51 protein-coding genes and 1 pseudogene (2 of these 52 running past the window's edge) are annotated in these 57,671 nt (G+C 59.3%); 28 read left to right on the top strand and 24 right to left on the bottom strand.

Annotated features, from left to right (window positions below):
* From CHH27_RS04450 to CHH27_RS04425, 6 genes are all read left to right on the top strand, one after another.
* A protein-coding gene (locus CHH27_RS04450) for a pyridoxamine 5'-phosphate oxidase family protein (RefSeq protein ID WP_094070512.1) crosses the window boundary here: on the top strand, positions 1 to 182 show its 3' end. 427 nt of this gene lie to the left of the window's left edge; only the last 182 of its 609 coding nucleotides appear in the window; the start codon falls outside the window, past its left edge; it ends in the stop codon at positions 180 to 182.
* Positions 183 to 268: 86 nt separating this feature from the next.
* On the top strand, positions 269 to 1,306 hold the full coding sequence (locus CHH27_RS04445) for an agmatine/peptidylarginine deiminase (RefSeq protein ID WP_247646191.1): 1,038 nt from the start codon (positions 269 to 271) through the stop codon (positions 1,304 to 1,306).
* Between the two features lie 92 nt (positions 1,307 to 1,398).
* Positions 1,399 to 3,441, top strand: coding sequence for a M3 family metallopeptidase (locus CHH27_RS04440; protein ID WP_094070510.1), 2,043 nt, complete (start codon positions 1,399 to 1,401; stop codon positions 3,439 to 3,441).
* A 57-nt stretch (positions 3,442 to 3,498) separates the two neighbouring features.
* Positions 3,499 to 3,900 (top strand): DUF423 domain-containing protein, encoded by a 402-nt coding sequence (locus tag CHH27_RS04435; protein WP_094070509.1) that lies wholly within the window; start codon positions 3,499 to 3,501, stop codon positions 3,898 to 3,900.
* A gap of 59 nt (positions 3,901 to 3,959) precedes the next feature.
* Positions 3,960 to 5,393 (top strand): cytochrome P450, encoded by a 1,434-nt coding sequence (locus tag CHH27_RS04430; protein WP_208988554.1) that lies wholly within the window; start codon positions 3,960 to 3,962, stop codon positions 5,391 to 5,393.
* Positions 5,390 to 6,466: a lysophospholipid acyltransferase family protein gene (locus CHH27_RS04425; protein ID WP_094070508.1), complete on the top strand. Its 1,077-nt coding sequence runs from the start codon at positions 5,390 to 5,392 to the stop codon at positions 6,464 to 6,466. Before CHH27_RS04430 ends, CHH27_RS04425 begins: the two co-directional genes overlap by 4 nt.
* Here CHH27_RS04425 and fghA read toward each other — a convergent pair.
* Entirely contained in the window at positions 6,463 to 7,290 is an 828-nt protein-coding gene (gene fghA, locus CHH27_RS04420; RefSeq protein WP_094070507.1) for an S-formylglutathione hydrolase, read from the bottom strand. The genes CHH27_RS04425 and fghA overlap by 4 nt on opposite strands.
* A 174-nt stretch (positions 7,291 to 7,464) precedes the next feature.
* On the bottom strand, positions 7,465 to 8,577 hold the full coding sequence (locus tag CHH27_RS04415; RefSeq protein WP_094070506.1) for an S-(hydroxymethyl)glutathione dehydrogenase/class III alcohol dehydrogenase: 1,113 nt from the start codon (positions 8,575 to 8,577) through the stop codon (positions 7,465 to 7,467).
* Positions 8,578 to 8,971: 394 nt separating this feature from the next.
* Between CHH27_RS04415 and CHH27_RS04410 the strand changes: the two genes are divergently transcribed.
* The 6 genes from CHH27_RS04410 to CHH27_RS04385 all read left to right on the top strand — a co-directional run bounded on the left by CHH27_RS04410 (position 8,972) and on the right by CHH27_RS04385 (position 16,345).
* Positions 8,972 to 10,225: a sarcosine oxidase subunit beta family protein gene (locus tag CHH27_RS04410; protein ID WP_094070505.1), complete on the top strand. Its 1,254-nt coding sequence runs from the start codon at positions 8,972 to 8,974 to the stop codon at positions 10,223 to 10,225.
* A 14-nt stretch (positions 10,226 to 10,239) separates the two neighbouring features.
* Positions 10,240 to 10,545, top strand: a complete 306-nt coding sequence (locus CHH27_RS04405; protein WP_094070504.1) for a sarcosine oxidase subunit delta — start codon at positions 10,240 to 10,242, stop codon at positions 10,543 to 10,545.
* Positions 10,542 to 13,544, top strand: a complete 3,003-nt coding sequence (locus tag CHH27_RS04400) for a sarcosine oxidase subunit alpha (RefSeq protein WP_094070503.1) — start codon at positions 10,542 to 10,544, stop codon at positions 13,542 to 13,544. The genes CHH27_RS04405 and CHH27_RS04400 overlap by 4 nt, the downstream gene beginning before the upstream one ends.
* Positions 13,537 to 14,112, top strand: coding sequence for a sarcosine oxidase subunit gamma (locus tag CHH27_RS04395; protein ID WP_094070502.1), 576 nt, complete (start codon positions 13,537 to 13,539; stop codon positions 14,110 to 14,112). Before CHH27_RS04400 ends, CHH27_RS04395 begins: the two co-directional genes overlap by 8 nt.
* A gap of 77 nt (positions 14,113 to 14,189) precedes the next feature.
* Positions 14,190 to 15,551 carry an HD-GYP domain-containing protein gene (locus CHH27_RS04390; protein ID WP_094070501.1) on the top strand — a complete coding sequence of 454 codons (1,362 nt, stop codon included), beginning with the start codon at positions 14,190 to 14,192 and terminating at the stop codon, positions 15,549 to 15,551.
* A gap of 74 nt (positions 15,552 to 15,625) precedes the next feature.
* The gene (locus CHH27_RS04385; RefSeq protein WP_094070500.1) at positions 15,626 to 16,345 is read left to right on the top strand and encodes an endonuclease/exonuclease/phosphatase family protein; all 720 of its coding nucleotides are present in this window, start codon (positions 15,626 to 15,628) and stop codon (positions 16,343 to 16,345) included.
* Positions 16,346 to 16,359: 14 nt separating this feature from the next.
* On the opposite strand, the gene CHH27_RS04380 is transcribed toward CHH27_RS04385, so the two are convergent.
* The 12 genes and pseudogenes from CHH27_RS04380 to CHH27_RS04325 all read right to left on the bottom strand — a co-directional run bounded on the left by CHH27_RS04380 (position 16,360) and on the right by CHH27_RS04325 (position 29,579).
* The gene (locus tag CHH27_RS04380; RefSeq protein WP_094070499.1) at positions 16,360 to 17,853 is read right to left on the bottom strand and encodes an inorganic phosphate transporter; all 1,494 of its coding nucleotides are present in this window, start codon (positions 17,851 to 17,853) and stop codon (positions 16,360 to 16,362) included.
* Between the two features lie 121 nt (positions 17,854 to 17,974).
* Complete coding sequence (locus CHH27_RS04375; RefSeq protein ID WP_208988552.1) at positions 17,975 to 18,379, bottom strand: NUDIX hydrolase; 405 nt, start codon at positions 18,377 to 18,379, stop codon at positions 17,975 to 17,977.
* Between the two features lie 236 nt (positions 18,380 to 18,615).
* Entirely contained in the window at positions 18,616 to 20,130 is a 1,515-nt protein-coding gene (locus CHH27_RS04370) for an inorganic phosphate transporter (protein WP_247646190.1), read from the bottom strand.
* A 142-nt stretch (positions 20,131 to 20,272) separates the two neighbouring features.
* On the bottom strand, positions 20,273 to 20,698 hold the full coding sequence (locus CHH27_RS04365) for an NUDIX hydrolase (protein ID WP_094070497.1): 426 nt from the start codon (positions 20,696 to 20,698) through the stop codon (positions 20,273 to 20,275).
* A 173-nt stretch (positions 20,699 to 20,871) separates the two neighbouring features.
* A complete protein-coding gene (locus CHH27_RS04360) occupies positions 20,872 to 21,762 on the bottom strand; it encodes a nitrilase-related carbon-nitrogen hydrolase (protein ID WP_094070496.1) in 891 nt (296 codons plus the stop codon).
* Positions 21,763 to 21,844: 82 nt separating this feature from the next.
* Entirely contained in the window at positions 21,845 to 22,036 is a 192-nt protein-coding gene (locus CHH27_RS04355) for a hypothetical protein (RefSeq protein ID WP_094070495.1), read from the bottom strand.
* Positions 22,037 to 22,121: 85 nt separating this feature from the next.
* On the bottom strand, positions 22,122 to 23,939 hold the full coding sequence (recJ, locus tag CHH27_RS04350; RefSeq protein WP_094070494.1) for a single-stranded-DNA-specific exonuclease RecJ: 1,818 nt from the start codon (positions 23,937 to 23,939) through the stop codon (positions 22,122 to 22,124).
* 11 nt (positions 23,940 to 23,950) lie between these two features.
* Positions 23,951 to 24,946 (bottom strand): class II fructose-bisphosphatase, encoded by a 996-nt coding sequence (gene glpX / locus CHH27_RS04345; protein ID WP_208988550.1) that lies wholly within the window; start codon positions 24,944 to 24,946, stop codon positions 23,951 to 23,953.
* A 48-nt stretch (positions 24,947 to 24,994) separates the two neighbouring features.
* Positions 24,995 to 26,317, bottom strand: coding sequence for a homoserine dehydrogenase (locus CHH27_RS04340; protein ID WP_094070492.1), 1,323 nt, complete (start codon positions 26,315 to 26,317; stop codon positions 24,995 to 24,997).
* 17 nt (positions 26,318 to 26,334) lie between these two features.
* Positions 26,335 to 27,548, bottom strand: a pseudogene (locus CHH27_RS04335) (LL-diaminopimelate aminotransferase).
* Positions 27,549 to 27,952: 404 nt separating this feature from the next.
* Positions 27,953 to 29,188 carry a GGDEF domain-containing protein gene (locus CHH27_RS04330; protein WP_094070491.1) on the bottom strand — a complete coding sequence of 412 codons (1,236 nt, stop codon included), beginning with the start codon at positions 29,186 to 29,188 and terminating at the stop codon, positions 27,953 to 27,955.
* Positions 29,189 to 29,327: 139 nt separating this feature from the next.
* Positions 29,328 to 29,579 carry a hypothetical protein gene (locus CHH27_RS04325; RefSeq protein ID WP_157738678.1) on the bottom strand — a complete coding sequence of 84 codons (252 nt, stop codon included), beginning with the start codon at positions 29,577 to 29,579 and terminating at the stop codon, positions 29,328 to 29,330.
* Between the two features lie 233 nt (positions 29,580 to 29,812).
* Between CHH27_RS04325 and CHH27_RS04320 the strand changes: the two genes are divergently transcribed.
* Complete coding sequence (locus CHH27_RS04320; protein ID WP_094070489.1) at positions 29,813 to 31,618, top strand: alpha/beta hydrolase; 1,806 nt, start codon at positions 29,813 to 29,815, stop codon at positions 31,616 to 31,618.
* 224 nt (positions 31,619 to 31,842) lie between these two features.
* Here CHH27_RS04320 and CHH27_RS04315 read toward each other — a convergent pair whose 3' ends face one another.
* The gene (locus CHH27_RS04315) at positions 31,843 to 34,164 is read right to left on the bottom strand and encodes a bifunctional diguanylate cyclase/phosphodiesterase (protein WP_094070488.1); all 2,322 of its coding nucleotides are present in this window, start codon (positions 34,162 to 34,164) and stop codon (positions 31,843 to 31,845) included.
* A gap of 431 nt (positions 34,165 to 34,595) precedes the next feature.
* Between CHH27_RS04315 and CHH27_RS04310 the strand changes: the two genes are divergently transcribed.
* Positions 34,596 to 35,102, top strand: a complete 507-nt coding sequence (locus CHH27_RS04310) for a DUF6653 family protein (RefSeq protein WP_157738677.1) — start codon at positions 34,596 to 34,598, stop codon at positions 35,100 to 35,102.
* A gap of 32 nt (positions 35,103 to 35,134) precedes the next feature.
* Here the strand turns inward: CHH27_RS04310 and CHH27_RS04305 are convergent, their stop codons facing one another.
* Both CHH27_RS04305 and speB read right to left on the bottom strand, forming a co-directional pair.
* Positions 35,135 to 35,752 (bottom strand): hypothetical protein, encoded by a 618-nt coding sequence (locus CHH27_RS04305; protein ID WP_094070486.1) that lies wholly within the window; start codon positions 35,750 to 35,752, stop codon positions 35,135 to 35,137.
* Between the two features lie 18 nt (positions 35,753 to 35,770).
* Positions 35,771 to 36,733: an agmatinase gene (gene speB / locus CHH27_RS04300; protein WP_094070485.1), complete on the bottom strand. Its 963-nt coding sequence runs from the start codon at positions 36,731 to 36,733 to the stop codon at positions 35,771 to 35,773.
* Between the two features lie 136 nt (positions 36,734 to 36,869).
* Here speB and CHH27_RS04295 point away from each other — a divergent pair, with 136 nt between their 5' ends.
* The 5 genes from CHH27_RS04295 to CHH27_RS04275 all read left to right on the top strand — a co-directional run bounded on the left by CHH27_RS04295 (position 36,870) and on the right by CHH27_RS04275 (position 42,022).
* A complete protein-coding gene (locus CHH27_RS04295; protein WP_247646189.1) occupies positions 36,870 to 37,787 on the top strand; it encodes a cation diffusion facilitator family transporter in 918 nt (305 codons plus the stop codon).
* A gap of 233 nt (positions 37,788 to 38,020) precedes the next feature.
* Entirely contained in the window at positions 38,021 to 38,851 is an 831-nt protein-coding gene (locus CHH27_RS04290) for a hypothetical protein (RefSeq protein ID WP_094070483.1), read from the top strand.
* A 167-nt stretch (positions 38,852 to 39,018) separates the two neighbouring features.
* Positions 39,019 to 40,329 (top strand): guanine deaminase, encoded by a 1,311-nt coding sequence (guaD, locus tag CHH27_RS04285; RefSeq protein WP_094070482.1) that lies wholly within the window; start codon positions 39,019 to 39,021, stop codon positions 40,327 to 40,329.
* A gap of 108 nt (positions 40,330 to 40,437) precedes the next feature.
* Entirely contained in the window at positions 40,438 to 40,806 is a 369-nt protein-coding gene (locus tag CHH27_RS04280; RefSeq protein WP_094070481.1) for a hypothetical protein, read from the top strand.
* On the top strand, positions 40,799 to 42,022 hold the full coding sequence (locus CHH27_RS04275) for an HlyD family secretion protein (RefSeq protein WP_094070480.1): 1,224 nt from the start codon (positions 40,799 to 40,801) through the stop codon (positions 42,020 to 42,022). Before CHH27_RS04280 ends, CHH27_RS04275 begins: the two co-directional genes overlap by 8 nt.
* 47 nt (positions 42,023 to 42,069) lie before the next feature.
* On the opposite strand, the gene CHH27_RS04270 is transcribed toward CHH27_RS04275, so the two are convergent.
* Entirely contained in the window at positions 42,070 to 43,311 is a 1,242-nt protein-coding gene (locus CHH27_RS04270) for an MFS transporter (RefSeq protein WP_094070479.1), read from the bottom strand.
* A 69-nt stretch (positions 43,312 to 43,380) separates the two neighbouring features.
* Between CHH27_RS04270 and CHH27_RS04265 the strand changes: the two genes are divergently transcribed.
* The 3 genes from CHH27_RS04265 to CHH27_RS04255 all read left to right on the top strand — a co-directional run bounded on the left by CHH27_RS04265 (position 43,381) and on the right by CHH27_RS04255 (position 45,118).
* Positions 43,381 to 43,815 (top strand): helix-turn-helix domain-containing protein, encoded by a 435-nt coding sequence (locus tag CHH27_RS04265; protein WP_094070478.1) that lies wholly within the window; start codon positions 43,381 to 43,383, stop codon positions 43,813 to 43,815.
* Between the two features lie 52 nt (positions 43,816 to 43,867).
* Positions 43,868 to 44,401 carry a hypothetical protein gene (locus tag CHH27_RS04260; protein ID WP_157738676.1) on the top strand — a complete coding sequence of 178 codons (534 nt, stop codon included), beginning with the start codon at positions 43,868 to 43,870 and terminating at the stop codon, positions 44,399 to 44,401.
* Positions 44,402 to 44,545: 144 nt separating this feature from the next.
* A complete protein-coding gene (locus CHH27_RS04255; RefSeq protein ID WP_094070476.1) occupies positions 44,546 to 45,118 on the top strand; it encodes a hypothetical protein in 573 nt (190 codons plus the stop codon).
* Here the strand turns inward: CHH27_RS04255 and CHH27_RS04250 are convergent.
* Positions 45,088 to 46,509 (bottom strand): MATE family efflux transporter, encoded by a 1,422-nt coding sequence (locus CHH27_RS04250; RefSeq protein WP_208988548.1) that lies wholly within the window; start codon positions 46,507 to 46,509, stop codon positions 45,088 to 45,090. The two genes, CHH27_RS04255 and CHH27_RS04250, sit on opposite strands and share 31 nt — an antisense overlap.
* A gap of 219 nt (positions 46,510 to 46,728) precedes the next feature.
* Between CHH27_RS04250 and CHH27_RS04240 the strand changes: the two genes are divergently transcribed.
* Positions 46,729 to 47,793 carry a YHYH protein gene (locus CHH27_RS04240; protein WP_094070473.1) on the top strand — a complete coding sequence of 355 codons (1,065 nt, stop codon included), beginning with the start codon at positions 46,729 to 46,731 and terminating at the stop codon, positions 47,791 to 47,793.
* 84 nt (positions 47,794 to 47,877) lie between these two features.
* Here CHH27_RS04240 and rpsI read toward each other — a convergent pair whose 3' ends face one another.
* Positions 47,878 to 48,354, bottom strand: a complete 477-nt coding sequence (gene rpsI / locus CHH27_RS04235; RefSeq protein ID WP_094070472.1) for a 30S ribosomal protein S9 — start codon at positions 48,352 to 48,354, stop codon at positions 47,878 to 47,880.
* Positions 48,355 to 48,356: 2 nt separating this feature from the next.
* A complete protein-coding gene (gene rplM, locus CHH27_RS04230; protein ID WP_094070471.1) occupies positions 48,357 to 48,824 on the bottom strand; it encodes a 50S ribosomal protein L13 in 468 nt (155 codons plus the stop codon).
* Positions 48,825 to 49,152: 328 nt separating this feature from the next.
* Here rplM and CHH27_RS04225 point away from each other — a divergent pair, with 328 nt between their 5' ends.
* Positions 49,153 to 50,361 (top strand): GGDEF domain-containing protein, encoded by a 1,209-nt coding sequence (locus tag CHH27_RS04225; RefSeq protein WP_094070470.1) that lies wholly within the window; start codon positions 49,153 to 49,155, stop codon positions 50,359 to 50,361.
* Positions 50,362 to 50,367: 6 nt separating this feature from the next.
* On the opposite strand, the gene CHH27_RS04220 is transcribed toward CHH27_RS04225, so the two are convergent.
* Complete coding sequence (locus CHH27_RS04220) at positions 50,368 to 50,793, bottom strand: PaaI family thioesterase (RefSeq protein ID WP_094070469.1); 426 nt, start codon at positions 50,791 to 50,793, stop codon at positions 50,368 to 50,370.
* Positions 50,794 to 50,895: 102 nt separating this feature from the next.
* A complete protein-coding gene (locus tag CHH27_RS04215; protein ID WP_094070468.1) occupies positions 50,896 to 52,239 on the bottom strand; it encodes a ferric reductase-like transmembrane domain-containing protein in 1,344 nt (447 codons plus the stop codon).
* Between the two features lie 202 nt (positions 52,240 to 52,441).
* Here CHH27_RS04215 and CHH27_RS04210 point away from each other — a divergent pair, with 202 nt between their 5' ends.
* Positions 52,442 to 52,738 carry a putative quinol monooxygenase gene (locus CHH27_RS04210; protein ID WP_094070467.1) on the top strand — a complete coding sequence of 99 codons (297 nt, stop codon included), beginning with the start codon at positions 52,442 to 52,444 and terminating at the stop codon, positions 52,736 to 52,738.
* A 31-nt stretch (positions 52,739 to 52,769) separates the two neighbouring features.
* Entirely contained in the window at positions 52,770 to 53,270 is a 501-nt protein-coding gene (locus CHH27_RS04205; RefSeq protein ID WP_208988546.1) for a hypothetical protein, read from the top strand.
* Between the two features lie 58 nt (positions 53,271 to 53,328).
* Here the strand turns inward: CHH27_RS04205 and bmt are convergent, their stop codons facing one another.
* Positions 53,329 to 54,357 carry a betaine--homocysteine S-methyltransferase gene (gene bmt / locus CHH27_RS04200; RefSeq protein ID WP_094070465.1) on the bottom strand — a complete coding sequence of 343 codons (1,029 nt, stop codon included), beginning with the start codon at positions 54,355 to 54,357 and terminating at the stop codon, positions 53,329 to 53,331.
* 316 nt (positions 54,358 to 54,673) lie between these two features.
* On the opposite strand from bmt, the gene CHH27_RS04195 reads away from it, so the two are divergent.
* Positions 54,674 to 56,212: a trimethylamine methyltransferase family protein gene (locus CHH27_RS04195; RefSeq protein WP_094070464.1), complete on the top strand. Its 1,539-nt coding sequence runs from the start codon at positions 54,674 to 54,676 to the stop codon at positions 56,210 to 56,212.
* Between the two features lie 367 nt (positions 56,213 to 56,579).
* Positions 56,580 to 57,671 carry the start of a type I polyketide synthase gene (locus CHH27_RS04190; protein WP_208988544.1) on the top strand. The gene runs 6,531 nt beyond the window's last position, so the window shows 1,092 of its 7,623 coding nt (coding positions 1-1,092); the start codon lies at positions 56,580 to 56,582; its stop codon lies off the right edge, out of view.

Here is a 57,671-nt window from a genome sequence, read left to right as displayed (position 1 = left end):
AAACCGTGTATTTCCAGTGCGCACGCGCCATCATGCGCGCAGATCTCTGGAACCCAGACCGACGCGTTTCCAAGGGAGACTTGCCGACACCAGGCATGATCATGCAGGAAATCAAGGACAGCTTTGACGGCAGGAGCTATGATGACACCTGGTTGGACCGCGCCCAGAAATCAATGTGGTAGGTGCCATGATCACACGTCGTCAATTTGTGAAGCAGGTAACGGTCCAGGCGGCCGCGCTTACCGCTATTCATGTGGGGTGCACCAGAGTGTCCAACGCATCAAACACCTTTGGCCTTCCGGAAGGGTTCTTCGTTCCGGCCGAAGAGGACCGGCATGAACGCACCTTCATGCAATGGCCTGTCAACAGGACCGTTCATCCGGACAAATGGTTTTTGAAGGATCTGCAACAATCCATCGCAGATGTTGCCAACGCGATCTCGGACTTCGAACCCGTCGTGATGCTGATGGGCTCCCAATACCGGCCTGCTGCACGCAAACTGCTTTCACAGCAGGTAGAAATCTGGGATATCGCGACAGATGATCTGTGGTGCCGGGATGCCGGTCCGCTTTTTGCCATTGATGGCAAGGGAGGCCTTGCCGTTTCCGGAATCCGCTTCAACGGTTGGGGCGGCAAACAGGTTCACGGCCAGGACGGGCTTGTCGCACAAAGGGTCGCAGACGGACTGGGCGTAACGGTCTATGACAGCGGCCTTGTCGGTGAACCGGGTGGCGTGGAGTGGGATGGAGCAGGAACGCTACTTGCTCATGAAAGCTGCTGGGTCAATCCAAACCGCAACGACCTGTCCAAAAAAGACATCGAAACAAGGCTGCTTGCCGCCTATGGGGCAGACAAGATGATCTGGGCGCCGGGCGTTGCCGGCCTCGACATCACCGACGATCACATCGATGCGCTGGCGAGATTTGTGCGTCCCGGCACGGTGATCATACAGGTGCCCTATCCCGAAGACGACGACCCGTTCTCGGTGTCGGCGCGCGAGACGCTGTCCATCCTCAAGGCTGCGCGGGATGCGGCCGGCCGGAAGCTGGAAGTTGTCGAGATCCCCTCCCCGGTGCAAACGCGTGTCCGGTCTGATGAATTCGTGTCCTCCTATGTCAACTACTATGTCTGCAACGGCGCCGTAATCTGCGCCGAATTCGGCGACCCGGAGACCGATCAGGAAGTTGCCGGCATTCTCGGCGAGCTTTACCCTGATCGCGAAATCGTCAGCCTGAATGTCGATCCGATCGGCGAAACCGGAGGCGGCATTCACTGTGCGACCCAGCAGCAGCCCGCAACCGGCTGATGAACATCTATCCATATCCCCTCCACTCTCTTGGAACGCGCCTGATAACGCTCCATATCTGCTTTTGACCCTTTCCAACCTCTGAGGATTTCATGACCGCGAATCCGCTTCTCGACGACTGGACAACCCCGTTCCAGCTGCCCCCATTTTCGCTGATCGAGCCGTCTCATTTCGAAGAGGCATTTGATGCCGCCATGTCCGAAGCGCGGGCGGAGATTGATGCCATTGCAAGTCAGGACGATGCCGCGACCTTTGAAAATACCGTTGTTGCCCTGGAAAAAAGCGGAGAAGCCCTGACCCGTGTTGCCCGCACATTCTTCAATCTGACGGGCGCTCATACCAATGAGGCCCTTCAGAAGATCGAACGGTCGGTGGCACCCAAGCTGGCCAAACACGGCTCTGATACGCTTTTGAACGCCCGTCTCTATGCCCGGGTCGCCGCTCTTTGGAATGACCGGGAAGCGCTTGGGCTGACTGCAGAAGATGCTCGTGTTCTGGAGCGGTATCAGAAAATGTTTCAACGGGCGGGCGCCGGTCTGGACGAAGCCGGCAAAACGCGGATGGCTGAGATCTCCCAAAAGCTGGCAACACTCGGAACGAGCTTCTCCCAGAATGTTCTGAAGGACGAAGCCGACTTTCAGCTTGTCCTGGAGACAGAAGAAGACAGAGCCGGACTGCCCGATTTTCTGGTGACGACAGCCGCTGAAGCCGCCAAGGAGCGCGGTCTGGACGGCAAGCATGTCATCACCTTGTCGCGATCTTCGATCGAACCCTTCTTGCAGTTTTCGACAAACCGGTCTTTGCGGGAGGAAGCCTTCCAGGGATGGACGTCTCGCGGGGAAAAGGAAGGTGACACGGACAACCGCGAGATCATTCGTGAAACGCTCTCATTGCGCGCGGAGAAGGCAGGCCTGCTCGGATTTGCGAATTTCGCCGCTTACAAGCTTGACGACACGATGGCCAAAACACCCGATCAGGTCCGGGAACTTCTGACACGGGTCTGGGCTCCTGCGGTGGCGCAAGCGCGTGACGAGGAAGAAAAACTGGCTGAACTGGCTCAGCGCTCCGGTGAGAACCACGCCATTGAACCCTGGGACTGGCGCTTCTACTCCGAAAAGGTTCGCAAGGAAGAACACGATCTCGATGAGGCGGAGCTGAAGCCCTACCTGCAGCTCGACAACATCATCCAGGCTGCCTTCGACACGGCAACCCGGCTATTCGGTGTCTCATTCCGGGAGCTGGAAGGCCTGCCGGTCTATCATCCCGATGTTCGCGTCTTCGAAGTCCTCGACAAGAGCGGCAACCATGTTGGCCTGTTCCTGGGCGACTATTTCGCTCGGTCCTCCAAACGTTCGGGCGCCTGGATGAGCGCATTCCGCTCGCAGCACAAACTGGACGGCAACGTCACGCCGATCATCGTCAACGTGATGAATTTCTCAAAAGGCGCGCCCGGTGAGGCGACACTTCTGACCTTCGATGATGCCCGGACCCTGTTCCACGAGTTCGGCCATGGGCTGCACGGGCTCCTGTCCGATGTGACCTATCCCATCATCTCCGGCACAGGAGTGGCACGCGACTTCGTGGAATTGCCGTCGCAGCTCTACGAACACTGGTTGTCCCAACCCGACGTGCTGTCCAGATTTGCGGTTCATTACAAGACCGGCGAACCAATGCCCTCCGCGCTGCTGGACAAGCTGCTGGCGGCGGCCAACTTCAACCAGGGTTTTGCAACGGTCGAATACACGGCATCCGCCCTAGTCGATCTCGAACTCCATCTGCTGGAGAACCCTGGTTCACTCGATACGGCGGAATTCGAGAAGCAGCAACTTTCCGGCATCGGCATGCCAAAGGCGATCACGATGCGTCATCGCATACCGCATTTCCAGCATGTCTTTTCCGGGGACGGCTACTCGGCCGGCTACTACAGCTACATGTGGTCGGAAGTCATGGATGCGGATGCCTTTGGCGCCTTTGAGGAAAAGGGCGATATCTTCGATACAGAGACGGCGAACAAGCTGCTGACCTTCATCTATTCGGCAGGCGGACGCCAGGATCCGGAGGACGCATACGTTGCCTTCAGAGGCAGAGCTCCCAAGATCGATGCCCTGCTTGAAAAGCGCGGCTTTGCAGCCTGACCCCGCGGCCGGCCGTTTGGCCGGCCACATGGCCCCGGCCAAACGGATCGTGACATCATGAACTCTCAGCCTGACCACTCCTCGAAGGCGCCAACCGCAAATCTCCTGCGCATCTCCATGTTTCTGGCCGGGCTCTCGGGAGCAACTGGCGTTGTATGCCTTGCCCTGTCGGCGCACTCCAGCGCCTCGCCCCTCCTGGAAACGGCTGCGCAGGTCCTGCTGTTTCATGCACCCGCCTATCTCGGCCTCGGTGTCCTGGCGCAGGTCAGGCGTATCCTTCTACTGCCGATCGCGCTGCTCCTGCTCACCTCGGGCCTCTGTCTCTTCTGTGGTGATCTGTTGCTGCGCAGCTTCGCAGACGTAAGACTTTTCCCGATGGCCGCGCCGACGGGCGGCTTTCTTCTCATTCTTTCGTGGCTATCGGTCGCGCTCGGAGCTTTACGTGTTCGGCCCAAGTGACTAAAGCCTGTCGATGAGGTATTTCGGACGCGATTGACGAGCGAACCAGGAAATTTTTTGTGACAGTTTCGGCAAAACAATCTGAACGCGACCTGCCAACAGACGCGAACCGCCTCGTTTCGGCAGAAGAATTCACGCCTCCCTACCCGTTTCGATATGAGAAGATGCCGCCGGTCTGGACGCTGCTCGGCATGGCAAAAAGGAACTTCCTGTCGATCTGGGGTATTGACGACTTTCAAAGTCGCTTGCGGAGCAAAAAGGTTTTCAGCCGCGAGCTTGTGCTTTGCAATCGCCCGGATGTCGTACGCGAGGCCTTTCAGACCAACCATGAGGTCCTGCAGCGCAAAACCCCTCAGATGCGGCATGCCCTGGAACCGCTCCTCGGAGATGGTCTGTTCATCAGCGACACCGAAACATGGGCCAAGCGGCGCAAGGTGGTTGCGCCCATCATTCATGGATCAAGGGTCAAGGGTTTCGCCCCGATCATGATCGAGACGATCGATGAAAAGCGCGCCGAGTGGGCCGCGCGCGGCGAAGGTGCACAGATCGACGCCCTGGCCGACATGGCGCATCTGACCGCGGAGATCATCTGCCGTACGATCTTCGGGCGCCAGCTCGGCAAGGACTACGCGGCCGAAGTGGTCCAGGGATTTTCCGACTACCAGCGGCATATTGACCAGATCGATCTCCTGTCCCTGTTTGGACTGCCCGAGTGGCTCCCCCGCTTCCGGGGCCGCGCCATCAAGAAGCCGGTTCAGAGGATCATGTCGGTCCTCGACGAAATCATCGAAAGCTATGAAGCCCAGAAACAAAAGGGCGAAGCCTCGGTGATCGGCGGGCTTCTGGAAGCGCGGGACGACAACGGCGAACCGCTCAGCCGGAGCGCCATCATCAGCGAAGCCGCCGTTATTTTCATGGCGGGCCATGAGACGACAGCGAACACGCTGGCCTGGGCCTGGTTCCTCCTGTCTAAATGCGACAGGACCAGAGCACGACTGCAGGAGGAACTCGACACGGTTCTTGCCGGTCGAACTCCGACATTTCAGGATGTCGCCCAGCTGCCGTTCACCAAAGCCGTCATAGAAGAAACGCTCCGGCTCTATCCGCCGGTTCCGATCCTGGGCCGCGAAGCCATGGCCGATACCACGATCAGCGGAAAGCCGATTCCCAAAGGCTCGCTGGTCATGGTCGTGCCCTGGCTCATGCACCGCAATCCGGTTCTGTGGTCCAAGCCCGATGTCTTCGACCCGGATCGTTTTCTTGATCCGAAGGCCAAGAAGCCGAACAAATATGGCTACGTGCCCTTCAGTATCGGTCCACGGATCTGCGCGGGTCTGCAATTCGGCATGACGGAAGCAATTCTCAGTCTGGCCATTCTGGCTCAGGATTTCGAGCTCCACCTGAAGGATGGGACCGATGTCCAGCCAGTCGCCCGGCTCACGCTTCGCCCCGGCGACAATCTGCCCATGACGGTGCATCCGCGCAGCTCATGACCAAGGCGTCCAAGCTGGAAGACATTCCCTTTGCCGAGACGATGGCGAGAGAGCCGGAGGCGCCCCCTCTGCGTGACCTGGTGTCCAGCAATGCCGACGCGCGCAGCGTTGCCGGGATCTACTGGCTCCGGCAGACAAAGGACGGTGTGCTCAACACCGTTTTTCATCATGTCCTGCGGCTATGTCCCAGCGCCTTTGTGTCGGAATTCGGCCAGTCGCTCGTGCCGTTGATGCGCTGGTCCTACCGGCACAAGATTTTTCCGAAACGGATCGCCAGAAATTTCAACGCTCTCACCGCCGGACGCTGGAGAGATCGGGAAGCAGAAACCAAAGCCTTGAACAGATGGTGGCAAAATATTGCACGCACTATATCTGAATTCTGCATTGTCAATAGTTTATGGAAAACCTCTCGCATAGAACTTGAAGGTGAGGAACATCTGAAACGGGCCTTGCAACAAGGTGGTCCGGTCATCTTTACCTCCATGCATCTGGCAACCTGGGAAGCCCTCTTTGTCGCCATTCACGATGGGCTGGCCGGCCCGAGTGTCGGGCCGTATCAGCCGGAAACCAACCGGTTCAAGAACCGCATCATTCACGCAATCAGGCGCGAGCGGAATCAGTATCTGTTTCCACCAGGACAGCGCAGCGCCTATCTGTTGCGGCGCCTCATGACGAGCGGCCGCTATTCGATGACCATCTTCATCGACGAGGTCCGCGACAAACAGGTGCACCTGCCCTGTTTCGGACGACCGGCACCGACAAAGGGAAACGCAGTCGTCGCGGTCAAGATCGCAAATACATGTGGTGGAACACTGCTGCCCGTCTATCTGACCCGCACAGGCCCCGCTCGTTTCAAGCTCGTATTCACGCCCCCCATCGAGCGGCCAACCACCGACGGCCCTTACGATGTTGCAGGCACGGTAGAGGCTCTCAACGGCGTGTTCGAGCCGATCGTTCTTCGCAATATCGAAGAATGGTACATGCTGGGCGAGTTGCGACTGCCGAAATCCTTCGAGGAAAGCCCCTATGCCAGGCATCTTGCCGGCGAATACGGCAGCCGCATCGACGCTTAGCCTCCCAGTCGCGCGGCATGCCAGGCGACGTGATCGCGGGCAAAGCTGGAGACAAAATAGTAGGAATGGTCATAGCCAGCCTGTAGCCGGAACGTGTGCGCGGTCTTTGTCTCGCTCAGCGCCAATGCCAAGGCCCCGGGCTTCAGAAGATCGTAGAACTGATCGTCAGCGCCCTGATCCACCAAAACGTCTCCGGACCAGCCCTTGTCTTTCAGAAGTAACGTCGCATCGTGCGCCGCCCAGTCCGCTTCGTCCACACCGAGATAGGCACCAAGCTGCTTGCGCCCCCAATCTGATTGGGTCGGGTTGGCAATCGGGGCAAAGGCGGAAAGCGACTGGTAGTGACCCGGATACTTCATGGCCAGGGTCAAGGCCCCGTGCCCACCCATTGAGTGGCCGGTGATGCCGTGATGCACCGAAATGGCGAATTTCTCGGTCACGAGATCCCGCAATTCGCTCGCCACATAGCTTTCCATCTGGAAATGCGGCGCCCAAGGCGCCTCGGTGGCATTGACGTAAAAACCGGCGCCCTGGCCGAGATCATAGGCCTCGTCATTGGCAATCCCGTCGCCGCGCGGGCTGGTGTCCGGAAAAACAAGTGCAAGGCCGAACTCGGTGGCATGCGCCTGCAGTCCGGCCTTGGTCATCGCATTTTCGTGCGTGCAGGTCAGGCCCGAAAGATACCAAAGGCACGGCACCGGTCCGTTCGCGGCCTGCGGCGGCATGTAGACCGCAAACGTCATCTCGCAACCGCAGACTTCCGACGCATGGCTGTAGACGCCCTGCACACCACCAAAAGACCTGTTTTCAGAAAGGGTTTTCATCAAAATGCCTCTAGTCTCACTTTGTCATCCCATGAGTTGACCATGGGATCCATGCCGTTTCATTGAACAAGCAACAGGCTCATCCATCTGTGACGAGCGAAACGGCATGGATTGCAGGATCAAGTCCTGCAACGGTGACGAACTCCACCCTGCTTTATTAACGGGACCGATCGATCAGTAGACGACGACCGAACGGATCGATTCGCCTGCATGCATCAGATCGAAGCCCTTGTTGATGTCTTCGAGCGGCATGGTGTGCGTGATCATCGGGTCGATCTCGATCTTGCCGTCCATGTACCAGTCGACAATCTTCGGCACATCCGTTCGGCCGCGAGCACCGCCAAAGGCCGTGCCCTTCCAGACACGCCCGGTGACCAGCTGGAACGGACGGGTCGCGATTTCCGCACCGGCCGGTGCGACACCGATGATGATGCTCTCGCCCCAGCCCTTGTGAGCCGATTCCAGCGCCGTGCGCATGACATTGACGTTGCCAGTGGCGTCGAATGTGTAGTCGGCACCGCCCTTGGTCAGATTGACCAGGTAAGGCACCAGATCCTCTTCCACTTCGCTCGGATTGACGAAATCCGTCATGCCGAACCGTTCGGCCATGGCTTTCTTGTCCGGGTTGAGGTCAACGCCGACGATCTGGTCCGCGCCCGCAAGACGAAGGCCCTGGATCACGTTGAGACCGATACCACCGAGGCCGAACACAATCGCGCGCGAGCCGATTTCCACCTTGGCCGTGTTGATCACCGCGCCAATGCCTGTGGTGACACCGCAGCCGATGTAACACACCTTGTCGAAGGGCGCGTCCGGCCGGATCTTGGCAAGCGCGATTTCCGGAACCACCGTGTAGTTGGCAAAGGTGGAGGTGCCCATGTAATGCAGAATCGGATCGCCATCGAGTGTCGTGAAACGGGAAGACCCGTCGGGCATCAGGCCCTGCCCCTGGGTGGAGCGGATCGCCTGACAGAGATTGGTCTTCGGGTTCAGGCAGTACTCGCAGCTCCGGCATTCCGGCGTATAGAGCGGAATCACGTGATCACCCGGCTTCAACGTGGTGACACCAGGGCCAACTTCGACGACGACGCCGGCGCCTTCATGCCCGAGAATCGCGGGAAACAGACCTTCCGGGTCGGCACCGGACAGGGTGAATTCATCCGTATGGCAGATGCCGGTGGCCTTGACCTCGACCAACACCTCGAAGGCGCGCGGTCCTTCCAGGTTTACGGTGGTGACTTCGAGCGGTTTTCCGGCCCCTACGGCCACGGCGGCACGAACTTCCATGGATTGATCTCCCTGATTAAACTGTTGGCCCGAGAGTTACTCCACGTGAGATCAAATGCAAGAACCGAAGCGGCATCCTGTGTCGGGTTTGCGCAATGACGCTGCTTATCCTGTAAATTCCGGCGCTCGCATTCTCGGCCATCAACCTCATTTTCGTGCAGATTCCCGCTGTATTTCCGTCCAGATCGACAAGGTTCGACACCCATGTCGCATTCTGACAAGCTTGCGACTGAAACCTTATACGCATCCCCGGGTCCAATCGTGAATATGCCCCACAATGGACTGCCCCCACCCGAAACCGGTAGGGTCACTGTTCACATTTCGAACCACACCGGACCTGGAAATCTCGGGGTAAGCCCGACACCAGGCTGGCAACGTGCGGAGCCGCTGCTTCATGAAGCGATATTCCTTCCTGGAACTGGCCAAAAATGCCTTTTCCGCGCACCAGAACTGGGGACGCCAGTGGCGCTCGCCCGAGCCCAAGGCCGAATATGATGTCATCATTATCGGCGCCGGCGGCCATGGCCTGGCAACCGCCTATTATCTCGCCAAGGAACACGGCATTCGCAATGTTGGCGTGATCGAAAAGGGCTGGCTCGGCGGCGGCAACACGGGCCGGAACACCACCATCGTGCGCTCCAACTATCTCTGGGAAGAAAGCGCCGGGCTCTACAATCATGCCATCGACCTTTGGCAGGGCCTGTCGCAGGAGCTCAACTACAACGTCATGTATTCCGCCCGCGGCGTGATGATGCTGGCGCATACGGTGCACGACGTGCAGGTGGCCCAGAGGCACATTCACGCCAACCGGCTGGCAGGCGTCCAGAACGAGTGGCTGACGCCCGAACAGGCCAAGGAATACTGTCCGCCACTGAACATTGAAAAGAACATCCGCTACCCCGTCATGGGCGCTGCCCTGCAGCGTGTCGGCGGCACCGCCCGCCACGATGCAGTTGCCTGGGGTTATGCGCGCGGCGCCGATGCGCTTGGCGTCGACATCATCCAGAACTGCGCTGTCACCGGCATCCGACGCGGTCAGGACGGATCCGTCGAGGGCGTGGAAACGGCAAAGGGCTTTATCAAGGCCAAGAAAATCGGTGTTGTCGCGGCCGGTCACACGTCGACGGTCATGGATATGGCCGGTGTACGCATGCCGCTGGAATCCTTCCCGCTGCAGGCGCTGGTTTCCGAACCGGTCAAACCGGCGTTCCCCTGCGTGGTCATGTCCAACACCATCCACGCCTATATTTCGCAGTCGGACAAGGGCGAGCTGGTGATCGGTGCAGGCACCGACCAGTTCATCTCCTATTCCCAGGCCGGTGGCATTCACATCACCAATCACACGATCGATGCGATCTGTGAACTCTTCCCGCATTTCCGGCGCATGCGCATGCTGCGCAACTGGGGCGGCATTGTCGACGTGACCCCGGACCGGTCACCGATCCTGTCCAAGACCCCGGTAAAGGGCCTTTATGTGAATTGCGGCTGGGGTACCGGCGGTTTCAAGGCAACTCCGGGCTCCGGTCACGTCTTTGCGCATACGATCGCCAGGGACGAACCGCACAAGATCAACGCACCTTTCACCATCGACCGGTTCCGCACCGGCCGTCTCATCGACGAAGCGGCAGCCGCCGCCGTCGCACACTAAGGGGAGATGTCCAGATGCTAGTGGTTTACTGCCCCTATTGCGGCGTCGAACGGCCGGAAACGGAGTTTTCCTGCCGCGGTGAGGCGCATATCGCCCGCCCGACCGATCCGTCCCAGGTCAGCGACGAGGACTGGGTCAACTATCTTTACATGCGCACCAACACCAAGGGTGTTTATGCCGAACGCTGGCGTCACATTCACGGTTGCGGCCGTTTCTTCAACGCAGTCCGCGACACCGTCAGCGACAAGTTTCTGACATTCTACAAGGCCGGAGAACCAATGCCGGACCTTGAAGCGCTTGCCAAGGAGGCCGGCAAATGAGCCAGCCATTCCGTACAGAAAAAGGCGGCCGGATCGACCGCGCCGAACAGCTCACCTTCACCTTTGACGGCGAGGAAATGCAGGGTCACAAGGGCGATACGCTCGCCTCTGCGCTGCTTGCCAACGGCGTGCATCTCGTCGGCCGTTCGTTCAAGTATCACCGGCCGCGTGGCATCGTTTCTGCCGGTTCTGAAGAACCGAATGCGCTGGTCGGCATCTACCGCAACGGCGACCAGACCCCGAACCTGCGCGCTACCCAGGTTGAGCTCTATCAGGGGCTGGAAGCGATCTCGCAGAACAGGTTCCCCTCGCTCGGCTTCGATGTCGGCGCCGTCAACGACATGCTGTCACCGCTGTTCCCGGCCGGTTTCTACTACAAGACCTTCATGTGGCCGAAAGCCTTCTGGGACCGGGTCTATGAGCCGATCATCCGCGCGGCAGCCGGCCTCGGCAAACCGCCGAAAAACCCGGACCAGGATTTCTACGGCAACATCTATGCCCATTGCGACGTGCTCGTTGTCGGCTCCGGCCCGTCCGGTCTGGCGGCCGCTCTTGCGGCAGCGGAAACCGGCGCAAAGGTCATGCTGTGCGATGAGCAGGCCGAGTTCGGAGGCTCGCTGCTGAGTGAAGCCGGCGCCAGCATCGACGGCAAGGAGCCCACAGAGTGGGTCGGCGAAACCATCGCCAAGCTGGCGGGCATGGACAACGTCACGCTGCTGCCACGTACAACCGCTTTCGGCTATTTCGCGCATAACTTCATCGCGCTTGCCGAACGCGTGACCGAACACCTTTCCAATCCCGATCCGAAACTGCCGCGCGAGCGGCTGTGGCAGGTGCGGGCCAAGGAAGTCGTGATCGCCGCCGGCGCCATCGAGCGGCCAATGGTGTTCCCGGAAAACGACCGTCCGGGCATTCTCATGGCAGAGTCCGGCCGGACCTATCTCAACCGCTACGGCGTGAAGGTCGGTCACAAGGTGCTGGTCACGACGGCCTGCGACACCGCCTGGCAGGCAGCCTTCGACCTGAAGGATCACGGTGTCGATGTCGTCGCAATCGCGGATATGCGCGAAAACCCGCCGGAAAATCTGATCTCGATCGCCCAGGCACGCGGCATCCGCGTGGAAGCCGGCTGTGTTGTCACCGGAACGCTTGGCCGCAAACGCGTGAAAGCCGCGTTGCTCGGCAAGCTGATGACATCCGGCAAGGTTGCCTCCGGCGGCCAGGTCACGTGTGACGCTGTCCTGATGTCCGGTGGCTGGACACCGACTGTCAGCCTCTACTCCCAGTCCCGCGGAAAAGTGGTCTGGGATGCCGACAAGGGCGCTTATGTGCCCGGCAAGTCTGTCCAGAACGAGCGCTCGACCGGGGCGTCCAAGGGGCTGTACGGCCTGCAGGCCACCCTGGAAGACGGCTACGCGGCCGGCGAGGAAGCCGCCAAGTCGGCCACGGGCAAATCCGCCAAGGTAACCTACTCGGTCGCGACCGGCGGCGAAGCCGGTGCCGGCGGCACGCTTGGTGCCCTGCCGCATGACCGCAATGCGTCGCGCGTGAAAGCCTTTGTCGATTATCAGAACGACGTAACGGCAAAGGACGTCAAACTGGCCGTGCGCGAAGGCATGCAGTCCATCGAGCACATCAAGCGCTACACCACCACCGGTATGGCGACCGACCAGGGCCGTCTGTCCAACATGAACGCGCTGCAGATCGCCTCCGGCGCGCTGGACCGTCCGGTCACGGATGTGGGTCTGACCACCTTCCGCCTGCCGTTTACACCAACAACCTTCGGCCTGTTTGCCGGTGTTGCCCGCGGTGACTTCTTCGACCCGGTCCGCAAGACCCCGTCTCACGACTGGGTGGTGGCCAATGGCGGTGTCTACGAGGATGTCGGCCAGTGGAAGCGGACCTGGTACTTCCCGAAAGACGGTGAAGACATGCATGCCGCCGTTGCACGGGAATGCAAGACGGCCCGCGAGAGCGTCGGCCTGTTCGATGCTTCCACGCTCGGCAAGATCGAAGTGGTTGGTCCGGATGCAGCAGAATTCCTGGAGCGGATGTACACCAACCCCTGGAAGAAGCTGGCCCCCGGACGCTGCCGCTACGGTTTGCTCCTGAACGATGCCGGCTTCATCGTCGACGATGGTGTCATCGGCCGCCTCGCGGAAGACCGCTTCCACGTGACGACGACGACCGGCGGCGCGCCGAGCGTCTTTGCCACCATGGAAGACTACCTGCAGACCGAATGGCCTGATCTTGATGTCTGGATCACTTCGACCACCGAGCAGTTTGCCGTGGCCGCCGTCCAGGGACCAAAGGCCCGGGAAGTGATTGCACCGTTCATCGAGGGCATCGATCTCGCCGCGGATGCGTTCCCGCATATGAGCGTCAAGGAAGGCACGTTCTGTGGCGTTCCCTGCCGTCTGTTCCGCATCTCCTTCACCGGTGAGCTCGGCTTTGAGATCAACGTGCCGCGCCGCCATGGCAAGATGATGTGGGAGACGCTGGCCAAGGAAATCGAAAAGCACAACGGCACGGCCTATGGCACGGAAACCATGCACGTCCTGCGCGCCGAGAAAGGCTACATCATTGTCGGTCAGGACACGGACGGCACCGTGACCCCGCAGGACGCCGGCATGAGCTGGGCGATCGGCAAGAAGAAGCACGACTTCGTCGGCAAGCGCGGTCTGGAACGGCCGGATCTTGTGGCCGAGAACCGGAAACAGTTCGTCGGCCTCCTGACCAAGGATCCGAAGGTCAAGCTGGAGGAAGGCGCGCAGATCACGGTAGCCGAGAACCCGGCCACCGGCACAGCGGCCGAAGGCCATGTGACCTCGTCCTATTACAGCCCCGCGCTTGACCGGAACATCGCGCTGGCGATCGTCAAGAACGGGCATGCGCTGGAAGGCAAGACCCTTTATGTGCCCATGCCCACCGGCAGCATTCCGGTCGAAGTGACCGGCCCGGTGTTCTATGACAAGGAAGGAGCACGCATCAATGTCTGATCTCGTGGCATATGACCTGATCACGCCGGACGCCGGCGAAAACCCGCTCCTCAGCCTGACAGACGTGTCGATCCTGAAGGCAGTGCCTGTCACCCGCCTCTCCTATCGCGGCCGGGAAGCCTCTCTCAAGGCTGCGGGCGAGGCCTTTGGTGTGTCGCTTCCAGTTAAGCCAATGGCCTGCGAGACGGCCCCGAAACGGGCTGCCCTCTGGATGGGGCCGGATGAATGGACCTTGCTGGCGCCTGAAGAAGAGCTGGACACAGTCTTCCAGGCGATCGAGAGCAAACTTGGCGACACACCTCACGCCCTGGTGGATGTGTCCCATCGTTCGCTGGCCGTGATCGTCAGCGGCAGCAAGGCCGAGTGGTTGCTCAATACCGGCATCTTCATCGACCTGACGCTGGACGCCTTTCCGGTCGGCACCGTCACGCGGACCGTCTTCCACAAGGCACCGGTGCTGCTCTGGCGCACCGGCCCGGACACGTTCATGGTCGAGGCTTGGGTGTCCTTCATGGACTATGTTGCCGGCCTGCTGGTGCAGTCGGCGCAGGAGCTGCAGGCCGCATAAACACGGCGCGAAACACCACATCTTAACAAAGCCCTGCAATCCTTGCGGACCTTTAGGTTCTGCAAGGATTGCCGTTCATGTCCGATCACGTCACGAAACAGCTTCGACTGGCGGAACTGCTCGGCGCTCTCAGCCACGCTCTCGACATCACCGAAGGCCAGCCGCGCGGCCACTGCGTGCGGTGCTGCTGGATTGGCATTCATGTCGGCCGGCAGATCGGATTGAGCGACGCCCTCTTGAGCGATCTCTACTACACGCTGCTTCTGAAGGACCTCGGCTGCTCCAGCAATGCGGCCCGGATCTGTGAACTCTACCTGACAGACGACCTGACCTTCAAACACGACTACAAGACCATCAGCGACAGTCTGCCGGCCGCGTTGCGGTTCGTGCTCGGCCATACCGGACTGAAACACGGTTTTGCCGAGCGCGTGCGGGCCATCGTCAACATCCTGCAAAATGGCGGGGACATTGCCAACGAGATGATCGAGACGCGGTGCCAGCGCGGCGCCGACATCGCCCGGCAGATGCACTTCTCGGAGCCGGTCGTTGACGGCATCTACAGTCTGGATGAGCATTGGGACGGTGGTGGTCGGCCAGCTGGTCTGAAAGGTACCACGATCCCGGTCTTCGCCCAGATTGCCCTGCTGGCGCAGGTGATGGACGTCTTTCAGATCCATTCCGGCCCCGATGGCGCACTCCAGGAACTGCGAGACCGGTCTGGCAGCTGGTTCGATCCCGCTCTGGTGGAAGCTGCAGAAATTGTTGCCCGCGATCCGGACTTCTGGACGACGCTGCATTCCGAGGGGATCGATGCCGTCGTCTATGGACTGGAACCGGCTCAACATCTCAGGTTTGCGGACGAAAGCCAGCTGGATGACATCGCCCACGGATTTGCGCTTGTGATCGACAGCAAGAGCCCGTTCACGGCCGGACACAGCGAACGGGTCACCCTTTACACCGACATGATCGCGGAAGAACTGGGATATGGCACCCGTGACCGACAGCTTCTGAAACGCACTGCGCTTTTGCACGATATCGGCAAGCTCGGGGTCAGCAACTCGGTGCTCGACAAACCAGGTAAACTCGATGATCAGGAATGGCAGCAGATCCGCATGCACCCGGTCTATTCCGACGAGATCCTCTCCCGGATCGAGAGCTTCGCCGATCTGTCGCCGATTGCGCGCGGACATCATGAAAAACTGGATGGCCGCGGCTATCCTGACGGTCTGACAGCGAGCCGGATCTCAATGGAAACGCGGATCGTGACCACCGCCGACATTTTCGACGCCCTGACAGCCGAGAGGCCGTATCGCGGGCCAATGCCCTTGCCCAAGGCCCTCGGCATTATGGAAGGAGATGTCGGCACCGGTCTCGACAAGACCTGTTTCGACGCCCTGAAGAAAGCAACCGAACGCATGGACCAGCACAAAGCTGCCTAAATTTGCCGCAATAGAGGCGGCCACCCGTCATCCTGCTTGCATCAGCCCCCATACGCCCGCCATACCTGACTGACATGCTGAAAATCGGATCCTACAACATACAAAAGGCTATCGGTGTCGATGCCCGCCGCCGTCCGGACCGGACGCTGAAAGTTATCCAGGAACTGGATTGTGACATCCTGGCCCTGCAGGAAGCCGACAAGCGTTTCGGGCCTCGAGAAAGCACAATCGACCCGCAAAGCATTCTTGCGGAAACCGACTACCGGCCTGTGCATTTCGCGACCCGAGACCGAAGCCTGGGCTGGCACGGCAATGCCATTCTGGTCCGCAATTCGATCGGAATTCTCGACCATCGGCGGATCGACCTGCCGAAACTCGAACCACGCGGCGCAGTCGCCGTTGATCTGCAGGTTGGTGGTGAAAAGATCCGCGTCGCTGCCATGCATCTCAGCCTGGTCGGCCATTTCCGCAAGAAACAGATCACTTCGCTGATGCACCAGCTGCACGAACATCTCGACTACCTGCCGACCGTCCTGATCGGGGACCTGAACGAATGGCGGGATACGGCCGGCAGCATCAAGCTGTTCGAGCAACATTACGAGGTGACAACGCCTGGCCGGAGTTTCCCCAGCCCCCTGCCCGTCGGCAGCCTGGACCGGATCATCACCAGCCCCGAATTCACCGTCGAGAAGGCAGGCGTTCACAAGTCCAAGACGGCGCGTGTTGCTTCGGACCATTTGCCGGTCTGGGCCCATCTGACGCTTGAACCGGCAGGACACCTGGCGTCCCGCTAGACGGTCCTGTTTCGTCAGCCGATGAGCTTGATCATCACGAAATAGAGTGCACCGGACAGGACCGCCGCGGCCGGAACCGTCACGATCCATGCTGCAACGATGGTCATGAAGTGGGCCCGCCGAACCAAGTGGCGACGGGCCTGTTCCTCACGATTGCGGATTGGCCGTACCTGCCGGCCGCCGGCGGACTGGTGCTTGTTCACGTAGTCCAGGCGGCGCTTGGAGCGTTCGGTATACCATTCGCGGAAAAACCCGACGCCGAAGACAGCCCCAACTGCAATATGAGTGGAACTGACCGGTAGGCCGAGACCGGAGGCAATGATGACCGTGATGGCCGCCGAGAGGGACACGCAATAGGCGCGCATCGGGTTCAGCTTGGTGATCTGCTGACCGACCATGTTGATGAGTTTGGGCCCGAACAACAGCAGGCCAAACGAGATGCCGAACGCACCGACCGCCATGACCCAAAGCGGAATGCTCACCTTGGTCGCCACTTCTCCCAGTTCGGCAGTGTGAACGATGGCAGCAAGAGGCCCCACCGCGTTTGCCACGTCGTTCGCTCCGTGAGCGAAGGAGAGCAAGGCCGCCGAACATACAAGGGGAATGGAAAACAGGATGCGCAGGGACTGGTTTCGATTTTCAAGCCCCCGGGACTGCCGGTCTATGAGTGGGCGCACCGCAAACCAGACCGCAAGACCGACAAGGCTCCCCAACACCAGGGACAGCGGGAGATCGATCTTGATGATCTTCTTGAGCCCTTTCAGAGCGAGATAGCTGGCAAAGGCCCCGGCCATGACCCCGATCAGGACCGGCACCCATTTGCGCGCTGCTGCGATCTTGTCGTCCTGGTAGATGATGACGGACTTGATGAAGGCGAGAAAACCGGCTGCGATCAGACCGCCAAGAAACGGCGAAATCACCCAGCTGGCAGCAATGCTGCCCATTGTCACCCAATTGACTGCGCCAAATCCGGCCGCTGCAATCCCCGCCCCCATCACGCCGCCGACAATGGAATGGGTGGTGGATACCGGGGCGCCGATCCATGTGGCGAGATTGATCCAGAGTGCTGAAGAGACGAGAGCCGCCATCATCGCGGCCATGAACACGCTCGAGCTTGCAATCGAATCCGGACTGATAATGCCTTTTGAAATCGTCCCGACAACGTCGCCGCCTGCGATCAGCGCACCGGCACTTTCGAAGACGGCCGCGATAATCAGCGCCGTCACCAGCGTCATGGCGCGTGATCCAACAGCTGGCCCGACGTTGTTGGCAACGTCGTTGGCACCGATGTTCAGTGCCATGTAAGCACCAATGGCGGCAGCTGCGACGATGACAACCGCGCCGGGCGTTCCGGACATAGATGCCCCAGCTCCCAACGCACAAAGCACAATGAACACCAGTGCGATGCCAGGCGCGATCAGCCCGCGCCCGAGAGACCCGGCCGCCTCTTCCATGTAGCTGAACTTGTCGAGATCCTTGTCGAGCGTCGGCTTCTTCAAATTCCGCATGGCAATCCAGTTCACGGCTTACCGGCATCCTGTCGGAGACGCCGGACGGTCTCGTTTGGCGTTTGCCTTAAACAATCGCTCGCAAAGGTCAACCGGAAGCGCGTGGAACGGACAAATTTTCTTAGCCGTATAAGTGATTAAGCTTACGAAAGACGTCAATCAGGCCAGGCTCATTGGTCATTCTGACAGCATCCTTGATCGACACCCATCGAACGTCGCGCTCTGCCGAGTCGGGAAACTCTTCCGCTTCACTTTCGACATCGACCAGAAACACAAGAATTTCCGTTCGCAGTTTCAATCCAGCCTCTCCACCCTTGTAGGAGGAAAAGCTGGCAAAGGGATTCTTGTGCACCCTGCCGGTCACACCGGCTTCCTCAAACGCTTCGATTGCCGCGGTTCGATGGGCTCTCCGGGAGAGGATGGGCCACCCTTTTGGCAAGATCCAGCGGCGTGTCGATTTTGAGGTGACCAGCAGCACCTCTACCTTGCCCTCTCGCATGCGGTGGCAAAGGGCCGCGATCTGCAAGCGCGCCGGCCGGCGAAACATCGCGAGAACGCTTTGCAGAAGAGAAGGCCTGTAGTCCGGTCCTGAATACGAAAATGCCATGATGTCTTTTTGGATTTGTTGGTCTGAACCCTGAAGGATACCAGAAACACGCCATCAGGAAAATGCACTGAGTGCTCTTTTGACCCTGACACACACCGGGTTGGTGGCCCCAAGCAAATGGCCCGGCATTCGCTCAACGCTTCTGGCGCGATTGGTCAACCGACCGACATCACAAGGCTCAACAGGTGAAACAGGCCCGCGGCCAGCATGGCTGACGCGGGCACCGTGACAGCCCAGGCTGCCACAATCGTGAGCAGGTTGGCACGTCGCACCAGCAGTCTTCTCCGGCGCTCTTCTCGGTTCTTCAAGAACCTGCGCGGCTTCATCACACCGTTTTCGGCGTAATAGCGGTTCCGGTACCATTCCCGGTAGAAACCAACGCCAAACAGGCCCCCCACCGCGATATGGGTCGAGGAGACGGGAAGCCCCAGAGCGGAAGCTCCCAGAACAGTGGCGGCCGTGGCCAGGGTGATGCAGAAGGCCCGGACCGGGTTCAGCTTGGTGACTTTCTTGCCGACAACGGTGATGAGCCGCCGCCCGAACAGCAGAAGACCTGCGGAGATGCCGAAGGCGCCAACAGCGCTCACCCACAAGGGAACAACGGGGTTGAGCGAGCCCAGATACCAGAACACCAGGTCCGGAAAGTCGGAGGACAGGCTGAGCACGATGGCCGCCAGGGGCCCGATGGCATTGGCAACATCATTGGCCCCATGGGCAAACGACAACAGACCGGCGGTTACCATCAGCGGAACGGCAAACAGGTTCCGGAGCGCACGCGCACTGTCTTCCATTGCACCTGTCTGGGAATAGACCAGGCGCCGGTAGAGCGACCAGATCAGAAGGCCGATGAAGACAGACAGCACCGGTGACACCCAGCCGGGAGCAGTGAAGAAACGATTGGACGTCTTGAGCATGATGAAGGCCGTGAACGTCGCCCCCATGAGCCCAAGCAAAATCGGCAACCAGAACCGCGCGGCCACGATCCTGTTGGCGGTATAGACGACCCGGGCATTGATGAACGCAATGAGGGCTGCCCCGATGATGCCTCCCAGAACCGGTGTAAACACCCAGGAAGCTGCAATCGTCGACACCGTGGTCCAGTTGATGGCGCCAAAGCTGCTTGCTGCAATCCCGGCCCCGACCACGCCACCGATAATCGAATGCGTCGTTGACACCGGCGCCCCGATAACCGTCGCAAAATTGATCCAGAGGGCCGCTGCAGCCATCGCCGTCAGCATCGCCTGCATGAAGACAAAGTTATGCGAAACATCCGACGGGCTGAGGATCTGGCTGGACACCGTGGTCACCACGCTCCCGCCGGCCAGGAGTGCTCCTGCACTCTCGCAGATTGCCGCCAGAACAAGCGCTCCGCCGAGCGTGATCACGCGTGCGCCGACCGCCGGCGCGACATTGTTGGCAACGTCATTGGCCCCGATATTGAGCGCCATATAGCCGCCGATTGCGCTGGCGCTGACAAGGATCACGATGTCGGAAAAGTCGTCCGAGACGATCTGCGTCGCGGCAATGGCGGCGCACAGGCCCAGAAAAATCACGGCCAGCCCGAGCCCCGTCAGCCGGCGTCCCATTGCTTCGGCTGCATCGCTCAAAAACCCCAGTCTGTCGAGATCCTTGTCAAGACCCTTCGATTTCAGGTCCCTGTTTGTCAGCACCCAGTCGGCCTCACCGTTTATTCCATTCTTGTTGTTCGTCGGATCCCGGGCGTGCCTGAAATCGCCTGGAAACCCAATGTCGCACGGCTTGGCGACAAGGATGCGTCATCATTGCCGATCGGACGAGAAAGGCCTCGACGGTTCAGGTGAGATCGGTGCGGTGCTTGCGCAAGAACCGTCTCAATGCCGGTTCATCAGCCTTTTCCATCGCCTGCGAAAGCGGCAGCCAATGGCATTCCCGCTCACCGATCTCCGGAAAGGTCTTCAGCTGCTTCTCAAAACGGATCTTGAAAACCAGAACCTTTGTCCGGATCCTGATCCCGTCCGCAAGCCCCTTGAAAGACCGGAAACTTCCGATCGGGCGCGGATCTGCCGCGCCAACGACCCCGGCCTCCTCATAGGCTTCCAATAGGGCCGTCTCGCTTGCCGGCCGGTCGGTTTCGGGCCAGCCCTTGGGCAGGATCAAGCGCCCGGTGTCACGCGTGGAAACAAGCAGGATCTCGGGCTCCCCGTCACCAGGGCGAAAGCACAGTGCCGCGATCTGCAAACGGGGCGGTTTGACAAACAAACCACTTAAACCGTGCAGCCACGAGCCTTCCTGCGCTGTTATTGCCTTAGCGACACCCATTCCCGGATCACCTTGTTTCGGATGGCCGGTATATAGACATTCGGAGGGGTTCCGTAAAGTCAAAAGTGCACAATGTGCATGTCGCTTCAAACCTAACAATCGCTGAGGTTTTATTAGCCTGCTAAAACACTCACATGATCGGCAGTCCATGCGCCCGGCCAAACCTCGGCTTTTCCTGACCTGAGGTCTCTCAGTTGCTGAAGCGGAACCTCAGCCATGAGAAACGGCTCTTCGCCTTCCTTGCCGTCCGTCGGCGCGATTTCTGCGCCGATCCCGGTAAACCCGAACGCTTCCTCACAAGGCAAATAGAGCGCCGCGCCGGACACGTTTGATTCGTTCTGCGTTGTCCCCTTCGACGCCCCGACCACGCCGCAGGCGGCGACCGCGCACATCAACTCTACAGCCCGCGCCTTGGCGCAGCCAAAGACACGGTGATAGCCGGACAGCATTTCCGTCATGGACGGAACCAGCAGAAGGTCGATTTCCTGACGGGCCAGCAGGCTGCTCAGCGCCGGCATTTCCACATCCAGACAGATCAGGATTGCCATTTTGAGGCCATCGAGTTCAAACACCTTCAGTTCTGTGCCCGGTGTCAGGCTCCAGGTGTCAGAACTTTGCTCGAAAGGCGTCAGGCACAATTTGTCCTGGAGAATCTCCCGGCCATCCGCCGTCAAAAGTATCGCCGTGTTGGTGATGCCATTCGGTGCCTTCACCGGAACTGTACCGACAAGCAGTGAAACACCATGTTTTTGAGGCAAGGGCGACAGATGGGGGATCAGTTCCTGCGCCGCATCGGCCAGAAAATCCATTTCCTGATCCGGACGCAAGCCAGCCGGTTTGAAGGCCAGGCAGCATTCATTCACGTATTCCGGCAGCAGAAGAAGCTTTGCACCAGCGGCGGCCGCGCGTTGCAGCCCCTCCTCGATCTGGGCTGCGAAGTCAGCAACAGACCCGGGCGCGCGGCCAAGATTGAAAGACCAAAGTGCAATGGGATAATTCGTCATGAAGCCTGCCTGCCTCCACTGAAGGGACGACAGACATAAAAGCAGACCTCAAGCCAGATCAAGCTGCAATTGCAGCTCTGCTTCAGTCCAGAAACAAGCCGATGAACGCCGCAAGGACGATCAGGAACCCGGTGCCGACCACCGAGGACTTTGGTTCTCTGGGCAGGGACTTGAGCTTGGCGGAGCGGCGAACCTCACGGATCCCTTTCAGGGCCCTGTCCGTGCGCCGGTCGATTTCCGCAAAATAGGGCGAGAGCTCATTCTGAGCGCGCATGCCTTCACCTCACGATTCCTTCGTGTCAGGAAACGCTAGGCCGAGAGCCTTAGAATTTGGTTAACACCCTTGAGGTGACCCAGGCTCAAAGTCTGGTTTTTTGCGGATCGGCGACATCCAGAATGCGCAGCTGAACCTTGGGCGTTCCCTGCCAGGTGTCGATCGACAAAGATCCGGCGACATGAAGGTTCCGTCCCCTGCCCTCAAGCAACATCCTGCCATGCGGCTTGTCGTCGGCCTTGAAACAGATCCCCTTCAGGCTCGTCCCGTCCCCGGCGGCCAGCGTTGCCCGGACGTGTCCCTTGCCGACGACATCCGCAAAGGACACCCGATGAGCCGGAAAGGCGAAAACCGGTTCAGAATGCCCGGCCCCATAAGGCCCTGCCTTTTCAAGCAGTTCCAGCAGATCCAGCGTTGCGCCGGTTGCCGTCAAGGCCGCGTCTATTTTCAGGTCCCGAGTCGCGGTTGCGGTTGCGACATCTTCCTTGAGTTCCTGATTGAAAAAGGCTTCCAGCTCTTCGGTGCGTTCGCGCCGTACCGTCAATCCGGCGGCCATTGCATGACCGCCTCCCTTTTCCAGGAGCCCGCCCTCCACCGCCTTGCGCACGGCACGGCCCAGATCGACACCTGGAATTGACCGGCCGGACCCGGTGCCCTTGCCCGTCTCGTCGAAGGCAATCGCAAAGGACGGCCGCCGGTGGGCCTCTTTCAGCCTGGATGCGATCAATCCGACGATGCCGGGATGCCAGTCATCCGATCCTGTCAGCAAAACGGCGGGGTCTCGCGTTTCGATAGCCAGGGCGGCCTCTGCCCCGGCCTGCTCCAGCATGTGCGCTTCCATTGCCTGGCGCTCGCTGTTGAGCTGATCAAGACGTTCGGCAATCGTGCGTGCTTCATGAGGGTCTTCCGTGGTCAGAAGACGCGCGCCCAGGGCCGCATCGCCGATCCTGCCGCCGGCATTGATCCGGGGCCCGACAAGGAAACCCAGATGATAGGGCGCAGGCTTGCCACTGACGCGCGCAGCGTCGGCCAGGGCCGTCAGGCCGTAATTGCGCCTTTGATGCATGACCTCCAGACCGCGCGTCACATAGGCCCGGTTCAAACCCTGCAAGGGAACCACGTCACACACGGTTCCAAGCGCCACGAGGTCGAGAAGCGCCATCAGATCCGGCTGGCCGCCATTTTGAAACGCGCCGCGCTGACGCAATTCCCGGTTCAAGCCGACGAGAAACAGAAAGGTCACGCCGACAGCTGCAAGGTGCCCCTGTCCCGACAGGTCGTCCTGCCGGTTCGGGTTCACCAGTGCCCGCACATCGGGGAGCGTTTCACCCACCTGGTGGTGATCGATGACAACCACGTCAAGGTTAAGCTTCTGCGCGGTTTCAAAGGCCTCGAAGGACGTGCTGCCGCAATCGAGCGTCACCAGAAGCTCCGCGCCACCTTCGCGCAGTGCCTCGATTGCCGGACCGTTTGGGCCATACCCTTCGATGATCCGGTCCGGGATGTGGATGACCGGGTTCAGGCCGAGCCACTGCAGGTATTTCGCAAAAATCGCCGATGACGTGGCCCCATCGACATCGTAATCGCCGAAGATCGCGATCTTCTTGCCTGCCTGAACCGCATCGGCCACCCGAGCGACCGCGGCGTCCATGTCCACCAGGCCGGAAGGATCTGGCATCAGCGTCTTGAGAGACGGTTCGAGGAAGGACAGGGCCTCGTCCGGCTGGACGCCTCGAGCTGCCATGACACGTGCAAGCACATCCGGCAGCCCATGGGTCTGGGAAATCGCCATTGCAGCCCGCGCATCAGAAGAGCTCAGGCGTTCCCGCCAGGAATTGTCATTTGCCGAGCGGGCGACCCCCAGAACGAGCCGCCGGACGTCTTCCTCGGAATGGTCCTGCATTCAGCCTCTACTCAGTCCAGATGGAACTTTTCAAGATCCGTGTGCTGGGCCTTGATGTAACGGACCGTGCCCGTGGACGAGCGCATCACCACGGTGTGGGTGGTGATGTGATTGCGCCCGAAGCGAACTCCTTGAAGGAAGTTGCCATCCGTCACGCCGGTGGCGGCAAACAGCACGTCAGGGCCGGCCATCTCTTCCAGAGTGTATTTCTTCTTGATGTCGTCGATGCCCATGCGGTGCGCGCGTTCGACCTGTTCATCACGGGTAATCACCAGGCGGGACTGCATCTGACCACCGATGCAGCGCAGCGCCGCCGCGGCCAGCACGCCTTCCGGAGCACCGCCAATGCCGGCATAGATGTCGATGCCGGTTTCTTCCGGATCGGTGGTGTGGATAACACCTGCCACATCGCCATCACCAATCAGGCGGATGGCGGCGCCCGTTGCCCGGATTTCCTCGATGAGACGTGCATGGCGCGGCCGGTCCAGAACGCAGGCCGTGACCTCGTTGACGGCAACACCCTTTTCCTTGGCAACAGCGGCAATGTTGTCACCGATCGGAGCGTCGAGATCGATCAGGCCGGCCGGGTAACCCGGACCGATCGCAATCTTGTCCATGTAGCTGTCCGGCGCGTTGAGCAGATCGCCCTCCGGAGCAAGCGCGATGACGGCCAGGGAGTTGGGCAGGTTCTTGGCGCAGATCGTCGTGCCTTCCAACGGGTCGAGCGCAATATCCACCTTGGGACCCTGCTTGGTGCCGACATTCTCACCGATATAGAGCATCGGCGCTTCGTCACGTTCGCCCTCACCAATCACCACGGTGCCGTCGATCGGCAGCCTGTTCAACTCGCGCCGCATTGCGTCCACCGCAGCCTGGTCGGCCGCCATTTCGTCACCGTGCCCCCGAAGACGTGCGGCAGATACGGCCGCGCGCTCGCTGACGCGAGCCAGCTCCAAGGTCAGAATACGGTCCAGTCCGCTCGATGACTGATTTTCAGTATTGGACATCAACATCTCCAGTCTCTCCCCCGCAAGACGCCTGGGCGGGCACATTCTTCAATTCAGTTTTTCAATCCGGATCATTTGCGGCTTTTCGGCAACAACCCCCTTGGACATGATAACGTCCAGGGCCTCCTTGATCGCCACTTCGGTGGTTTCATAAGTGATCAAGATGACGGGCTGAGGTGTCTCCGCATCCCGTTTTGCCGGCGGGATTTCTTCCGGATGACGTTTCTGTACGATCGACTCCAGCGAAATACCGGCCGCTCCCATGCTCTGGGCGATTTCAGCGAACGCGCCCGGACGATCGTACACGGACAAGCGGATGTAATAACCACCCTCATGCAGCCGCATGCGCGCCCTGACATAGTCCTTCAGGTCCGAGGCCGGCATGCCGAGCACCGGCGTCGCGTCTCCGCGCGCAATATCGGCTATGTCGGCGACCACGGAAGATGCGGTGGCATTGCCACCCGCTCCCGGTCCGACGAGCACGATCTCGCCAACGAAGTCTCCATCAACGGCCACCGCGTTCAGGACACCGTCAATGCGGGCAATCGCGGAGGTTTTCGGCACCATGGTCGGATGCACACGTTGCTCGATCCCGGTGTCCGTTCGCTGCGCCACACCCAGAAGCTTGATGCGGAACCCCAGCTCGTCGGCAGCCTGAATGTCGGCCGTCGTGATTGAGGTGATGCCTTCCAGATAGATGTCCTCGTCGGCAATCTTCGTGCCGAAGGCAAGGCTCGTCAGGATAGCCAGCTTGTGAGCTGTGTCATTTCCCTCGATGTCGAATGTCGGGTCGGCTTCGGCATAGCCCAGCCGCTGCGCATCGGCGAGGCAGTCTTCAAAACTGATGCCATCGGCTTCCATCCGGGTCAGGATGTAATTGCAGGTGCCGTTCAGGATGCCGTAGACGCGGCTGATATCGTTGCCGGCCATGGATTCCCGCAAGGTCTTGACGATCGGAATGCCGCCGGCGACCGCCGCTTCATAATTCAGGCAGGCGTCATTGTCCTCTGCCAGCCCGGCAAGGTCGACTCCGTGCCTGGCAAGCAGCGCCTTGTTGGCTGTAACCACATGCACACCGCGTTTCAAAGCGGCGCGTACGCTGTCCTCCGCAGGACCGCTGTCTCCGCCAATCAACTCGACAAAGATGTCGATATCGGCGCTGGTCGCCATCTCGACCGGATCGGTGTACCAGTCGAGGCCGGACACGTCGAAGCCCCGGTCCCGAGACTTGTCCCGCGCGCTCACCGCGGTAACGGTCACGGCACGGCCAGACTTGCGGGCTAGTTGCCCTCCGTTTTTCGACAGGAGCTGCACGACGGCCGCCCCCACGGTGCCAAGACCAGCAACGCCAACTTTCAATGCTTCAGACATGCGGAAAAGAGTCCAGGTTAAGTTCCGAGCGGGATGACGTTGTGCAGCTTTTGCTCTGCGGTTTCAAGGAAGCGGCGGATATTTCTCGCCGCCTGTCGCAGTCTCTGCTCGTTTTCCACCAGTCCGATGCGTACATATTCATCACCATGCTCGCCGAACCCGATGCCCGGTGCGACGGCAACCTCTGCCCGCTCCAGCAGCAGCTTGGAATATTCAAGGCTGCCAAGGGAGCGGAATTTCTCCGGAATGGGTGCCCAGCAGAACATGCTGGCCTGCGGCGCGGGAATGTCCCAGCCCGCCCGGCCAAAGCTTTCAACCACGACGTCGCGGCGCTTCTTGTAGGTCTCGCGAGTTTCCCTGATGCAGTCTTCCGGTCCGTTGAGCGCGGCCGCTGCCGCCACCTGGATCGGTGTGAAGGCGCCGTAGTCGAGATAGGATTTGACGCGGGCCAGGGCGCCGATCAGGCGCTCGTTGCCAACGGCAAACCCCATGCGCCAGCCCGGCATGGAGAAGGTCTTCGACAAGGAAGTGAACTCGACGGTGATATCCATGGCTCCTGGAACCTGGAGCACCGAAGGCGGCGGAGAGGCTTCGTCGAAATAGATCTCCGAATAGGCCAGATCAGACAGAATGAAGATATTGTGCTTGCGCGCGAAAGCGACAACTTCCTTGTAGAAGTCGAGATCCGCGCAATAGGCCGTCGGATTGGCCGGGTAACACAGGATGATGGCGATCGGTTTCGGCACCGAATGGATAACGGCACGCTCCAGCGCATCAAAGAAGTCCGGTCCCGGTTCGGCCGGAATGTTGCGGATCGACGCACCGGCCATCAAGAAGCCGAACGTGTGGATCGGGTAACTCGGATTCGGGCTGAGGATGACGTCGCCGGGCGCAGAGATCGCCTGCGCCATGTTGGCAAAGCCTTCCTTGGAACCCAGCGTCGCAATCACCTGCGTGTCGGGATCCAGTTTCACTCCGAACCGGCGCCCGTAATAGGCTGCCTGGGCCTTGCGCAGGCCCTGAATGCCCTTGGAAGCCGAATAACGGTGCGTGCGCGGGTCCTGCACCACCTCGGTCAGCTTGTCGACAATATGCTGGGGGTCGGCAGATCCGGGTTGCCCATGCCAAGATCAATTATGTCCGCCCCGGCCGCTCGCGCCTTTGCTTTCAAGCGATTGACCTGTTCGAACACATACGGCGGCAGCCGCTTGATCTTGTGGAATTCCTCCATGGCGCGATCCCTTGCAAATTGACGGTCCGTTTGCACCCAACACCCCTCACGCGGTGCAGTGCAGCGGGGCTCTTGTAGCAGCAAGGAAAAAAATGTTCACCCGTCTTTGCAGTCCTAGCCGCCCAAATTTGCTCCCGTTTTGAGAATGTTGTTCCAGAACCTGTCAAAGAGTGCCCGAACACAAGCATTCTGGGTCAATTGTCCAACAAAAACATGAACTGGCTTGAAGCGCTTGCAGCGTCGGGGACCTCGAAAAAACGAAACTCTTTCCCGTTTTCAGGACCAATCGCTCCGGCTCAAACAGCGACGGAGCGAGAGGGTTCTTGCAAGTCTCTGAGAAACCTGAGGGTGTGTCTTGCGTCAGACGAAAACCGTTTCCCGAAAAAACAATTGGCACGCCCTGCTCAGGCGGCGTTCTTTCTAGAGGTGGAAAAGGCTGTTGGTCCCTTGGCCTTCCGGACAGACCCGTTCGCTTTCATGTCGAACAACACAATCTGCGACTTGCCCTGTTTCCTGGAAAGTTCAACGCCTTTCTCGGCAGCTCCCATTGCCCTGGACAGATGCGTGGACATTGGCGAATTGACCGCGCCGACGCTGATGGAAACCGTCAACTTGCCTGCGGATGCCTGATGACATCCCAGGGCGAAGTGCCTGCAGAGCCGCTGCGCCGTAAGGTGCACGAGATCGTTGTTGGCCTCTTCAAGCAAAACGACGAATTTCGTATCGCCGAGTTGTCCACTAATCGAGGTTTCGGGCAGCATGTCCTTCATGACACGGGCAAACAGCTGCAGCAGTGCCAGTCCCATCGGCGTCCCGTATTTTTCGCTGACGTCCTCAATCTCGTCCATAGAGAAAAGCATGATGCCGTAGACACCCGGCCGCTCCCGGTTTTCGCTCAGCCAGTCTTCGGCCGCATTCAGAAACGCCCGCCGGTTCGGCAGCCCCGTCAGTTCATTCTGCGTGGCTTCCTCGCGGAACCTTTGCATGGACCGCTCGATCACCATCGCGACAGGCAGAACAATTGTCATGATGATCGAGAACAACAGGGTCACCAGGAAGATGACCGTGAAGCCTTGCGGAAAGGCCTCCAGGAAGGACGGGACCAACAGGATGTTCTGGTTCAGTGTGAACCAGACAAACCCGGCAACTTCGATCAAGGTCGTAAACCCCAGCAGTCTGGCAGAACGAAGTTTTTCCTTGTTTTCCCAGAAAGCCATCGCGACAACCCAGAGCCCGCTGACAATCAGGCACCCCTGGACATAATTCGTACGCATGACGAAGCTGTCGAAAAACGGCGGAAAGAGACAGAGCACGATCCAGCCGACCGCGACGATGGCAAACAGCCAGACATGACCGCGCAGCCCGAGAAATACAGCAAAACCGCTCCGTCTCAGGCCTGTCCCAATTAGAATGAGGAAATTGGCTGCAATGATGCTGAAGGCGTCCGGAATGGTGCCTCGCATTGCGACCAACAAGGTGCCGCAGGCAGCCAGGAACATCCCGAGCGACCACATCGCCAGACTGCGGGCGCTATCCGGATTTCGGATCGGCCAGAACAGGTAAAACATCAAAAAGATGACGCTGCCGGCAAATTCGGCAATGACGAGGCAGGCAAAAAGTGTCGGCGTGTCGAGCTGCATACAGAGAAAGGCCTTGGAAATATCGGCCTTAAACTAGCGCTTCAGTCGTAAAAGAATGCTTATGAATTGCCATTTCCTGCAAGCCCCTTACATGAGGTGCGCAAGTTGCCGGCAAGGCAAACCGATTGCAAACACCCGATCATTCGCCGGCAAGGGATTCCAGATAGGCTTCTGTCGCCTCCCTGTCGCGTGGGTTGATCAGACCAGCGGATTCGCCCGTGCCAATGGGGGGGCCGTACCCCTTTGGCGGCGGCACGTTGGTGGATTGAACACCCTTCTCATTCTTCAGTGCATCAACGAGAGGCGTTCCCGGACCAACGGCGCATCCGGTCAGAAACACCAAAAACATTCCCCCAGCAAGGCCGGTCATCCCCTTGAAATATCTGGTCAAGCGTTCCTCCCCGAACTCACTGCCAACTTCCATCCCATTGTCACAAAGTTGCTCTAGCCAGTGAGCCTAAAGCGGTTTCAAATCCAATCGACGGAACCAGAACCTTGTGTCATAAATAGCTGTTAGATCAAAATATCAGCGAAAATATAACAAGATAACGGATTTAAACAGATAAGGGCTCTCAGGCCGTTCACGGGCCGGAGGGGCAGCACAACCGGAGGGAACCCCTGTCTATGGCCGATGACCGCCAGCATCCCATGTTGCAGTATATCATCAACAACCCGGAGGCCTTCGCGCAGAATCTGGCCAAAACCATCGAGCAGGCCGGCAAGGCCATGGCCGCCTACATCGAGCCGCGCGAACAGGGCAAGATCAAACATGATTCGACCGACGAGCTGACGGGTGTCGTGAAAACGCTGGCGCAGGTCGGAGAATACTGGGCGTCTGATCCGCAGCGCGCCATTGAGGCCCAGTCGCGGCTCTGGTCAGGTTATATCGATCTCTGGAATTCCTCGTTGAAGCGCATGATGGGGGAACCGTCAACACCGGCGGTCGAGACACCGCCGCGCGACAAGCGTTTTGCCGACCCGGACTGGGAGAACAACCAGTTCTTCGACTTCATCAAGCAGCTCTATCTGATCACCAGCAAATGGGCCGAAGACATGGTTCACGAGGCCAACGGCCTCGATGAACACACAAAACACAAGGCGGAATTCTACGTCACCCAGATTGCAAACGCGGTGTCGCCGTCCAATTTCGTGCTGACAAATCCGGAACTTCTGCGCCTGACGATGGAGAGCAACGGCGAGAACCTCGTCAAGGGCATGCAGCATCTGGTGGAAGACCTGAAGACCGGCAAGGGTGACCTGAAGATCCGGCAGACAGACCCCTCGAAATTCAAGCTCGGCGAAAACCTGGGCAACACCCCGGGCAAGGTGATCGCCGAGAACGATGTCTGCCAGGTGATCCAGTATTCGCCGACAACGGACGAAGTGCTGAAGCGCCCTCTCCTGATCGTGCCGCCCTGGATCAACAAGTTCTATATTCTCGATCTCAACCCGGAAAAATCCTTCATCAAATGGGCCGTCGATCAGGGCCATACCGTGTTCGTGATTTCCTGGGTCAACCCGGATGAGCGCCAGGCCCAGAAAAGTTTCGAACACTATATGAAGGAGGGCATCCTCGAGACGCTCGACGTCATCAAGAAGGCCACACGGCAATCGGAGGTCAACGCGATCGGCTATTGCGTTGGCGGCACGTTGCTTGCGGTTACCCTCGCCTATATGGCGAAAATCGGCGACGAACGCATCAAGACGGCCACCTTCTTCACCACCCAGGTCGATTTCACCTTCGCCGGCGATCTGAAGGTGTTTGTCGACGAGGAACAGATCTCGGTTCTGGAAAAACGGATGGAGGAACAGGGGTACCTGGACGGCTCGAAAATGTCGTCGGCCTTCAACATGCTGCGCTCCAACGACCTGATCTGGTCCTACGTGGTCAACAACTACCTGAAAGGCCAGGAGCCCTTCCCGTTCGACCTGCTCTACTGGAACTCCGACAGCACGCGTATGCCGGCGGCCAATCATTCTTTCTATCTGCGCAACTGCTATCTCGACAACAAGCTCTCCAAGGGGGAAATGGAGATCGCAGGCGAGCAGCTCGATCTTTCCAGGGTGACGATCCCGATCTTCAACCTGGCCACAAGAGAAGACCACATCGCACCGCCAAAATCAGTCTTCCTCGGCTCCGGTTGTTTCGGCGGACCGGTCGACTATGTGCTCGCAGGCTCCGGTCACATCGCTGGCGTCGTCAACCCGCCAGCCAAGAACAAGTACCAGTTCTGGACCGGCGGCGAACCGAAAGGCCTTCTGGAAAACTGGCTGAAAAATGCCGAGGAGCATCCTGGGTCCTGGTGGCCCTATTGGGACGAGTGGATCCGTTCTCACGACGGCAATCTTGCCAAAGCCCGCAAGCCAGGCGCCAACCGGGTGAAAATCCTGGAAGATGCGCCGGGGTCTTATGTGATGACGAAGGTTTAGGGCCGGTTGGCCTGACACGTTTCGGTTGGTTTTCCACCCTACGCGGAAATGCGTATCAGATTGTCCGCGTAGGGGATCAAATAGATAGTCAAACACATTACAGCTGTGTAGGCGGCGCTTACAAGAGCGGCCTACCGATCGAAGCAAAAACCGAGATTCCGTCGCGTTTTTTGAACCTCAACGGCCGTGTCTGTCTGTTCTGTCTTCTTGGCATCGCTAGCTGCTCACCCGAAATGCGCGTCCAGCGGCGTCAGGGTCATGCCCAGGAGCTTGCCGAACTTGTTGGCGCTCATCGGGCGGCCGAAATGGAAGCCCTGCACCACTTCGCAGCGGCAACTGGCAAGAAACGCCTGTTGTTTGGCGGTTTCCACGCCCTCGGCCACGACACACAGACCAAGCTCACGGCCGAGCGAGATGATCGCGCGGGCGATGCAGCGGTCGTTTTCGTCATAGTCGAGATCGCGGATGAAGCTACGGTCTATCTTCAGCCGGGTCAAAGGGAAGCTTTTGAGCGCTACCAGGCTTGAATAACCGATGCCGAAATCATCGATGGCGAGTTTCAGGCCGATCCCCCGGAAATCGTCCATAAGCTCAACGGCCTGCTCCGCGTTCTGGATGAGGAGGCTTTCCGTCAGTTCCAGTTCGAGGTAACCGGCTGGCAAGCCGCTCTCATCCAGGGCTGTGCAGACATCGGCGACCAGTCCGGCATCACGAAACTGGCGGGCGGAGACATTGACCCCAATGGTGATCGGCGTCAATCCGGCATCCTGCCATTCCTTGTTCTGTCGGCAGGCTTCCTTCATGACCCAGCGGCCGAGCGGCACGATCAGGCCACTTTCCTCGGCCAGCGTGATGAATTCGCCCGGCATCAGGCGTCCGAGCGCCGGATGCTGCCAGCGCACAAGCGCCTCTGCACCGATAATGCGTCCGCTGACCAGGTTGTATTGCGGCTGATACTCCAGGAAGAACTCGCCATTTTCGATGCCGGAGCGCATCTCCTCAAGCAGTGTCAGCTTGTTGACGGAACGTTCCGGGCGGGTCTGTTCATAGACCTGATAGCCGTCCCGCCCCGACGCCTTGGCCTCGAACATAGCCTTGTCGGCATTCCGGAGCAGCTGGGCGGCATTTTCCGCATCCTGCGGAAAACTTGCCGCGCCGATGCTGCAGGTGATGTGGAACGACAGGTCACCAATCTGGATTGTCTTGGTGATCTCGTCCCGCAGCCGGGCCATGAAATCCTTGAGTTCCGGCTTGCAGGCCGTGTTGCCCTCAACGATCAGGACAAATTCGTCACCACCGAAACGGATGGCCTGGTGGGTGCCGTCATGGACGGACATGATGCGTTCGGCCGCGATCATCAGCACCTGATCGCCAATCGCATGCCCGAAACTGTCATTGACGAACTTGAAATTGTCCAGATCGACAAAAACCACCGCAACCGGAACAGCGGTGTTCCGGCTTTCGGCAACCTTTTCCTCCAGTTTCGTCTTGAATTCCTGCCGGTTGGGCAGGCCCGTCAGGACGTCGTGATTTGCAAGATACCGGATTTTCCGCTCGTCCCTGTCGCGCTCCACGGCCACGGCTGCCAGTCTGGCAGCTTCAAGCGCAAGCTTGAGTTCATGGTCGGTCGGACTGCGAACAGAGTTCGTGTAAAGACCAAATGTACCAAGAACTTCCCGGTCCTTGCCAAAGAACGGCACCGACCAGCAGGATCTGAGGCCAAAGGGCGCAACAACCTCCTTGAAATCCTCCCACAGCGGATCCTTCAGGATATCCTCGACCAGAACGCTCTCACGCCGGAAGATGGCCGTGCCACAGGATCCGTTCTTGGGGCCTATGTCGATCCCGTCGGTCAAGGCCACATATTCTTCGGGCAGGTTTGGAGCGACACCCGCCAGCAGCTTGGTGCCCGTTTCATCAACCAGCATGATCGATCCGGTGATGCCGTCCAGCTGGTTCTCGATTGTCAACACAAGGGTTTCAAGAACCGTGGCGACGGGCTTCCCGGCGGCCAGTTGCTGAAGCACCTTGTTCTGGCCCTGCTGCAGCAGCACTGCACGCTTGCGCTCCGTGATATCCCGTGACATTCCGACAATGCCAACAACTTCGCCAGCCTCGTTGGTGACCGGATACTTGGAAGAGGCAAACCAGCTGCGCTTGCCGTCAGACAAGATGGAGAGTTCCTCGAAGTCGATCCTCGGGATGTTCGAGGCCATGATCTCCTGCTCGATAGCCAGAAATTTTCGAGCCGTTTCCTCGGGATGAAGTTCGATATCGGTCTTGCCAATCAACTCGGCCGGGTCGTTCAACCCGACATCAAGTGCAACCTGACGGTTTGCCATGACAAACCGCGACTTGCGATCCTTGACGTAAATATAGTCCGAGACAATGTTGAGAAGTTTTTGCAGCCAGTCGCCATCCAGACTCAGCTGCTCTGACTGGCCGATCGTCTCGAGACGACTGAGACGATCGAGTTCTGCAGCCAAGAACCCGAACTGGTTGTTCCCAGCAGCGCTCTCCAGTTCCCGACTTTCTTTTGCAACCATTCTGAGGCTCGATTTCCCTTACCTTGTCAGGTAGGCGGTCATATTCACTGATTTCAAGCTAAAAAACAATGAACTCAAATGCTAAGCCACAGTTATACTCATTAAGATTGGAGTCCCCTTAACTAAACAAAACTGCACCGCTCACTTCTGCAATGCATTGGACCATAATCCCGACACTTTAAACAGTAATACTTGCAATCTAACACCAAATTACATTGCCATAAATTACAATAATGATCTGTCGAAGGTTCGATTATGTTATTTGCCAATCAGCCTCGACACCGGGTATGATCAAGTGCTGTCCGAATAACCGGCCTTAACTCATGCAAACTCCGCAACCGCATCAAACACCTATTGCTCGCTCCGGTTCCTTCGCCACTCCCGGAATGCAGGTGCCAATTCATCTGAAAACCGGCACAGGTGGACGTCCGGTGTCCGCGATCGCTGTGTTTTGCAAACTTCTCGCCCCTGCCGTTCTGACGGCTTCCCTGTGGAGCAAACTCTGGCTTGGTGGCGTTGCCGCCGGACTTTTGTGCCTGTTCGCTCTTGTCCTGCTCGTGTTCGGCCCGAGACTGCTTGAGGGCACCGGCAACCGGCTCAACTGGGCTCGCCACGTAGGATTTGGTGAAAAGATCTGGCTGAACAGACTTTTCGTTCCTGTGCCCAAGGATCTGAACTACCGGCTCACGGTGCTCTATCTCGTCTTCTGGACAGGCGTCCTGGTCGCGCTCTGGGGCGGCGTGGCAACTCTGCCCGTGCTTTCCATTTCCGGGCTTGCTGTCGCCTACACCGCACAGATCGTTTGTTTTGGAAAGCTGATCCATCTCTACGGTTTGATGAAAGACAAGCATCCGCTCTACCGGTTCTGGGCGGCGACTGCCGGAAACGATAATGATTCGAGGGCGAAACAGGCCGACCCGGCCCGCAGATCGGCCTAGCAAACAGGGGTCCCTGCTAACGGTCCTATCCGTCAATCGGGAGAGCTGAACTCCAGAGCAACGACGGCGACCAGGGCACATGTCAGGAAAGCGATCTCCAGATCAGCACCGACGGACTGATCGTCCAGCTTCAACACCCAATCGCGCCCTTCAACAAACCGCTTGAGTCCGGCAAGAACTCCCCCGCCAGCGGACCGATGCTGCTTCGTAAGCCAACCAATCGGATCATCGCCCTTTTTCAAGACCAGCCCCTCGGTTTCGCCTTGCAGCATGGTCTTGGCGATTTGCCTGGCCAGCCCCTGCGGGTTGACGAGTTCGAACTCGGATGCCGCATCGCGGCAGGACAAAACCCAGCCCTGCGAAAGCAAACCCTGGCCTGAGATCTCCGCAAGTGTCTCCCCGGCCTTGTCGGTCAGCTGCCAGCGGCCAGACCCGGTCATCTGCTGCGATGTCAGTGTCAGAGCGCTTGCTTCAGACCGCTTGACCTCGGTCACGCCCCGCAATTCCGGCTGGTCGAGATTGAAGGTGACGACCGGCGAACCCCTTCCGGCCGATTGTTCTGCGAAGACCTGGTACTGACGCTTGATGTTTTTCGGCAGGGACATGCTGCCAGGCGTCTTGACGATCCTCAGCTCGCGGCGTTCGCTCATCCCACCCTCCGGAGGCGATCAGGCCGTCTGATTCCGCTTTTCCGCAAGCAGACCGATATAGGTCAGGGCAACGCTTGCGCCTGCAATCGACGTGATGTCGGCGTGGTCATAAGCAGGCGCCACTTCAACAACATCGCCCCCGACGAAATTCAGCGCCCCAAGTCCGCGCAGCACCGACAACGCTTCGCGTGACGACAATCCCCCGGAGACAGGCGTTCCGGTTCCAGGCGCAAATGCCGGGTCGAGACAATCAATATCGAAGGTCATGTAGGCAGGACCATCACCGACGCGGGCCTTGATCCGTTCGACCACACCGTTGATGCCAAGGTCGTCCATCTCGTGGCCGAAAATGATCTCCACACCGCAGGTTTCCGGTGCATGGGTCCTGATGCCGATCTGGATGGAGCGCTCGGGATCAATCAGGCCCTCGCGCACCGCTCTCCCGGTAAAGGTGCCGTGGTCGATCCGGTCGCCTTCGTCCGGCCAGGTGTCCTGGTGGGCATCGAACTGCACAAGGCCCAGCGGCCCGTGTTTGGCGACATGGGCCTTGAGCAGCGGATAGGTGACGAAATGGTCGCCACCTATGGAAAAGAGATGCGTGTCGGCCGCCAGGATTTCCGCGGCCTGAGCCTGGATATGACCTGGAATGTCAGCGTTCCGGCCGTAATCAAAGACGCAATCGCCATAATCCACGCAGGCGAGGCTCTCAAACGGGTCGAAGTGAAAGGGGTATTGCGGATCGCCGTCGAAAATGGCCGACGCCCGGCGCACGCCCTGCGGTCCAAATCGCGCCCCCGGCCGATTCGACACGGAGGCATCAAACGGAATGCCCAGGATGGCCAGATCAACGCCGGCAAGATCGCGGCTATAACGGCGGCGCATGAAGGAAAGCGCGCCGGCATATGTCGGCTCATGCGACCCGCCCTTGATGTCCTTTCCAAGGAAGGCATTGTCGGTCGGGCGCGGCAATTCTGATGACATGATCCAAAGACCCAGGCTTGATTGGCGGGGAGACATTTGACGCCGCCTACCATGTTCACAAAAAGCGCTTCTGGCAATCGTCGATTGGGTTGTGGCACCATTGCGTCTGAGAAACGCACGCCAGATGGACCTCCACATGCATGACCACGCTTCTCACGATCACGGCACTGGCCATGATCACGGATCCGGACACGACCACGCACCTGAAGTGACGGACAAGAACGCCCGTGCGATCGCCTGGGCTGGGCTGTTGATTGCCAGCTTCATGTTTGCCGAACTGATCGGTGGCTGGCTGGCCGGCTCCCTGGCCCTGATGGCGGACGCCGTCCACATGGTCACCGATGCCGCCTCGCTGGGGCTGGCCTGGTGGGCGTTTCAGCAATCCAGGAAACCGGCGGATGCCCGCCTCACCTACGGACGTGACCGGCTTCCGGTGCTGATAGCGTTCGCCAATGCCATCTTCCTGCTGGTGGTCACAGCCTGGATCTGCGTGGAAGCCGTCGCACGGTTCGTCGAACCGGAGGAAGTCCTGGCCGGGCCCATGCTGATCATCGCCATCCTGGGACTGTTGGTGAACATAGGCGCCTTCCTGATTTTGCAACGTGGCGGCGACGGTTCGCTCAACATTCGCGCCGCCATCCTTCACGTGATCGGCGACCTGCTCGGGTCGGTCGGAGCGATCCTTGCTGCCATCGTCATCTATCTGACCGGCTGGTACCCGATCGATCCGATCCTGTCGGTTTTCGTGGCGCTTTTGATCGTGCGCTCCGCAATCGCCGTCTTGCGCCAATCGGCACATATCCTCTTGGAAGGCGCACCTGCCGACATCGACCGGGAGGCCATGAAAGCGGACCTCCTAGAGGAAGTTCCCGGCCTTTCGGACGTCTATCACATCCATCTCTGGTCTCTCGCGGAAGGCAAGGTCAACGCGACGATGCATGCAGTCGTGGCTCAGAACACGCATCCGAATACGGTTCTGGAGACCATGCGGCGACGGCTCAAGGAGCGGCATGGCATCGCGCACGCGACCATCGAGATAACTGCCTCCCGTTAGTCGCGGTCAGGGCCTTGCCACCCGACACACCCCTCATTTCAACTATTGAGTGAAATACGCGACCAGTCCTCTCTTGATTGAGACTTGCCTGAATTTACGTTAGGTTAGGCAAGTTCAACAACGGAGGGCAAACCATGCCTGAAGTTCAGGAAAACATGCCTCAAGACGCAGCCCCCCCTGCTGCCTCCAAAGAGACGCGATCTGCCACCTCCTCCTACGGGAGCGGTGTGTCGATGCCAACCATCTACATATGTGCTGCCATCGGCGGCATGATCGCTGCAATTGCCGACCTGGTGCAGAAGGAACAGGCCTCTGCCGTTCTGAAAATGACCACCATTTCGGCACGCCATCTCAACTTGGCCGTCCCACCACTCTATGTGTTCATCATTGTCGTGTTTCTGGGCGTGCTGCTTTGCTTTGTGTTTCAGCCGAACAACCGCAAGGCCGGATTTGCGGTCGGGGCCGGCGTGATCGCCTCCATCATGACCGTCACCCCCTACCAGCCGCTTCAGACCGGTCAGCCGGCGGAACCGGGTGAAGGCACATATCTGCACCCGGGACGGGATGGAGTGCAGCTGGCAAGTTCGGACATGGGCCGGCTTTATCTTGCAGCTGGCATGATCGACATGGCGTCGATCCCGGTGACCAACGACCTGGCGATTCCGGTCGAGGTCAGCGTGTCCTTCCACGACCGGATCAGCCGGCGGACCTTTCAGCAGGTCCAGGCGATTGCCCCCGGTGCAACCCGTTCATTTGAATTCGCAGCCCAGTCGCAAGACGGCAGCATCGATGCGGAACTCTTCCTGACCGTTGCCGGTGAACAGTCCAACGTGGTCAGCGCCACGGGCGCTGCGCCCTATTACAGCGATGCGCTGCTGTTGACCCAGGCGGTGCCGACCTTCGCGCAGGCCCAGATCGACAAGAACGCCCTGGACAGCTATTCGCAGACAACGGGTCTTGCGCCACGCCCGGCCAGCGACGAGGAAGTGCGGGCGATCTACAACAAGCCGACCGGGTTCTTCAATCAGCTGCAGAAGAAACTGCTGACACCGCGAAAGTTCTGAAGCAGCACCGGAACGGACGGCACTGAACAGAGCGGCCACGCTGCTGATGATAACTGTGGCAAGCACAGGTGCGGCGTTGTTCGGGTGTCGCCGCTGGATTATGACTGAATGTCTGAAACCGGGGTCCAGGCCCCGGAATACTCAAGACAGATCCAGGGACTTGCCCCGTGCCAAACCGCTCCCCGCTCCTTCTGCGCGGCAGATTGCTGAGCTTCGACGCCGCTCCGGCCGGCGCTGAAGATACCGATGCCTATGTCTATGAAGAAGACGGCGCGCTTCTGGTCATCGATGGCAAAATTGCTGCCAGAGGCCGTTATGAAACCGTGCGGGACAAGGCGCCGGACGGGAAGGTTGAAGAGGTCGACCACCGACCGCACCTGTTGCTGCCCGGCTTCATCGACACGCACCTTCATTTTCCGCAAGTCCAGGTGATTGCGTCCTGGGCCGATCAGCTCCTGGACTGGCTCAACGACTATACCTTCCCCGCGGAACAGCGTTTTGCCGACAAGCACCACGGCGACCGCATCGCCGGCGCGTTCTACGACCTGCTGCTGTCCCACGGCACCACCACGGCTGTTGCCTATTGCTCCAGTCATCCGGCCTCCGTCGACGCCTATTTTGAAGAGGCAGACCGGCGCCGCATGCTGATGCTCGGTGGCAAGACCATGATGGATCGCAACGCGCCGCCGGCGCTCTGCGACACGGCCCAGAACTCCTATGATGACAGCAAGGCGCTTCTGCAAAAGTGGCATGGCCGCGGCCGGGCGCATTACGCCGTCACACCGCGCTTTGCCATTACCTCCACGCCCGCACAGCTGGAGGCCGCCGGCGCCTTGCTGAAGGAACATCCGGCCTGTCATCTTCAGACCCATATCAACGAAAATCACAATGAGATCGCGCTGACAAAAGAGCTTTACCCGGACGCAGCGCATTATCTCGATGTCTATGAAAGCTTTGGACTGCTCGGGCCCAAGACACTGCTCGGCCATTGCATCCACATGACAGGCCATGAAATGCAGCGCATGCGGGAAACGGGCTCCGTCGCCGTGTTCTGCCCGACCTCGAACCTGTTTCTCGGCAGCGGTCTCTTCGACAAGGCCGGTCTTGAAAGCGCCGGCATCCGCACGTCGATCGCCACCGATATCGGAGGCGGCACCAGCTATTCCATGCTGCGCACGCTGGACGAGGGCTACAAGGTCCTGCAGCTGCAGCGCCAGCGGCTGCATCCGCTGACCTGTTTCTACTGGATCACGCGCGGCAATGCCGAAGCCCTCTCCCTGACCGACAGGATCGGCACCTTGGACGAGGGCTCGGACGCGGACGTCGTCGTCCTGAACGCCAGAGCCACCCGCCCGATGGCCCTGCGCATGGAAACCGTCGAAAGCCTGGCAGAAGAGCTTTTTGTGCTGCAGACCCTCGGAGACGATCGTGCGATTGCGGAAACCTATGTCGCCGGCATAGCCTCCAAGCCAGTATGACCTGGTGTTCAACCGCCCCTGCGGTGACGCAGGTGCCGTAAAAATACGCATTGCATCAGCTGTTAGCAGCAAGTGTACTTCCAGGTGGACAGACAGAGGGGGAAGTCCATGGAAGCGCCAGCTGTCGAGATCGTGCCAGACCCGGCACCGTTTTTCATAACCGGGCCCGGGTCAACCGACATCCTGTTCTATCTGGTGGCCATAGCGCTGGTCGCTATCCTGCTCGGTTTCGGCGCGCTTTATTTCACCATTCAGGCAATACCGGACCGCATGGCCTCCGGCACCAGCAAGGCCCAGCTGCAGATTGTCGGCATCCTGGGACTGCTGTCGCTGTTCTTCATGAACAATGCCTTCTGGATCGCTGCCCTCCTGATCGCCGCCATTCCACTGTCGAAGATCGTTCTGCCCGTTCAGATCCGGACCAATCGACGCCGCAGCCGTCGCCTTCGCGGAAGTGAGGAGACCAGCGATGCTTGAGCTGCTCTTCAGTGCACTGATCACGATCGTCCCGGACTACCTTTACCGACGGCACAGGCAGGGCAAACGGCTCGGTCACGAAATCACGCTGTTCAATGTCTGGTACGAGCTTCGCTGGGGGATCACCGGCTGTGCCGTTCTGGCCATTTCGCTGCTCACGGTCATCTTCTACTTTCACCCTACAACGACGAATGTGACCTCACTGTTCCGGACCGTTTCCATTCTCAGCGACCGCCCCGGCCGCGTGGAAGAGGTCTATGTTTCCGACAATCAGTTCGTACGCGCCGGCGACCCGATTTTCCGGCTGGACACCCAGCGACAGCGGGCAGCGGCTGAAACGGCGCGCCGACGCATTGCCGAGATCGACGCGGCCCTCGTTGTCGCGCGGTCCGACCTGCTTGCGACCGAAGGCTCTATCGTTGCGACGGAAAGCCAGTTGCGGCAGGCCCAGGACGATTTCAACCGAAGGAACGAACTTTCGGAGCGCAATCAGAATGTTGTCAGCCAGCAGGAACTGGAACGACTTCGCCTGAGTGTCGCGGGGCTGGAAGGTACATTGCAATCGGCACAAGCGCAGCGCGACGCGGTTGCCGGCCGGTTGAACAATCTGCTGCCGGCGCAGCGTGCAAGTGCGGAGGCAGCCCTGGCGCAAGCGGAAACCGAAATCGAGAAATCGACCGTCTTTGCCGGAACCAACGGCACTGTCCGCCAGTTCAAACTGAAACCGGGAGACCTCGTCAATCCGATCTTGCGCCCGGCGGGAGTCCTGGTGCCGGAAGGCTCCGGCCGGGGCCGGTTCCAGGCCGGGTTCGGCCAGATATCAGCCCAGGTGCTTCATCCAGGCACGCTCGTGGAGATCACATGTGCCTCAAAACCCCTCACCGTCATTCCGATGAAGGTCGTTGAAGTGCAAACCGCCATTGCAGGTGGCCAGTTGCGCCCGACCGATCAGCTGATCGATCTGCAGGACCGTGCCCGCCCGGGCACGATCCTGACAGTCATCGAACCTCTCTACGAAGGACATGCCGACGAGGTTCCCCCTGGAAGCAGATGCATCGGCGTTGCCTATTCCAGTCATGACAAGGCCATCAAGGCCGGCAAGATCACGGGATTTTCCGCCTTTCTGTCCCGTATTGTCGATGGCATGGGCATTGCCAATGCGCTGGTGATCCGTGCTCAGGCGCTGCTCCTGCCGGTGAAGGTTCTGGTGTTCTGACCTCTCTCTGCCGCCCTGAGGAATCGTTCATTCGCAATCCAGGCGGGTCACCCTCGAGCAGTCTGCCATTTTGAGCGTGCTGGCGGCCGCCTCCTTTTGAACCACGCAATGACAGATGCCGAGAGACAGGCAACGGCAAAACCAGCCGCAACAGCGCGAAACAGCCACTCGAATCCACTGAGATCGAGAAGTGGCGTCAAGAGCAGCGGTGAGACCACCTGACCGAGAAACATGGCGGTCGTGACCATTCCGGAGACCCTGCCCCGCCTGCTTTCCGGCACCAGATGAAGCGCAAGCATGAAGAGAGCCGGCTGCACCAGGGCATAACCCGCACCGACCTGGGCAGCGCCGGCCAGAATCAGGCCCCAGGAGGCACCGAGGGACAGCGTGGCGAAACCGGTTGCCATCATGGCGAAGCCGAGACCGAAGGTCATCGCAAGGCCCAGCCTGGCGCTGATCCGCTTGAATGCCATGGCCACACAGCCGGCGGTCAAGGTGAGCGCGCCCAGCCCAAAGGCCGTTCCCAGGGCTCCGTCCAGGCCGTTTTCTTCCAGATAGAAGGGCAACTGGCTCGGCATCAGGAAGAACAGCATCACGGTGAGCATGGTCAGCACCGCAACCCCGAGTGATGGCAGCCACCAGCTCTTTTCAGACGCTGCCGGCACCGGTGCAGCTGCAATCTGGGAAGCGATGCGCGACCGTCTTTCCTGCCGCAGAACCACAAGCAGCAACGGCAAAAGCAAAGCCGGCAGAGCGTAGATCAGGAACGGCAGTCGCGGCGAAAGACCGGCAAGTCCGCCAGCCAGGCTGATGAACAGGAAACCGCTGAAGTTGATGGCCGCTGTCTGCAGTCCCAGAAAGGCGCTGCGGCGCTCGCCGTCAAACAGGTCTCCGACCAGAGCGACCTGGGCTGTCATGGTGAGTGCAACGGCGACGCCCAGCAGCAGCCGGCTGACGAGAATGGAGCTCAGATCGGGCAGATAGGCGCCGGCGCTGCCGCTGACGGCGAACAGCACCACCCCCGCGATCAACAGGGGCGCACGGCCAAACCTGTCGGCGGCAAGGCCGGCAAATGGTGCAATCAACACGACGGAAAGGGACGGCGCGGCCACCAGGAACCGCGTCAGGTAGGCAGCTTGCGGACTATCGGCAAAGCTTGCTTCCAGTCCGGGAAGCGCAGGGCTGATGGTGGCATTGGCCATGATCTTGAGCGTTGCAATCAGGAGCAGCGCGATGGCCGCAGCTTCCAGCCAGATCGGGCGGCCTGACACATGCGTTTGGGAAGACACCTTGATTTTCCTTGCATTTGGGAAAGGGAGGCATCAGCCTACTAATTCAAGTCGACTTGAGGTCAAGAGATGAATTTGCTGGATATTTCAGAAGTTTCGAAGCAGACCGGCATCGCCGCGTCGGCCATTCGCCATTATGAGGAAAAGGGCCTGATCACTTCCGTGGGACGCAGAGGGCTGAAGCGGCTGTTCGGTCCGGAGGTGATCGATCAGCTGGCGCTGATCACGCTCGGCAAGGCTGGCGGATTTTCACTTGATGAGATCAAAGCCATGTTTGGCCCGGACGGGCGTCCCGCTATTTCAAGACAGGTTCTTTATGGCAAGGCTAACGACCTCGACCGACAGATCGATCACCTGATCTCGCTGCGCGACATGATCCGCCACGTGGCCGAATGCTCTGCACCGTCCCATATGGAATGCCCCAAGTTTCGGCGGCTACTTCGTTTGGGAGGAAAGAGGAAAACTGAAACCAGAAAAATACCCAGTCCAGCTGCGCTTCTTTAATTCATCGTCAGAACAACCTATGTTCCGAGTCTTGGGCAATGCAGGGCAATCAATGAAAATTCCCAAAATCGATCCACGCATGCGACGTCCCCAGATCCAGCTGGGAAATGTCGAACTGGATTTAAAGGGTGATTTTCGGGAGAAGATCCTAGCCCTGTTGCGACCCAGTTCTCGAGAACTCGAAAACAATCGACAACTCCGTGAGTATTTTGCTCACCTTTTCGGGTTCGAAATCTTCGAGCAGTCCAAGATCCGAAATGACGTTTGGGTCTACAATTTCGTAGTCACTGGTATCGACAATGATAACGGAGATTCTCTTGTCAGCGGCCCCGATTTAGGCTTGATAATCTCAGTTTTCTTACTTGCCTTTCGCAGACCTTCCGGGTCTGTGAACCTCGAAGGGCAATTGGTTGACGCCAATACCGGGTGCGTCCTATCCGAGGACAAGATCACTGAGAAATTCACTTCCAAACGATCCTTTTTCTCCGACCCCATCAAAAGTTTGCACATGATCGAATTTGCAGCCATCAAGCTGCTGAAACACCTGAAACAAGACGCCGAGGCCAACTACCATGCCGCTTTGTAAGCTTATCCAAAGCGCTGGGTGCATCACGTCCAGGTCCGCGACGATGTATGCCGCCATGGGACTGGTTGATTGCACTTTCCGTCATCCTGTTGCGGAGAGAACTGACTTGGCGAGGTTTGTCTTCAGAACTGGAATTATTCTTTCATGTCCTTCCTGAATTGGCTGTTCCGACGAAAGAAACCGCCTCAGATCCATCTCGGCGATGTCCAGATGCATCTCGACTGGAACATCGTCAGCTCCTTTTGCCACCATTTTGGAGCCCCGGTCCAAACGGAGCCTGATCAGGAGCAATTGCAGCGCTATTTTGCGAAGGCGCTCGAATTGCCGCTCTATTCACCGGGCGCTGATTTGAAACCGGGTGATCAGCTCCTGCATCTTGCCATCACCGACCTGCGCTACGGCTTTCTGGCCTCCCTGAACACCAACGACACCTGGTTGCCGCTGCTCATCCGGCCCTCCGTCACACTCTACGGTTATCTTCTGGATATCGACAGCGGTCAGGTTCTGGCGGAAAAGCGGGTCAGTCAAAAACCAAGCTGGCTGAGCTCGGCCGATCCGGTCCTGTTCGCATGGACTTTCCTGACGGGTGACTTTGGCCCGGCGCCATCACGGCCGATGACGGACAAGGCGGCCGTCAAGGCACTGCGCCAGCTGCAGAAACTTGCAGCCCACAATGCCAGAACCGGTCACCTTCTTGAAAAGAACAATATGACCTGACGTGCCTGACGCTGGAACAGGCCCGGACCTTTCGAGGCTTCGTGATGCGTCTCCACATCGCGGATCACGACGCGCACCAGCACCACCGCGGCAATCCCGAAGACGACGCCGCCGGCAGCCTGTCCGATCAGGACGCCGGGAGCGCCATAAAGTGCGCCCCCCACCATGACAAAGGGGATCGTCCCGAGCGTGTGCCGGCCCCAGTTCATCCAGGTGGAGTAAAACGGCCGGCCAAGATTGTTGAAAAACGCGTTGGCAACGAACAAGGCGCCGTTGAAGAAAAAGGCCAGCGCCAGCGGGCCGCAAAACAGGAAGATCAGCGTCAGGGCAAGGCCATCGGCATCGAACAGGCGCGCAATCGGCGTTCTGAGAAAGAACAGGGCCAACGCGGCCAGGCCGACCACGAGCGCCGTGAAGAGCAGCGCTTCGCGCAAGGTGCCGCGCACCCGGTCATACTTTCCGGCACCAAAATTCTGGCCGACGATGGGTCCGACAGCACCGGACAGGGCAAAGATCGTGGCAAAGGCGAGCGGCGTCATGCGTGCGACCACGGCCATGCCGGCGACAGCCTCTTCGCCGAACTCCGCCATGGAGCGCGTGACGAAGGCCTGGCCGACGGGTGTTGCCAGCTGGGTCAGGATGGCGGGAAAGGCGATGGCGGATATGGGGGGCAGGTCTTTCAGGAGCTTGAGCGGTCTCGGCAGGCTGAGCCCGCCGTAAAACCGGAAGATCGGCGCCAGGGCAAAAAAGGCAATCGCAACGCGCGACGCGGCGCTCGCCAGGGCAGCGCCGGTCAATTCCAGATCCAGTCCGAAAATCAGGATCGGGTCCAGGACCGCATTGACGACGCCGCCGGCAATTGTCGCCATCATTGCCCGCTTGGCATCGCCATGGGCCCTGAGCACGGCGCCCCCCGCCATGCCGAGCAATAGCAATGGCAACGTTGGCACAATGATCTGCAAATAGTGAACCGCCAGATCATGGGTGTCGCCATGGGCGCCGATCAGGCTGACAAGCAGGTCCAGCGACAACCAGACCGCAAGGGCAAAGACGCCACTGAAGATCACCCCGGCCACGAGCGCGTTGGAGGCCTGTTGCCGCGCCTCCTCCCGATCCCCTGCCCCAAGCGCCCGCGCGACCAGAGCGCCGGCCGCAATGGCAACGCCGATATTGAAAGACGTGGTGAAAAACAGGATCGCGCCGGCGTAACCAACCGCGGCAGCCAGTTCCGCCTTGCCGAGCATGGAGATGAAGATCATGTCGACAAAGTCGACGGCAAAGATCGCCATCAGGCCGACTGAGGACGTCAGCGACATGACCGTGACATGACGGAACAAGCTGCCTGTAACGAATTTGGCCTGGCTCATGGCACCTGACATCGATCTGGACATTCTGGCCCGCCCGGCAGGCCTTGGAGAGGGCTGCATGGACCGGAAACGGCGTGCGCGCAAGCCGAAATCGGCTCACCTTGCCGCAAACGACCGGCTCCGCGACGGCAACATGCGGAAACAGATCGGCGCACGGGGTGTCAATGGACCATGCTACGATTTTCCGGAAGGGCAACACCTCTTGCCCGACTCGGTTTCGTCACCTGATCGCAGAGGACCGTCATGATTGTCAGCCGACCTTCCGGAAACCTTGCATGTGCAGGCCTTTTGGCGGTCTGCCTGATCCCGTCTGACGTCAGCGCACATGACGCTGCAAGACTGAGCATTCCGCCAGACGCATCCGCTGTGTTGAAGACCTTCCTGGCTCATGTCCGGCCGGAAGCCATCATGCAGGACGCCGAGGTAGCGGACTGCACGCTCTCCGGCGGCACCACGACCAGATGCGTGAAACTGGTGCTGAAACAGGCGCCGCGCGAAGAGCCCGGGCCCTGGTGTCCGAGCACGATTGAAGACGGACCGGAGGACGCCGGCATCTGGTTCAAGGACGGCAAGGTCTATGACGCAGATGGTGCGTTCGTCAAAAATCTGGCCGAATTCTACGACGATCCGAAATGGCAGATGTATGACCCGAAAACGGGAGAAGTCCTGGTCTCAAGGTCCTTTGATGCCTGCTTCGGAGTGGCGCGGCCGGATGTCTGGAAGGCGTATTACTATTACTGCGCGCAGTGCACGCCGGAGCAGACCGTTTTTTCGCCCATTCGAACACTGTTCATTCCGCTGGATCCTGTGCCTGTCGACGAGCCAATCGAGTTGACCGATCATCCGGGCGCCGGCATTTCACTCGACGGGGTCCGCTTTGAAGGCCCTGCCCCGGTCAATGCCATTTTGCACGCCTACAACATCGCCCCGTTCGACGATTGCGGCGGTCACGTGAACCCCTATTTCGGCTACCACTATCATTTCGCCACGGAGTGTCTTGAAACTGTCGAACAGTCTGGCGGGCATGCGGACCTTGTGGGCATGGCGATGGATGGCCACGGCATCTATAGCCAGCTGGACGCAGATGGCCAGGAGCCGCCAGATCTCGACTCATGCAGAGGCCACACAACGGCAGGGCTCGGCTATCATTATCACGCTGCCCCTCTGGGCGTGAACCGCGTGATTGGCTGTTTCAGGGCCGAACTCGGCTGTGCGCTCTCCCCCGGGTCCCAGACCTGCGACGCAAGACTGCCCCTGGAACCAATCGAAGTGCCGCTGCCGCCGCCCGGTTCGATCCCCCCGGAATAGCGCTTGGCTTCAACTGACAACAAAAAACCCGCCGGATCGCTCCGGCGGGTTTTCCTGAAACGGTAAGACCAGTCGGTCCAGCGATTAACGCTTGGAGAACTGGAAGGACCGGCGGGCCTTGCGGCGGCCGAACTTCTTACGTTCGACGACGCGGCTGTCGCGGGTCAGGAAGCCGTTTTTCTTCAGAACGCCGCGCAGCTCCGGCTCGTAGTGGGTCAGGGCCTTGGAGAGGCCGTGACGCACAGCGCCAGCCTGACCGGACAGACCACCACCGGTGACGGTGGCTACAACGTCGTACTGGCCAGCACGGTCGGTGAGCATGATCGGCTGCTGAAGGATCATCTGAAGAACCGGACGAGCGAAATACTCGGTGAAGTCCTTCTTGTTGACGATGATCTTGCCGGTGCCCGGCTTGATCCAGACGCGCGCGATGGCGTCCTTACGCTTGCCGGTTGCGTACGCACGGCCCTGAGCGTCCAGCTTCTGGACATGGACCGGAGCTTCGGGGGCTGCGGTGTCGACCGCGCCGCCCAGTTCTTCCAGGGATTGCAGCTCAGCCATTGTTAAGCCCTCTTGCCGTCATTCTTTGCGTTGAGGCCCTTGACGTCGACGAGTTCCGGCGACTGAGCTTCATGCGGGTGGGTCGGACCAGCGTAAACCTTGAGGTTTTTCAGCTGCTTGTTGGACAGCGGACCGCCCGGCATCATACGCTGCACGGCTTTTTCCAGGACGCGCTCCGGGAAACGGCCTTCCAGGATGGCACGTGCGGTGCGCTCCTTGATGCCGCCCGGATGGCCGGTGTGCCAGTAGTATTTCTTGTTGTCGTACTTGCGGCCGGTGAACACGACTTTGTCCGCATTGACGACGATGACGTTGTCACCGGTGTCGATGTGAGGCGTGTAGGTCGGCAGATGCTTGCCACGCAGATGGTTGGCGATGAAGGCGGCGAGACGGCCGACAACCATGCCTTCTGCGTCGATCAAGATCCACTTTTTCTCGACCTCAGCCGGCTTGGCAGAGAAGGTCTTCATGAGTTTGATCCGTACTGAGCGGTTAAAGAAAAGGCCCGCGCGTCTCCATGACAGAGGCAGCGAACGGACCTTGAATTCGTTCGAGGCAGCTTATACGCCGACATCAAAACGTCGTCAATCACAAATTACGCAATAAAGCCCAATAAAAACCTTTTAAAACAACGACTTATAAAAACGGTATCATAATACCGTATGTTTTTCGAGCGTTTCTCTCCCAAATCCTGCTGGTCCCGGCGTTTTCCTGGCGCATTGGAAGACCGGATTTTACGCCAGCTTAACACCCATTGGGGCACAGATTAGAGAAACGTTGTTGACGCAAGGGAAATTGATGCAGCTGTTCAGCCTGCCCTACTGGACAAAAAGACCGCTGGTGCTTGCCGTTGTTGCAGGCGGGCTTTTGCTCGCCGGTATTGCCGGTGCCGTTCATGTGCTTCTGGATTGGCAGGTGCTCAATTCCATCCGGCACAATGCCGAAGTCAAGGCAATGACCTGGTCGGAACGGCTGTTCAAGAACGTCCCCAACGCAGAAAGCATGTTTGAAGAGGGCGCTGTTGCCGATGCCGACATACTTCGGCTTGTCGATTCCTTCGCCATGATCGACATCCTGAAGTTCCAGTTGTTTGACATGCACGGGCATCGCACCTTTACGGCCGGCGACGCCGAGTTTGATCATGAAGGTGCGCTCAACAAGAATGCGCTGGAGGTGTTTTTCTCTGGCGAGCCGAAGCTCTTTGTCATTCACGACGAGGTTGCAGAATACTCCGGACAGCCAGACACTTTTGTCGAAGCCTATGTTCCTGCCGTTACACCAGATGGCAGGCGGGTCGGAACAATTGAGGTCTATGTCGACGTCAGCCCCCTGGAAGAAGCCCTTGAATCGGCGTTCCAGCAGATCGGCTGGCTGCTTGTTCTCGGCACAGCGATTGTTTTGGCGGTCCCGGCCGCGGCCTATGTGCACCGGACACGTCAGCTGCGAAAAAAGGACCGCAAACTGCTGGAACTCACCCGCTACGACCAGTTGACCGGTATCCTGAACCGCAATTCCATTTCGGAAATCCTCGACGACTTTTTCGCAGACCCGGAGACGGCCAACGGTCTGGGTGTCCTGTTTGTCGATGTCGACTATTTCAAACAGGTCAATGACCAATACGGACACGCCTGCGGCGATCTGCTGCTGAAACACATCGCCGGCATACTGCGCGACAGCACCCGCAGGAACAGCGACATTGTCGGACGTTTCGGTGGCGACGAATTTGTGGTGCTTGCCCCCGACATCACCCGCGACGAGTTCCGCAAACTCTATGGCCGCGTGATGGAAGGTGCAAAAACACCCTGTGCGCACGAGGACAAGAGTTATGTGCCCAGCCTGAGCGTCGGGGCCTACCTGACCCGGGAAGGCGATACGGAAAAAACCGCGCTGCACCGGGCCGATCTGGCCGTTTATGCGGCCAAGCGGCGCGGCCGCGGTCAGGTTGTCGAATATTCAGAGGACCTGGAAGGCCTGTTCAAGCAGGATCTGGCCCGCCAGACAGCCTGACGATCATCAGCGCGGCGGCACCGAATAGGTCGCGGTCGCGTGGGCAACCAGGTCTTCCTGCCCCTCCCCGGCAATGCCGCAGTCGACCACGGCCAGCCGCTTGCCCAGTTTCAGGAGACGGCAGGTTGCGATCAGGTCTCCGGGCTCCGGCTTGCGCAGAAAGTTGATGTTAAGATTGGTGGTTACCGCCAGGGCCTCCGGGCCGATATGGGCAAGGATCACGACATAGGCCGCCAGATCGGCAAGCGCCATCATCGAAGGCCCCGAAACCGTCCCGCCGGGCCTTAGATGCAATTCGTTGGCGCTGAGGCGCACGCTGGCTTCCCCAGGTGACACACCGTCGATGGCATAAACCCGCCCGCCGGCATGGATCTGCGGGAACACGTCGTCCAGCATTGCCATGATCTCGTCGCCCGTCATTACCGGATGCATTTTCTGTTTCCCTATACCCCTAAAAACGCGCCGCAAATGCAGCTCGCTTTTACGTAAAGGTCAAAAGGCAGAAATTGCAAGCGCGTCCTGATGGGCAACCGGTTATTCTGCTGGCTGGGTCTTGGCCGCGCGACGTTTTTCGAAGGCGTAGATGCCCTTGTCCCAGATCCAGGCCGCCAGGGCGTTGAGACCTATGCCGGTTCGCATCTCGAACTCTTCGAAATGGAAACGGCTGGCCCGCAAGCCTTTCAGCACCAGGCCGGACTTGAGGGCCTTGCGCATGGCGACGGGGCCGCAGAAGAACACATGGGCCTGGCGCAGACCACCACCCAGATCCGCTTCAATGCGCTCCGGTGTCAACCGCACGCCCTCATTGGAATTGACGATCACCAGTTCCAGGTTGCCGACCTCCTCGGCAAGGCGTTCCAGATCCATCGCATAGGGAATGTCGTCGCGTTCACGGACGCAGTAATAGAGCTTCACCGTACCGGCATCGGCGGATTTCAGGCTTTCGGCAAAGGCCAGAAACGGCGTGATGCCGACCCCGGCCCCGATCCAGACTTGCGGGTCCCGGCCAGATGGCATGGAGAAATGACCAAAGGGGCCGGAAACGGTCGCCTCCATGCCTTCCTTAAGTTCGCGCCGCAAGCGCCGTGTATAGTCGCCAAGATCCTTGACTGAAAAACGCAGTGACCTGTCGTCACGTGGCGCGCTGGAGAGCGTGAAGGGATGCTCCTCGGACAAGCCGCTTCCCTTGACGGCCAGAAAAGCAAACTGGCCCGGCTTGTGTTTCAATCCCCTGCCCTTTGGCTGAAGCTCCACTTCTGTCAGACCGCCAAGATGGCGGACGGAAGACACTTTGTAGCCATGACCGCGTGGCGCCATCGGGCGCAGCAATGACATCCAGACATAGCTGACAAGACCGAGTACACAGAATGCGGAAACATAGAGGCCCAGCGGATCGAAATTCGAGAACGGTTTTTCGATGAAAAAGTAGTGAAACGCACCCATGAAGAAGAAGATGCCGATCAGGCGGTGACTCCACTTCCAGAGATGGTAGGGAATGAAGGTTATCACGGAGGCCAGGACGAGGATCAGCAGGCCATAGAGGCTGACCTCGCCGATGTCTTCGGCAATGCCTGCCAGGGGCCCACCACGCAATCCGTTCATCTCCGCGTCGATAATGTCGTGCAGACCGAGGCAGACCATTGCAATGACGCCAAGCCACTTGTGCAGCACATAGATGCGGTCGAGCGGCCCGAAAACGGTCTCCAGTCCGGGCGCCCGGGTCGCAATGAACTGGTTGATGCCCATCAGGATCAGGGCAGCCGACCCGATATACTGACTGAAAACGGCGACCGGATCCCGCTCGGCGGCAAGCGGCGCAAACCAGATCAGCGGCACAAGGCTCGCCGCAGCAATCAAAATCAGTCCGAAAAGTCTCAAGTCACTGTCCCCGCACTCAGGTCGCCCCTGTCACGGAGCGATCTCGGCGTTCAAGTAACATCTTGGCATCTAAACTCAATAAACTTTTGATTGCGTCACGGAAACAACATGTAATGGATCAGGCAAATCACCTGCATGCGGCGTGTCCCGTGGCCGGACACCCGTCACACCAAATCCCTTCTGACAATTGACAGGAACCAGAATGATTTTCGTGATCGCGACCCTCCAGACAACCGAAGAGAACCGGCAACAACTGATCTCGGCGAGCCAAATCTGTATCGAGGCCACCCGCAGGGAAGACGGCTGCCTGTCCTACGATCTGCACCAAAGTGTCAGCGACCCGAACACGCTTGTCTTTGTGGAACGCTGGCAGGACCGGCAGGCGCTGGAGGCCCATTTTGCCACACCGCATCTTTCTGCCTGGCGAGAGGCAGCACGCCCGCTTGTCGTCGACAAGAGCGTCGAGATCATCCAACCGGAGGCCATTGAAACCCTCTGAACAGCCGTCCTGAACAAGGGAGCACGAAGTGATGAGATTGCCTCGAGCCAAATACACTCGGTTGTCCGCAATGCTGGTGGCAACAGGCGTTGCCAGCCTGGCGGCACCGGCAGCAGCCGATAACTGGACGTACATGGACAACCGGTCCAGCCCGCAGACGCTGGTGGAAAGTTATTATGCTGCCATCAGCCAGCAAAGCTATGCACAGGCCTATGGATATTTCGCCGAAGGATCCGCACCAAAGGAGTTTGAAGCCTGGGTGAAAGGCTATGCGGATACCGGCGCTGTCAAGGTCAAGTTCGGAGAAACGGCGCCCGACCCGGGAGCGGGACAGATCTACTGGGCCCTGCCGGTTGCCATATCCGCTTCGAAGAAAGACGGCACCAGCGAGACCTTCACCGGCTGCTACAAGATCCACATGACCAATCCAGGCATGCAGACTGATCCGCCGTATCAGCCGATGGGCATCGTCTCCGCGACTCTGCGTAAATCCGGCGCATCTTTCGAAAGCGCCTCGCCCGGCCCCTGCTGAGGCCTGGCATGACGGGAATATGGGGCGCCTGAATTGCCAGCGCCCTTCTTCTGGTCTGTTAGCCGCGCCTGCGACCGCGGCGGCGCCCCGAACCGGCTCCCTCGCCTTCGGCCCTCGCTGCATCCGCTTCCTTGTTGGGAGGAGACACCAGCGGCCCGATTTCCTCCAGCACCTTTTCCAGGGTCGGCCGGTTGCCGGCAGTGTGCACGTCAAGCGCTCCGCGCATGGCCGCAAGGTGAACCGGAGAGGTGCCGCAGCAGCCACCGATGATCCGGGCACCGGCATCCAGCGCCATGTGCGTGTATTTGGCCATCAGCTCCGGCGTACCGGTATAGACGACCTCGTCCCCCTGGATCTGCGGAATGCCGCAATTGGCCTTGGCAACGACAATCGCATCTGGATAGGCCTCGGTGATTTCCATGATCGCCGCCAGCAGGTCGGACGCGCCGACGCCGCAATTCGAGCCGATGGCCACCGGCGTGCAGGCAAATTGCGACTGCAGATCGCCCAGTCCCTTTGGCGCAAGCCCCATCATGGTCTTGCCGGCCGTGTCGAAGCTTGCCGTGATCACCAGCGGCAAGTCGAAGGCCTGTGCGGCTTCCGCGGCGGCTTTCATTTCTTCCACCGCCGACATGGTTTCGACCCAGAGGATATCGGCGCCGCCTTCGACAAGGCCCTCCATCTGTTCCTTGAACGCAGCAACACCGTCTTCATAGCTCAGGGCGCCGAGCGGCTGAAACAGTTCGCCGGTCGGCCCGACAGATCCGCCGATCAGAACCTCCCGTTCAACGGTCGCCGCCACTTCCTTGGCCAGATGGACACCGGCGATGTTGAGTTCCTTTACCCGGTCCTGGGCGTTGTGCAGCTTGAGCCTGTGGCGATTGCCGCCGAAGGTGTTGGTCAAGATGATGTCGGACCCTGCATCAACAAAGGACTGGTGCAAAGCCCTGATCTTGTCCGGTTCGTCCGTGTTCCAGAGTTCCGGCGCGTCGCCGGACAACAACCCCATGTCAAAGAGATTGGTCCCTGTCGCCCCGTCCGCGAGCAATGCCCCCTTGGCGGCCAGCAGATTTTCCAGCTTGGACATGCGATGATCTTTCGTTGTGTCTGTCTTGGGCCCCGAAAACGGGTTGGCCTGCCTGAAGTGACAAGCCCCGGCGTTTCAGGCGCTGATCCTGTTTGTGAAGAAACGCTGTAGCAGCATCAAGGGTGCTCAGCCAAGCATTTGCTAGCGGCTGTACGGTGTTCGTGCCGATGAAGTCAATGGACTTCTGAGACAAAATGGAGCAACAAAGCGACATGACGCATTTGCGGCATTGCGCGACGGATCTGGAGCCGGGCGACCGCACTGTCTGATCAAGACTACGCGCAAACTAATATGCATCTTTTCGGGAGCAATCAAAATGTCAGACGCCGCCCCATCAGGCCGTCGAGGTAGAAACGCCCGCCGCGAGCGGCGCCAGGCCGGCCCGAGCGGACAATCCGTTCCCTATATTTCGCGCAATATCCCGAATTACGAGTTTTTGAGCGATGAAGGCGCGGAACGCATCGAGGCCAATGCCGACCGCATCCTGGCCGAAATCGGCCTCGAGTTCCGCGAAGACCCGGAAGTGCTCGATATCTGGAAACAGGCCGGTGCACGGGTCGATGGCGAACGGGTCTATTTCGAAAAGGGCATGCTGCGCGAAATCGTCAAGACTGCTCCTGCGCAATTCACCCAGCATGCGCGCAACCCTGCCCGCAACGTCGAGATCGGTGGCAACAATCTGGTGCTTGCCCCCGTCTACGGCCCTCCCTTTGTAACCGATCTCGATCAGGGCCGCCGATACGGCACGATCGAGGATTTCCGCAATTTCGTGAAACTGGCCTACATGTCGCCCTGGCTTCATCACTCAGGCGGCACGGTCTGCGAGCCCGTCGACCTTCCGGTGAACAAGCGCCATTTCGATATGGTCTATTCCCATATCAAATACTCGGACAAGCCGTTCATGGGTTCCGTGACAGCACCGGAGCGGGCCGAGGATTCGGTGAAGATGGCGCAGATAACGTTTGGCGAAGAATTCGTCGATCAGAACTGCGTCATGATCCAGCTGATCAACGCCAACTCGCCGCTCGTATTTGACGCCACCATGCTCGGTGCGCTCAAGGTCTACGCACGTCACAATCAGGCCTGTATCGTCTCGCCGTTCATTCTTGCCGGCGCGATGAGCCCGGTCACCGTTGCCGGCACGCTGTCGCAGGTTCTGGCCGAGGCCCTTGCCGGCTGCGCGCTGACACAGCTGGTCCGTCCAGGTGCGCCTGTTGTATTCGGCGCTTTTGTCAGCTCCATTTCCATGCAATCCGGTGCCCCGACCTTCGGCAGCCCGGAAGGATCGCTGTTGCTGAACGGCGCGGCCAAACTCGCCCGCCGCCTCAAGCTGCCCTTCCGATCCGGCGGCTCCTTCACAGCCTCCAAGGTACCGGATGCCCAGTCGGCCCAGGAATCCGCACAGACCATCCTGGCCACGGTTCAATCCGGTGTGAATTTCTGCCTTCACTCCGCAGGCTGGCTGGAAGGCGGCCTGTGTTCCTCCTACGAGAAATTTGTCATGGATGCCGACCAGCTCGGCATGATGCACGTGCTTGCCAAGGGCATCGAGATCTCCGACGAGACACTTGCCATGGACGCGCTCCAGGAAGTCGGCCCCGGCGGACATTTCCTGGGCGCCGCTCATACGCAGCGCAATTTCGAAAGCGCCTTCTTCCGCTCGTCGATCGCGGACAACAATTCTTTCGAGCAGTGGCTGGCAGACGGCGAACTGGATGCGGCAAAACGGGCAAATGCCCGTTGGAAGGAACAGTTGAGGGCCTATTCCGGACCGGAACTCGATCCGGCCATCGACGAGGCGCTGCTGGCCTTCATGGCCGAGCGGAAAGCCTCTTTCCCGGACAGTAATGTGTGACCTTTCAGGCAAGACGAGCGCCCGATCCCCGGATCGGGCGTTTTCTTTTTTTCTCCTTTATTCGCCCAAGCGCTTCCTGGACCGGCAACGGTTAGTGTTAACACAAGGAAGAGCTGCGTTTTTTTTTGCGCGATGTACCTTCCACAGCTATTCAGTCTAGGATAAAGGTTCCCTGACTCAGCCATTTCCTGACAGCTGGAAACGGTCATGGCCATGGGATAAACTCGTTCGCGGCGGTGCTGGCAATGACCGATGGTGCCGGAGTTTGAATATGAGGGAGTAATTTGAATGAGCAATAGCAGCTTTTAATTTTCTTGTGAAGTATCAATAACTTGACTGTTCTCAACAAATAAAAACAGGTTGTTCTGTGGCGTCGCTCACTTCCAACATCGATATTCTCGGATATTCTACCCGGCTCCCCGGAGCCAACAATTCTGACGAGTTCTGGACACTGCTGAAAAGCGGTCGGTGTTCCGTTACGTCCGTCTCGGAAGACCGTTGGCCTCTGGCTAGGTTCGGTCACCCGGTCCAGAGCACTTCTGGAAAGACCTACACCTGGGCCGCAGGTCAATTGGACGACGTATGGGGTTTTGACCCTGCCTTCTTCGGCATTTCGCCACGTGAGGCCGTTCAGATGGACCCGCAACAGCGCCTTTTGCTGCAGCTGGTCTGGGAAGCCCTCGAACACGCCAAACTCAAGCCAAGCGACCTGGCCGGAACAACCACTGGCGTTTATGTCGGCGCTTCCTCCCTGGATTACCACCATCGCTTTATTGTCGATCCACCGGTCGCCGACATGCAGTTCATGACCGGCAATACCTTGTCGATCGTTTCCAACCGGATCTCGTATATCTACGACCTGCGCGGGCCGAGTTTCACGGTTGATACGGCGTGCTCCTCGTCCATCGTCGCCTTGCATGAGGCTGTTTCAGCGCTGGAGAGCGGACAAATCGACACCGCAATCGTGTGCGGCGTCAGCCTGCTGCTCAGCCCCTTCGCCTTCGTCGGGTTTTCTCGGGCGACCATGCTGTCGCCTACGGGCCTGTGCCAGGCGTTTGATGCCAATGGCGACGGCTATGTGCGATCGGAAGGTGGTGCGGTTGTCGTCTTGCGGGCCGCTAGAGCCGGGTTGCCGGAAGGCACCCAGAGCCATGGCAAGGTCCTGGCGACCGGCATCAATGCCGATGGCCGAACCGTCGGTCTTTCCCTGCCCTCCCCGTATGCCCAGGCAGACCTGCTGCGCGAAATCTACGAGGGTCTCGAGATCGACCCGGAAGCCCTGGCCTTCATTGAGGCGCATGGCACGGGCACGCGCGTTGGCGACCCTGCCGAAGCGGATGCACTCGGCCGCGTCATCGGGCAGAAACGCAGCGACGCCTTGCCGATCGGCTCGGTCAAAACCAACGTCGGACACCTGGAACCGGTTTCGGGCCTGATCGGCATGCTGAAGTCCGTCATG

Origin of the sequence: Labrenzia sp. VG12, from assembly GCF_002237595.1 — a bacterium.
GTDB lineage: Bacteria > Pseudomonadota > Alphaproteobacteria > Rhizobiales > Stappiaceae > Roseibium.
The sequence above is the reverse complement of the archived record's forward strand: the minus strand, read 5'-3'. Positions and strand labels throughout refer to the sequence as shown.

Bases quoted from the DNA above. Each gene is read 5' to 3' on its own strand.
- bmt (WP_094070465.1), bottom strand. From the start codon at position 54,357: ATGTCCAAGCTGGAAAATCTGCTGGCCGCCAAGGGGGCATTGCTCGCG.
- CHH27_RS04295 (WP_247646189.1), top strand. From the start codon at position 36,870: ATGCATGACCACGCTTCTCACGATCACGGCACTGGCCATGATCACGGA.
- CHH27_RS04390 (WP_094070501.1), top strand. From the start codon at position 14,190: ATGTCCGATCACGTCACGAAACAGCTTCGACTGGCGGAACTGCTCGGC.
- rpsI (WP_094070472.1), bottom strand. From the start codon at position 48,354: ATGGCTGAGCTGCAATCCCTGGAAGAACTGGGCGGCGCGGTCGACACC.
- CHH27_RS04425 (WP_094070508.1), top strand. From the start codon at position 5,390: ATGACCAAGGCGTCCAAGCTGGAAGACATTCCCTTTGCCGAGACGATG.
- CHH27_RS04385 (WP_094070500.1), top strand. From the start codon at position 15,626: ATGCTGAAAATCGGATCCTACAACATACAAAAGGCTATCGGTGTCGAT.
- CHH27_RS04205 (WP_208988546.1), top strand. From the start codon at position 52,770: ATGAGATTGCCTCGAGCCAAATACACTCGGTTGTCCGCAATGCTGGTG.
- CHH27_RS04410 (WP_094070505.1), top strand. From the start codon at position 8,972: ATGAAGCGATATTCCTTCCTGGAACTGGCCAAAAATGCCTTTTCCGCG.
- CHH27_RS04195 (WP_094070464.1), top strand. From the start codon at position 54,674: ATGTCAGACGCCGCCCCATCAGGCCGTCGAGGTAGAAACGCCCGCCGC.
- CHH27_RS04320 (WP_094070489.1), top strand. From the start codon at position 29,813: ATGGCCGATGACCGCCAGCATCCCATGTTGCAGTATATCATCAACAAC.
- CHH27_RS04250 (WP_208988548.1), bottom strand. From the start codon at position 46,509: ATGTCCAGATCGATGTCAGGTGCCATGAGCCAGGCCAAATTCGTTACA.
- CHH27_RS04210 (WP_094070467.1), top strand. From the start codon at position 52,442: ATGATTTTCGTGATCGCGACCCTCCAGACAACCGAAGAGAACCGGCAA.
- CHH27_RS04380 (WP_094070499.1), bottom strand. From the start codon at position 17,853: ATGCGGAATTTGAAGAAGCCGACGCTCGACAAGGATCTCGACAAGTTC.
- CHH27_RS04260 (WP_157738676.1), top strand. From the start codon at position 43,868: ATGAAAATTCCCAAAATCGATCCACGCATGCGACGTCCCCAGATCCAG.
- CHH27_RS04255 (WP_094070476.1), top strand. From the start codon at position 44,546: ATGTCCTTCCTGAATTGGCTGTTCCGACGAAAGAAACCGCCTCAGATC.
- CHH27_RS04360 (WP_094070496.1), bottom strand. From the start codon at position 21,762: ATGACGAATTATCCCATTGCACTTTGGTCTTTCAATCTTGGCCGCGCG.
- CHH27_RS04440 (WP_094070510.1), top strand. From the start codon at position 1,399: ATGACCGCGAATCCGCTTCTCGACGACTGGACAACCCCGTTCCAGCTG.
- recJ (WP_094070494.1), bottom strand. From the start codon at position 23,939: ATGCAGGACCATTCCGAGGAAGACGTCCGGCGGCTCGTTCTGGGGGTC.
- CHH27_RS04240 (WP_094070473.1), top strand. From the start codon at position 46,729: ATGATTGTCAGCCGACCTTCCGGAAACCTTGCATGTGCAGGCCTTTTG.
- CHH27_RS04405 (WP_094070504.1), top strand. From the start codon at position 10,240: ATGCTAGTGGTTTACTGCCCCTATTGCGGCGTCGAACGGCCGGAAACG.
- rplM (WP_094070471.1), bottom strand. From the start codon at position 48,824: ATGAAGACCTTCTCTGCCAAGCCGGCTGAGGTCGAGAAAAAGTGGATC.
- speB (WP_094070485.1), bottom strand. From the start codon at position 36,733: ATGTCATCAGAATTGCCGCGCCCGACCGACAATGCCTTCCTTGGAAAG.
- CHH27_RS04220 (WP_094070469.1), bottom strand. From the start codon at position 50,793: ATGCATCCGGTAATGACGGGCGACGAGATCATGGCAATGCTGGACGAC.
- CHH27_RS04225 (WP_094070470.1), top strand. From the start codon at position 49,153: ATGCAGCTGTTCAGCCTGCCCTACTGGACAAAAAGACCGCTGGTGCTT.
- CHH27_RS04395 (WP_094070502.1), top strand. From the start codon at position 13,537: ATGTCTGATCTCGTGGCATATGACCTGATCACGCCGGACGCCGGCGAA.
- CHH27_RS04435 (WP_094070509.1), top strand. From the start codon at position 3,499: ATGAACTCTCAGCCTGACCACTCCTCGAAGGCGCCAACCGCAAATCTC.
- CHH27_RS04290 (WP_094070483.1), top strand. From the start codon at position 38,021: ATGCCAACCATCTACATATGTGCTGCCATCGGCGGCATGATCGCTGCA.
- CHH27_RS04415 (WP_094070506.1), bottom strand. From the start codon at position 8,577: ATGGAAGTTCGTGCCGCCGTGGCCGTAGGGGCCGGAAAACCGCTCGAA.
- CHH27_RS04280 (WP_094070481.1), top strand. From the start codon at position 40,438: ATGGAAGCGCCAGCTGTCGAGATCGTGCCAGACCCGGCACCGTTTTTC.
- CHH27_RS04330 (WP_094070491.1), bottom strand. From the start codon at position 29,188: ATGCAGCTCGACACGCCGACACTTTTTGCCTGCCTCGTCATTGCCGAA.
- CHH27_RS04265 (WP_094070478.1), top strand. From the start codon at position 43,381: ATGAATTTGCTGGATATTTCAGAAGTTTCGAAGCAGACCGGCATCGCC.
- CHH27_RS04275 (WP_094070480.1), top strand. From the start codon at position 40,799: ATGCTTGAGCTGCTCTTCAGTGCACTGATCACGATCGTCCCGGACTAC.
- CHH27_RS04355 (WP_094070495.1), bottom strand. From the start codon at position 22,036: ATGCGCGCTCAGAATGAGCTCTCGCCCTATTTTGCGGAAATCGACCGG.
- CHH27_RS04305 (WP_094070486.1), bottom strand. From the start codon at position 35,752: ATGAGCGAACGCCGCGAGCTGAGGATCGTCAAGACGCCTGGCAGCATG.
- fghA (WP_094070507.1), bottom strand. From the start codon at position 7,290: ATGAAAACCCTTTCTGAAAACAGGTCTTTTGGTGGTGTGCAGGGCGTC.
- CHH27_RS04340 (WP_094070492.1), bottom strand. From the start codon at position 26,317: ATGTCTGAAGCATTGAAAGTTGGCGTTGCTGGTCTTGGCACCGTGGGG.
- glpX (WP_208988550.1), bottom strand. From the start codon at position 24,946: ATGTCCAATACTGAAAATCAGTCATCGAGCGGACTGGACCGTATTCTG.
- CHH27_RS04400 (WP_094070503.1), top strand. From the start codon at position 10,542: ATGAGCCAGCCATTCCGTACAGAAAAAGGCGGCCGGATCGACCGCGCC.
- CHH27_RS04315 (WP_094070488.1), bottom strand. From the start codon at position 34,164: ATGGTTGCAAAAGAAAGTCGGGAACTGGAGAGCGCTGCTGGGAACAAC.